Origin of the sequence: Marivirga lumbricoides (assembly GCF_014636295.1) — a bacterium.
GTDB classification, from domain to species: Bacteria; Bacteroidota; Bacteroidia; order Cytophagales; family Cyclobacteriaceae; genus Marivirga; species Marivirga lumbricoides.
In genome coordinates, this window is sequence record NZ_BMEC01000002.1 from 1 (window position 1) to 57,671 (window position 57,671).

Annotated in this window: 44 protein-coding genes (1 of these 44 running past the window's edge); 7 read left to right on the forward strand and 37 right to left on the reverse strand. The window is 36.9% G+C overall.

All coding sequences use genetic code 11. The features are described from left to right. Positions 1-197: 197 nt before the first annotated feature. Genes IEV85_RS02730 through IEV85_RS02740 form a run of 3 tightly spaced genes read right to left on the reverse strand, consistent with a single transcriptional unit; the run spans position 198 to position 4,005 of the window. Positions 198-2,150 carry a polysaccharide biosynthesis protein gene (locus IEV85_RS02730; RefSeq protein ID WP_188460270.1) on the reverse strand — a complete coding sequence of 651 codons (1,953 nt, stop codon included), beginning with the start codon at positions 2,148-2,150 and terminating at the stop codon, positions 198-200. 31 nt (positions 2,151-2,181) lie between these two features. Next, positions 2,182-3,300 carry a DegT/DnrJ/EryC1/StrS family aminotransferase gene (locus tag IEV85_RS02735; RefSeq protein WP_188460271.1) on the reverse strand — a complete coding sequence of 373 codons (1,119 nt, stop codon included), beginning with the start codon at positions 3,298-3,300 and terminating at the stop codon, positions 2,182-2,184. Then, complete coding sequence (locus tag IEV85_RS02740) at positions 3,301-4,005, reverse strand: SDR family oxidoreductase (protein ID WP_188460272.1); 705 nt, start codon at positions 4,003-4,005, stop codon at positions 3,301-3,303. Positions 4,006-4,478: 473 nt separating this feature from the next. Between IEV85_RS02740 and IEV85_RS02745 the strand changes: the two genes are divergently transcribed. Together IEV85_RS02745 and IEV85_RS02750 are read left to right on the forward strand one after the other, a co-directional pair. Continuing rightward, complete coding sequence (locus IEV85_RS02745; protein WP_188460273.1) at positions 4,479-5,210, forward strand: MlaE family ABC transporter permease; 732 nt, start codon at positions 4,479-4,481, stop codon at positions 5,208-5,210. A 4-nt stretch (positions 5,211-5,214) separates the two neighbouring features. Then, positions 5,215-5,967, forward strand: coding sequence for an ABC transporter ATP-binding protein (locus IEV85_RS02750; protein WP_188460274.1), 753 nt, complete (start codon positions 5,215-5,217; stop codon positions 5,965-5,967). A 27-nt stretch (positions 5,968-5,994) separates the two neighbouring features. Here IEV85_RS02750 and IEV85_RS02755 read toward each other — a convergent pair whose 3' ends face one another. The 19 genes from IEV85_RS02755 to IEV85_RS02845 all read right to left on the reverse strand — a co-directional run bounded on the left by IEV85_RS02755 (position 5,995) and on the right by IEV85_RS02845 (position 33,710). Continuing rightward, the gene (locus IEV85_RS02755; protein ID WP_188460275.1) at positions 5,995-9,429 is read right to left on the reverse strand and encodes a hypothetical protein; all 3,435 of its coding nucleotides are present in this window, start codon (positions 9,427-9,429) and stop codon (positions 5,995-5,997) included. Position 9,430: 1 nt separating this feature from the next. After that, positions 9,431-13,093, reverse strand: a complete 3,663-nt coding sequence (locus tag IEV85_RS02760) for an ATP-binding protein (protein WP_188460276.1) — start codon at positions 13,091-13,093, stop codon at positions 9,431-9,433. Positions 13,094-13,236: 143 nt separating this feature from the next. Then, a complete protein-coding gene (locus tag IEV85_RS02765; RefSeq protein WP_188460277.1) occupies positions 13,237-13,518 on the reverse strand; it encodes a hypothetical protein in 282 nt (93 codons plus the stop codon). A 52-nt stretch (positions 13,519-13,570) separates the two neighbouring features. Beyond that, entirely contained in the window at positions 13,571-14,158 is a 588-nt protein-coding gene (locus tag IEV85_RS02770; RefSeq protein WP_188460278.1) for a DUF420 domain-containing protein, read from the reverse strand. Beyond that, the gene (locus tag IEV85_RS02775) at positions 14,148-14,777 is read right to left on the reverse strand and encodes a hypothetical protein (protein ID WP_188460279.1); all 630 of its coding nucleotides are present in this window, start codon (positions 14,775-14,777) and stop codon (positions 14,148-14,150) included. The genes IEV85_RS02770 and IEV85_RS02775 overlap by 11 nt, the downstream gene beginning before the upstream one ends. A gap of 200 nt (positions 14,778-14,977) precedes the next feature. Continuing rightward, positions 14,978-15,307: a cytochrome C oxidase subunit IV family protein gene (locus tag IEV85_RS02780; protein WP_188460280.1), complete on the reverse strand. Its 330-nt coding sequence runs from the start codon at positions 15,305-15,307 to the stop codon at positions 14,978-14,980. A gap of 12 nt (positions 15,308-15,319) precedes the next feature. Beyond that, positions 15,320-16,060: a cytochrome c oxidase subunit 3 gene (locus tag IEV85_RS02785; protein ID WP_188460281.1), complete on the reverse strand. Its 741-nt coding sequence runs from the start codon at positions 16,058-16,060 to the stop codon at positions 15,320-15,322. A gap of 21 nt (positions 16,061-16,081) precedes the next feature. Further along, positions 16,082-16,675 (reverse strand): cytochrome c oxidase subunit 3, encoded by a 594-nt coding sequence (locus IEV85_RS02790; protein WP_188460282.1) that lies wholly within the window; start codon positions 16,673-16,675, stop codon positions 16,082-16,084. A gap of 2 nt (positions 16,676-16,677) precedes the next feature. Further along, a complete protein-coding gene (cyoE, locus tag IEV85_RS02795; RefSeq protein WP_188460283.1) occupies positions 16,678-17,580 on the reverse strand; it encodes a heme o synthase in 903 nt (300 codons plus the stop codon). Next, the gene (locus IEV85_RS02800) at positions 17,567-18,658 is read right to left on the reverse strand and encodes a COX15/CtaA family protein (protein ID WP_188460284.1); all 1,092 of its coding nucleotides are present in this window, start codon (positions 18,656-18,658) and stop codon (positions 17,567-17,569) included. Before IEV85_RS02800 ends, cyoE begins: the two co-directional genes overlap by 14 nt. Continuing rightward, complete coding sequence (locus tag IEV85_RS02805; protein WP_188460285.1) at positions 18,639-20,507, reverse strand: cytochrome c oxidase subunit I; 1,869 nt, start codon at positions 20,505-20,507, stop codon at positions 18,639-18,641. Before IEV85_RS02805 ends, IEV85_RS02800 begins: the two co-directional genes overlap by 20 nt. A gap of 11 nt (positions 20,508-20,518) precedes the next feature. After that, positions 20,519-21,574, reverse strand: a complete 1,056-nt coding sequence (locus tag IEV85_RS02810) for a cytochrome c oxidase subunit II (RefSeq protein WP_188460286.1) — start codon at positions 21,572-21,574, stop codon at positions 20,519-20,521. A 22-nt stretch (positions 21,575-21,596) separates the two neighbouring features. Further along, positions 21,597-22,979 (reverse strand): quinol:cytochrome C oxidoreductase, encoded by a 1,383-nt coding sequence (locus tag IEV85_RS02815; RefSeq protein WP_188460287.1) that lies wholly within the window; start codon positions 22,977-22,979, stop codon positions 21,597-21,599. A gap of 29 nt (positions 22,980-23,008) precedes the next feature. Then, positions 23,009-23,647, reverse strand: a complete 639-nt coding sequence (locus tag IEV85_RS02820; RefSeq protein ID WP_188460288.1) for a c-type cytochrome — start codon at positions 23,645-23,647, stop codon at positions 23,009-23,011. A gap of 14 nt (positions 23,648-23,661) precedes the next feature. Then, positions 23,662-24,186 (reverse strand): quinol:electron acceptor oxidoreductase subunit ActD, encoded by a 525-nt coding sequence (locus tag IEV85_RS02825; RefSeq protein ID WP_188460702.1) that lies wholly within the window; start codon positions 24,184-24,186, stop codon positions 23,662-23,664. A gap of 2 nt (positions 24,187-24,188) precedes the next feature. Then, a complete protein-coding gene (gene nrfD, locus IEV85_RS02830; protein WP_188460289.1) occupies positions 24,189-25,562 on the reverse strand; it encodes an NrfD/PsrC family molybdoenzyme membrane anchor subunit in 1,374 nt (457 codons plus the stop codon). Between the two features lie 18 nt (positions 25,563-25,580). After that, positions 25,581-28,688: a TAT-variant-translocated molybdopterin oxidoreductase gene (locus IEV85_RS02835; protein WP_188460290.1), complete on the reverse strand. Its 3,108-nt coding sequence runs from the start codon at positions 28,686-28,688 to the stop codon at positions 25,581-25,583. A gap of 36 nt (positions 28,689-28,724) precedes the next feature. Next, positions 28,725-30,008 carry a cytochrome c3 family protein gene (locus IEV85_RS02840; protein WP_188460291.1) on the reverse strand — a complete coding sequence of 428 codons (1,284 nt, stop codon included), beginning with the start codon at positions 30,006-30,008 and terminating at the stop codon, positions 28,725-28,727. A 1,284-nt stretch (positions 30,009-31,292) separates the two neighbouring features. Further along, a complete protein-coding gene (locus IEV85_RS02845) occupies positions 31,293-33,710 on the reverse strand; it encodes an alpha-ketoacid dehydrogenase subunit alpha/beta (RefSeq protein ID WP_188460292.1) in 2,418 nt (805 codons plus the stop codon). Between the two features lie 329 nt (positions 33,711-34,039). On the opposite strand from IEV85_RS02845, the gene ald reads away from it, so the two are divergent. Then, positions 34,040-35,161: an alanine dehydrogenase gene (ald, locus tag IEV85_RS02850; protein WP_188460293.1), complete on the forward strand. Its 1,122-nt coding sequence runs from the start codon at positions 34,040-34,042 to the stop codon at positions 35,159-35,161. A 158-nt stretch (positions 35,162-35,319) separates the two neighbouring features. Beyond that, positions 35,320-36,141 carry a mechanosensitive ion channel family protein gene (locus tag IEV85_RS02855; RefSeq protein WP_188460294.1) on the forward strand — a complete coding sequence of 274 codons (822 nt, stop codon included), beginning with the start codon at positions 35,320-35,322 and terminating at the stop codon, positions 36,139-36,141. Positions 36,142-36,215: 74 nt separating this feature from the next. Here the strand turns inward: IEV85_RS02855 and IEV85_RS02860 are convergent, their stop codons facing one another. The 4 genes from IEV85_RS02860 to IEV85_RS02875 are packed head-to-tail and all read right to left on the reverse strand — an operon-like array spanning position 36,216 to position 38,253. Further along, complete coding sequence (locus tag IEV85_RS02860) at positions 36,216-36,512, reverse strand: hypothetical protein (protein WP_188460295.1); 297 nt, start codon at positions 36,510-36,512, stop codon at positions 36,216-36,218. A gap of 57 nt (positions 36,513-36,569) precedes the next feature. Further along, positions 36,570-36,905 carry a hypothetical protein gene (locus IEV85_RS02865; protein ID WP_188460296.1) on the reverse strand — a complete coding sequence of 112 codons (336 nt, stop codon included), beginning with the start codon at positions 36,903-36,905 and terminating at the stop codon, positions 36,570-36,572. Then, positions 36,895-37,665, reverse strand: coding sequence for an LVIVD repeat-containing protein (locus IEV85_RS02870; RefSeq protein WP_188460297.1), 771 nt, complete (start codon positions 37,663-37,665; stop codon positions 36,895-36,897). The genes IEV85_RS02865 and IEV85_RS02870 overlap by 11 nt, the downstream gene beginning before the upstream one ends. 33 nt (positions 37,666-37,698) lie before the next feature. Then, a complete protein-coding gene (locus IEV85_RS02875) occupies positions 37,699-38,253 on the reverse strand; it encodes an LVIVD repeat-containing protein (RefSeq protein WP_188460298.1) in 555 nt (184 codons plus the stop codon). 197 nt (positions 38,254-38,450) lie between these two features. Here IEV85_RS02875 and IEV85_RS02880 point away from each other — a divergent pair, with 197 nt between their 5' ends. Then, positions 38,451-40,460, forward strand: a complete 2,010-nt coding sequence (locus IEV85_RS02880) for a tetratricopeptide repeat protein (RefSeq protein ID WP_188460299.1) — start codon at positions 38,451-38,453, stop codon at positions 40,458-40,460. A 64-nt stretch (positions 40,461-40,524) separates the two neighbouring features. Here the strand turns inward: IEV85_RS02880 and IEV85_RS02885 are convergent, their stop codons facing one another. The 9 genes from IEV85_RS02885 to IEV85_RS02925 all read right to left on the reverse strand — a co-directional run bounded on the left by IEV85_RS02885 (position 40,525) and on the right by IEV85_RS02925 (position 53,018). Further along, positions 40,525-41,490, reverse strand: coding sequence for an SMP-30/gluconolactonase/LRE family protein (locus tag IEV85_RS02885; protein WP_188460300.1), 966 nt, complete (start codon positions 41,488-41,490; stop codon positions 40,525-40,527). Between the two features lie 393 nt (positions 41,491-41,883). Next, positions 41,884-42,138 carry a hypothetical protein gene (locus IEV85_RS02890; protein ID WP_188460301.1) on the reverse strand — a complete coding sequence of 85 codons (255 nt, stop codon included), beginning with the start codon at positions 42,136-42,138 and terminating at the stop codon, positions 41,884-41,886. A gap of 260 nt (positions 42,139-42,398) precedes the next feature. After that, positions 42,399-43,955, reverse strand: a complete 1,557-nt coding sequence (locus IEV85_RS02895) for an IPT/TIG domain-containing protein (RefSeq protein WP_188460302.1) — start codon at positions 43,953-43,955, stop codon at positions 42,399-42,401. A 228-nt stretch (positions 43,956-44,183) separates the two neighbouring features. Next, the gene (locus tag IEV85_RS02900; RefSeq protein WP_188460303.1) at positions 44,184-45,650 is read right to left on the reverse strand and encodes a hypothetical protein; all 1,467 of its coding nucleotides are present in this window, start codon (positions 45,648-45,650) and stop codon (positions 44,184-44,186) included. Positions 45,651-45,913: 263 nt separating this feature from the next. Continuing rightward, a complete protein-coding gene (locus tag IEV85_RS02905; RefSeq protein ID WP_188460304.1) occupies positions 45,914-49,252 on the reverse strand; it encodes a TonB-dependent receptor in 3,339 nt (1,112 codons plus the stop codon). Between the two features lie 231 nt (positions 49,253-49,483). Further along, positions 49,484-50,473, reverse strand: a complete 990-nt coding sequence (locus IEV85_RS02910) for a FecR family protein (RefSeq protein WP_188460305.1) — start codon at positions 50,471-50,473, stop codon at positions 49,484-49,486. A gap of 212 nt (positions 50,474-50,685) precedes the next feature. Then, a complete protein-coding gene (locus IEV85_RS02915) occupies positions 50,686-51,261 on the reverse strand; it encodes an RNA polymerase sigma-70 factor (protein ID WP_188460306.1) in 576 nt (191 codons plus the stop codon). Between the two features lie 188 nt (positions 51,262-51,449). Next, positions 51,450-52,517, reverse strand: a complete 1,068-nt coding sequence (locus IEV85_RS02920) for an agmatinase family protein (RefSeq protein WP_188460307.1) — start codon at positions 52,515-52,517, stop codon at positions 51,450-51,452. A gap of 3 nt (positions 52,518-52,520) precedes the next feature. Further along, entirely contained in the window at positions 52,521-53,018 is a 498-nt protein-coding gene (locus IEV85_RS02925; RefSeq protein ID WP_188460308.1) for a SixA phosphatase family protein, read from the reverse strand. A gap of 136 nt (positions 53,019-53,154) precedes the next feature. Here IEV85_RS02925 and topA point away from each other — a divergent pair, with 136 nt between their 5' ends. Then, positions 53,155-55,578: a type I DNA topoisomerase gene (topA, locus tag IEV85_RS02930; protein ID WP_188460309.1), complete on the forward strand. Its 2,424-nt coding sequence runs from the start codon at positions 53,155-53,157 to the stop codon at positions 55,576-55,578. A gap of 59 nt (positions 55,579-55,637) precedes the next feature. Here topA and IEV85_RS02935 read toward each other — a convergent pair whose 3' ends face one another. Next, complete coding sequence (locus IEV85_RS02935; RefSeq protein ID WP_188460310.1) at positions 55,638-56,405, reverse strand: LexA family transcriptional regulator; 768 nt, start codon at positions 56,403-56,405, stop codon at positions 55,638-55,640. Between the two features lie 166 nt (positions 56,406-56,571). After that, positions 56,572-56,835, reverse strand: coding sequence for a hypothetical protein (locus IEV85_RS02940; RefSeq protein WP_188460311.1), 264 nt, complete (start codon positions 56,833-56,835; stop codon positions 56,572-56,574). Positions 56,836-56,942: 107 nt separating this feature from the next. On the opposite strand from IEV85_RS02940, the gene dinB reads away from it, so the two are divergent. Next, positions 56,943-57,671: the 5' portion of a DNA polymerase IV gene (gene dinB / locus IEV85_RS02945; RefSeq protein WP_345259226.1), read on the forward strand. 471 nt of this gene lie beyond the right edge of the window; the window shows 729 of its 1,200 coding nt (coding positions 1-729); its start codon is at positions 56,943-56,945; the stop codon falls past the right edge of the window.

A 57,671-nucleotide genomic window follows, 5' to 3' on the forward strand; every position in this document is an offset into this window, starting at 1 on the left:
TAAGTAATCTTGCGGTTGGAAAAGCTCTTGATCTCTCATATATTGCAGTGTTAATTGTGATTAGACACTACAATTTAACAAATCAAAAACCCCGAAAAAAGCTTTATCTAGCTAATTTCGGGGTTTTGTTCTATAGATTAATACAGATAACTACCTCTCTTTTAGTGGGTTTTATTTAAAAGTGATGCCCTAATTATTTAGCTAATCTTTCTGGAAATTCTCCATTTCTCTGAACGCTCTTCTTTTAGCTGCTCATCAAGCACCTGATACCGAGATGATTGGCTAATAAATTCAGGTAGGATATTTTTCATTTGTAATATCATTCCTAACTCATTTTCATTTATTAGTAAATCATAAAGCTTATTAAGCTCTTGCAAAACCTGCTTATGATTCATTCTGTGAGTTTTAGAAATCATTATTTTTTCATGGTGAGTCGGCAGAGTGGTATCTTTATTACTCAACAATTCCTCATAAAGTTTCTCTCCCTCCCGCAATCCTGAAAATTGTATCTCAATGTCGGTGCCTACCTCAAAGCCTGAAAGGCGGATCATTTTCTTAGCCAGATCCACTATCTTCATAGATTTCCCCATATCAAATACGAATATCTCTCCCCCAAAACCCATTACTCCAGCTTCTATCACCAATTGGCAAGCCTCAGGAATAGTCATGAAATAGCGCGTTACATCAGGATGAGTAACAGTTACAGGACCTCCTTTTTCAATTTGTGCTTTAAACAATGGAATAACAGACCCATTAGAGCCTAGTACATTGCCAAATCGGGTGGTAATGAATTTAGTAACATTCGCGCTATCATCCTCCTGATAATCATTTAAGGACTGAACATAGATTTCCGAGATACGCTTTGTGGCTCCCATTACGTTCGTAGGATTTACAGCCTTATCGGTAGAAACCATTACAAATTTATCTACCTGATGAGCTACTGAAAGATCCGCTAGGTTTTTAGTACCAAAAATATTACAAGCTACTGCTTCAAAAGGATTAATTTCCATCAATGGCACATGCTTATAGGCAGCTGCATGATACACTATTTGAGGCTTAAATTTCTTAAAAATACTATTTAGCCTTCTTCTATTGGTAATATCCATTACAACTGGAATGATTTCAACACCTTCAGCTTCTTTCATATTTTGAAGCTCAATATCAATAGCATACAGAAAGGATTCCGCCTGATCAAGAATAATTAACTGCTTTGGATATTCCTTGAGAATTTGTTTAGTAATTTCTGAACCAATTGATCCGGCAGCACCCGTAATAAGAACCACTTTATTCTTAATGCATTCACTTACTTTCGGATTGTTTAATTTAATTGAAGCCCGCCCCAAAAGATCTTCTATTTTCAATTCTTTAATCTGATTCATGCTTAGTTCACCATTCACCCATTTATCAGGTGAAGGCACAGTTCTAACTTTAACATGCGCTTTTAAACATAAATCTACCAGATCATTTTTTCGATCAACAGAGATATTAGCAATAGCAATTATTACTTCACTAATAGCATGTTTCTTAAGAGTTTCTTTCAAGTTGTAGCCAGCATCATAAATTGAGGTACCATTTATTACCTTCCCTACTTTCTTAAGATCATCCTCTAAAAATCCTACCACTTTTAATCGCGCATTTGGATCGTAATCGATCACTTGCTTAGTAATGATCCCATACTGTCCTGCACCGAAAATCATTACATTTTTCCTATGCCTCACCGCATCGCGGTAGTAAGAGAACAAATTTTTCACCATTACGCGGTAAAAGAAGAGCATTAAAACTGCTACCGCTAAGCTGATGATCAATACAGAAATAGGAATAACCACACTCCCATTAAAAAAGTAGTTAGTGTAACTCACAACACCACTAAGAAGTGTACCTAAAAGAGTTGTAAAGGAAATTCTTAATCCGTCTTGCAATGACGTATACCGAATAATACCTGCATAACTTTGGGTAAGAAATATAGCTAAAAGGTGACAAATGGTATATAGAATTATACCCTCTGTGAATTTAAAAGCTAAGACTTCTGTAATATTAAAATTAAACCTAAGAAGATAAGCAAAAACTATAGATGCCAGCAAAAATGAAAGATCAATTAATAGGATGATCCATCTCGGTAAAAAACTTATATTATTAATCTTCTTAATCATTATTATACAAATATACTGTATTTGTTAAATATTATATAATTTTTATTATTTTTTCAACAACACTTTCCTTTTGTCTATCTGATAAAGAAGAGCCTGATGGCAAACATAAACCTTGCTTAAAAAGCTTCTCGGAAACTCCATTCACATAAGCTTTACAATCTTTAAATACTGGTTGCAGATGCATTGGTTTCCATAAAGGTCGTGTCTCAATATTCGATTGCTCGAGCTTTTGTCTCATCGTCTCATTATCAAATGAAAATTGCTCATTCAGCAAAACACAAGTAAGCCATCTATTAGAAAAAGTCCCTTTCCCTTCTTCTAAAAATGTAAAGCCATGATGCTCCAGCTTTTCCTTATAAAAAGAATAGTTAGCTCTTCTTTTATCAATCCATTGATTAAGAACCTGCATCTGCCCTCTTCCAATACCTGCTGAAATATTGCTCATCCTATAATTATAACCAATTTCAGAATGCTGATAATAAGGTGCAGGATCCCTGGCCTGTGTGGCTAAATAACGTGCCTTCTCAATCCAGGTTTTGTTTTCTGACATTAATGCGCCACCACCTGAAGTAGTTATTATTTTATTACCATTGAAAGAAAACACACCAAAGTCACCAAAGCTACCTGCCATCTTACCATTTACAGAGGCCCCCAGCGCTTCAGCTGCATCTTCTACCAATGGTATCTCATACTTTTTACAAATAGCAGCTACTTCTTCAATTTTTCCGGGCATTCCATATAAATGAACAAATACTACTGCTTTTGGCTTTTTCCCTTTCTCTATATAATCTTTAATAGCTAGCTCTAATAATTCAGGATCCATGTTCCATGTTTCCTCTTCGCTGTCAACTAACACGGGAATAGCCCCTTGATAAGCTATTGGATTAACTGTTGCAGAAAAAGTAAAGCTTGAAGCCAGTACTATATCGTCCTTCTTTATGCCTAGTATAATAAGTGCCAGATGGATTGCGGCAGTACCTGAACTTAAGGCTGCAGCATGTGAAACCTTCGAGTAAGCTACCAGATCCTGCTCCATACCGTTTACATTGGGCCCCAATGGTGCAATCCAGTTTTCATCAAATGCCCTTTGTATAAAATTGATCTCCTGCCCGCCCATGTGAGGAGCGGATAAATAAATACGTTCTTCCATTTATATATCCCCTAATTGAGGCCTTAAAACTATTTCTTCAACCACCGTTCTGTCTGACATCTGAAAAGCTGACCATACAGCTTCAGCAACATCCTCGCTCTTCATAAACCTTTCTTCCGGCAAATCTACGCCTTCCCAACTTGCTGTAAGGGTTGCCCCTGGTAAAACAGCAGTAACCTTAATACCTTTATCTTTTAATTCTTCTCTTAAACATTTTGTAAATCCTTGCATGGCATACTTAGTAATGCTGTAAGAACCCCCACTTGCATATGCAGTGATTCCTGCAATACTACTCATCGAAAATATATGCCCCTTTTTATTCTTTATCATATTAGGTATCAAACTTCTCGTTAAATAATACGCAGAAAAGAGGTTAGTATTCATCATCAACTCAAGATTACCTTCTTCCTCATCTGTAATACTACCTGGAATAAACACACCTGTGTTATTAATTAAAACAGTAACATTATCAGTTAATTCAGATACATATTCGGAAAAAGACTGCACTTCGGATTTAAGTGAAAGGTCTGCCACCTTAAAGTACATCTCACTTTTATAGTTATCTTCAATAGTAGCTTTTAAATTGATCAAATCTTTTTCATTTCTTGCACAGGTTATTACTGCATATCCTGCCTTTGCAAAACGATGGACCAGTGCTTTACCAATGCCCTTTGTGCCACCTGTTATCACTACAAACCCCTTCATTTCAGTAAATATTTTATCTATCGATTAATTAGTATAATTTTGATTATTAATCCTGTGGCGAAACTAATGATAATTATTCAAGTTAAACAACCTTATAAATTAAGAAAGAGTTAAATCGAAAGCGCAACTCCTATTATAAAGTACATTGTGAAAATTTATTTACCAACATTTTCAATTTACCTTGCTGATTATTATAAATTCAATCAATTTTAGAACTGATTATGGCAACAGGATCGCAAAGTTAATCAAACATCTGATTCTTTTGCTTTAAATGAAATTGATATGTTTAATGAAGCACATGAAAGAATAGCTTCGTAAATTGATAAGAAACGTTTCAAAATTCGTCTTTTGGTTAGGAGGAGATTTACCACTACTCCACAAATAGGAATAAATTAAAAGAAATAAAAAAGTTACAGGTATGGCTAAAAAAAGCTTATTTGTTCAACTCAATAGTAAAATTTAGATAATAGTAAATGAAATCATTCGGATCGTATCTTATATTTTTAGGGACCATGTTTGTAAGGAGAGAAAATTTCTCTTCATACTTCAAACTAGTCATCAGTGAATGTCACAGCATCGGGTGGAACTCATTGATAATAGTAGCAATAACATCTACTTTTATGGGGGCTGTAACAACAGTACAAACAGCCTATAATTTAGTAAGCCCTTTAATCCAAAATTATGTAGTGGCCCAGGTTACCAGGGAAATGGTAATTCTCGAACTAGCTCCTACCATAACAGCTATTGTAATTGCCGGCAAGGTGGGGTCTAGCATGGCAAGTGGATTAGGCACTATGAGAATATCCGAACAAATTGACGCATTAGAGGTGATGGGAATCAACTCTATCTCCTATCTGGTATTGCCGAAAATTATAGCGGCTATGCTTATGTATCCGCTTCTTGTAATATTAGCAGGATTCCTCTCTCTTTACGGAGGTTACTTAGCAGGTACTATAACCGGCATTATCACTGAAACTGAATACGTATATGGTATCAGAGTTGGCTTTAATCCTTTCACGGTTTCTTTCGCTTTGATTAAAGCCGTGGTTTTTGCTTTCTTAATTTCTTCCATTTCAGCTTACCAAGGGTATTATACTACTGGTGGAGCATTAGAGGTAGGGGTTTCCAGTACCAGCGCAGTAACAAAAAGTGTTATTGCAGTTCTTTTAGCTGATTACTTATTAGCAGAATTATTATTAAATTAAGTATATGATTGAGGTTAAGAATATATCCAAAACTTTCAACGGAACACAGGTTTTACACAATATATCAGGGAAATTTGAAAGAGGGAAAACCAACCTGATTATAGGAAGCAGTGGTACAGGAAAAAGTGTATTACTTAAATGTATAGTAGGTTTAATTATTCCTGAAGAAGGTAAAGTACTATATGATGGAAGAAAATTTCTTGAAGCCGATAAAGAAGAAAAAGCACAAATGAGAAGAGAAATCGGCATGCTATTCCAGGGAAATGCCCTTTTTGATTCCAAAAACATAGAACAAAATGTGATGTTTCCGCTTGACCTGCTAACAGATATGAGTAAGAGTGAGAAAGCAGACAGGGTAAATAATGTGCTGGAGCGGGTAGGTTTGGAAAATGTAAATAAGAAAATGCCCTCTGAAATAAGTGGGGGTATGAAAAAGCGTGTAGGCCTTGCAAGAGCCATCGTTAATGAAATTAACTATTTATTTTGTGACGAACCGAATTCAGGTCTTGACCCCCGCTCTTCACTGTTAATTGATGAACTCATTCAGGAGATTACGCATGAATTAAATGTGACCACTATAGTTGTTACACATGACATGAATTCAGTAATGGGTATTGGCGAGTATATCATGTACCTTGCCAATGGAAGAAATGTTTGGGAAGGAAATTCTGACACGATAATTTCAGCTGATCAAGAGGATTTGCAAGACTTCATATTTGCAAGTAAGTTCATGAAGAAATTAAAGAAAACCTTGTAATATGTATTTCGCCTAAGCTATTCTTTATCAGAAAAGAGCAGAGAGTTGTACTGAACCATTGTGTATTACAGAGGTCTCTGTAGATTTTCTACCCCCATATTGTAAAACCATGTGAAGGTCACCTACTATTTTCTGACGCAGTGAAACATTCCAGATATAATTTCTCCCTGCGCGCAAGCCTTCAAACATCTCATACGCTAATGGACTATAATTATCTGCCAAATTGGATTTCACCTGCACCAGACCAATTTTGCTTTCGAAAATCCCCCCACTACTTTGTATGAATTTATTTGACATACTCAGCTGATCCACAGTCACATTTCCACCTTTCACTTCATCAGGACTATCCTTTGAATGGTTTTCATAACTTAATATAGTACGCCAATTCTTTGAGCCCTGCCAGTGTAATTGAGGGTTTATCAGCTGAGAAGAATAAGAAAAGTCACGTTCCGCAACTACTTCAGAATAAGACTTATTGTACCCACTTCTATATGTGGCCATGATATCCCAAGCACTTAAAGCATTCCAACTACCACTTACCTGATAGGCTTTGATTTGATTACCTTCAAAACCACTCATTAACAATTGTTTCCTTTCTGAATCTGTAATTCCAAAATCAAGGGAAGCTTTACCTCCCCTATTATAGAAAATATTCCATTTTAAAAACTGCTTACCGGACAACACATCCTTGGTGCCAGTATTAGACATAAAAGGTGACATTCTCTTTTCCCAACTATCATAGAGGTTCTTAGTTTCTAAATTTGCCTGAAATTGGGAAGAAAATCTACCCGCATATCTTAATAAGCCTGAAGACTTCTTCCAGCTATTTGGCGTTCTTAAGTTAAGCTGGTACCGAGCCGTATTAACATAGGCAGTCTGGTAATCATCACCCATGGTGAGGATTTTAATGAAATTGCGATCACCATATTCCGTCTGATCTTCAAAAAATTCATTGAGCTCTTGTTCACCATTCCCATTCAAATCGGACCATGAATGAGTACCCATTCTTCGTGCTACTTCTCTAAAAAAGTAATTTCTTTCAAGCACTCTGCCTGTTCCCGTTTGATAGTACAATGATTGCACAATATTTCCATTCCACAATTCAGCAGACCATTGAACAGCTCCCTGATACAAATCCTGTGCATCTGAAGACTCATGGGCTGCTTGAATATTACGTCTTAGCAAAGTTACGGTAAAACCATTATTGTATCCATAATTCAATCCAGAGGTAACCTGTGTGGTTTGTGATTTCTCCAGAAGTTGAAACTCGTGATCAAAAACCTGGTAATTTGATCGAAAATCATGGGAAATTTTAAAATTCCAGTGGGAAGAATCCTGCTTTTGAAGATAGATTTGATGTGTATTAAAATTCATAAAGCTGCTAATTATTGAATCTTGCTGAAAAGCTGAATGTTTCTCCGATTGAAATCTATAACCAGGATTTATTTTCCATCGGTTGTAGGACAAATCCATCAATGCCTTAAGCCATTGGGTATCATTTAATTCTCCTGAACTCTGCATAAAAAATAAGTCAGAATTAAGCTTCCAATTACCCATGTATTGATATTGAAAATTTTGTTGATGACCTTGACCAAAGTTTTCCTTTTCCCTCCAATAACTTTGATAGGTAAGGTGCTGGCTCTTATTGGAAATTTTCCCTCCAAATCCAACCAGATGTTCTCTTCCTGCAATATAATTTCCAGTTTGTTCTACCCCCCAGTTTCTGTTAAAATCAACTGATCGGAAAATTTGAACAGGCAAAAAAGCAGAATCAAGATATTCATAGCTTAGCTGATATTGATAAAGGAAATCCTTACCTGAAAATAGTTTGCGGGGATTACTTTTGTAAGCCAATGAAAAAGCTTTTCCAACATTTTTAGACGCTTGGGGGTTAAATCTATTGTTAGTTTTTTCAGATGAAGCAAAATCGAATGAGATTAGATCATTATTTTTTAGCTTATAGTCAGCACCTAATGCTAAAACTCTTTGCTTTCTAGGAAGAGCTACCTGCTTTAGTGGCTCATAATTACCTTGAGGAATGTCATTTATAGGTGCTACCCACTCATAAACTACTGCATTTTGCTCACTGGAAGCAATAATATAGTTCCCTTTATTATCTCCCACCAGTGAGAAATTAACCTGATAAAGAGCAGAATCTCGGTGAGATGAGTAGTAATAAACATCATATTCGTTTCCCTCTTCAATCACCTTTTTCTTACCATAGAGTATTTTTCCTTCCTGATACCCTATACTATCTACAGCCGGAATTCGGCCCACATTTGCATTTGCATCTAAGTTAGATATTGCCTGCATATCATCAAAAGAGAGGTCATAAAGAGCTCTATTCGGTTGATCGGCCTCCTGAAACACCGAAGCTCTAATAGAAAGCCTATCAAAGCTTTGTTGGTGATTAAAAGCTGTCACATTTCTTGAATATTGCTGGTCGGAGTATTCAAATTCGATTTGAATTCTACTGAATTTGTTGATGTAAATTGAAGCATTAAAAGTAATCTCAGCAGCATTATAATCAATCACATAGTCATTCTCTATCCCTCTCTGCAACAACTGACCATCCAGGTATACCCGTTCTGATCCCGCTAAAAGAAAAATAAATGGTTCATTTTGAGGACCTTTTATCCTGTATGGTCCCAGTACCCCTTCTATTGGCTGCAGTAATTGCATGCCAGCTTTACTTCTGGAAAATGAGCTAACAAGTTCTGTATTAGATATAGCTGAATCAAAAGATAGTTTAGGTGTAGAAATACCTACCCCCTGAACTTGTCTGTTATAACGCAGAAAATGAGCCTGAGGAGCCGATTGAATGATTATATCACCGCCTTGAAGTGACCAGTTTTTGTGCTTCAACTGAACATTTACCCTATCAAAATCTTGTAACCTCTGTGTATTTCCCTCTGGTTCAAAAGGCATTTGTTGATCAGTTAATCTGGCCTGCAACATCAGATCATCAGAAATTTTACCTGAAATACTCAGATCCATTACCGAATGCATAAAAACGGATTGACGCTGACCGGCAGAAACACTTCTTAAAAAAGCCCCTTCTATGTTTAAAGCGGAAAGCCCCAACACTTCTTGGGTGCTTTTGGTGTGATTATTTTTTTGTAGTTTCTCTTTAAATAAAACTGTGCTGTCATACAATGAAATTGAAAGAGGAGCTTTTACTACCGTTGATTTTTTCAACACGTAATTAAAGCAAACTTTATAAGTGCTCTGGGGTGTAGCTGCCTTAATATTGAGTAAGTGAGAAGTTTTATCATATTGAAAAGGTACTGAGTCATTGTTATCTGCCTGTACACTAATAGATGAGGGAAGGACAATTACTGAATCAGGCAAAAGTATAGCTGTCTGCTCTGTATGAAAGCAAAAATTCTGGGCTTTTGTAGAAAAAGCAACTACTGAAAGTCCAATTAAGAAAAATACTATTTTAAATGTTTTCTTTGTCAACCTACATCATACGCTTCAATTCCAAATAAAAAGTAGTACCAATACCTACCGAGCTCTCGAACCAAATTTTACCTCCGGCATGCTCCACACCTCTCTTTGCAATAGCGAGGCCAATGCCGGATCCTGTTTCCTTTGTAGTGAAGTTAGGTAAAAATACTTTCTGATGGTTTTCTTCAGGTATACCAACTCCGTTATCTGCTACTGATATTAATACTTTATCCTTAGTTATACTTACTTCTATTAATACTTCTGCCAATTCTACATCTTCTCTGCTTTGTAGTGCATTGATAATCATATTATTGAAAATTCGTTCAATAATTTTTATATCTACCCAAGCATAAACCTCTTCCTCAGGTAAATGAAGGTTAATATGGTTGTGCTGCGCATGAAAGAGAGCTACTACTTTTCTAAGAATTTCTGAAATACAAACTTTTTCATTATCCGGAATCGGCATTTTAGCAAATGATGAAAAGGAAGTAGCAATATCACTTAGATTATCTACCTGAGATAATATGGCTTTAATTTTTGCTGCAGCCTCAGGTAAAGGATTATCACTGCTCTCAAGCCTCATCTGAAGGTGTTGAAGAGAAAGCTTCATCGGTGTTAAAGGATTTTTAATTTCGTGGGCTACTTGTTGAGCCATTTCGCGCCAGGCAGATTCCTTTTCAGTTCTACTCAAAGCCAATCTACTTTTCTCCAGCTTCAGCAACATGGCATTATACTCAGAAATCAACAAGCCTATCTCATCATCTACTTTCCAGACAATAGGCTCATTGTTAGCTGCAAGGTTAACCTGAGCTAACTTTTCTTTTAATAAATTTAAAGGATTAGTAAGTATTTTCGTAGCTGCATAGGCTAAAAACATGAAAATGATAAAGGATGCAACAAAAATATTAAAAACATTAGTAAGTAAATCTGTTAGTAGCGCATCATATTCCTTATTGGATTTAAAAAAGGGGCTCGCCAGGATAGCAAGCAAATCACCGGTATCGTAAGATCTTATACCTATATAAGCAGACTTATAATTTAAAGAGCCTATTTCCTCTTCCAAAGTAATCATCTTTTTATTATCGAATTTGATGGTTGCGAAGGCCTCCGGATTCACATACTCAGAAAGTAATTTCTTCTCAAAAATCTGAGGTTGGGTAGTAACCAGAAGTTTACCATTAATACCATATATATTGATATCACTATTTACCACTTTTGTGATGGTTACCAGTTCGCTATTAAAATCTTCTTTAGAAATATAGCCTCTATTCAAGTCCATCACCAAATCTGTAACCTGCTCTGCCACACGCCTAGTTCTTTCCTCATAAGAAGTAACAATATCTTGTAAAAATGTGGAGTTAACAAAGCTGACAGTACTGGCACTCACAGAAATTAATGGGACTAAAAAAGCAAGGGAGAAATAAAGTTGAATCTTGGCTCCTAAACCTATGGAATCTGCTTTCCAGTATGCCTTTAGAAAATAGAAGATGGAAAAAATAAAGATAATAGTAAAGCAAAGGATGAAAAAGAATGAGAAGTTTGAGAAGAACCTGAATAATCCTTGATCTATAGTACTAAAAACCAACAACTCATTTTCCCCTTTTAAGGTTGATATTTTTAGCTTTTGCTCATGTTGCATGTCTTTGAAATTTTGCTCAGGAGAAGAAGCTTTAGAATCTATCACTTTGGGGAAATTTACTTTACCTACGCTGTAGGACAAAGTATCATTTTTATATAAAGCATAGTCGTAAGGAATCTCACTTACATTAGGAACAAATCTTTTATCAACCAATAGTTCAGGAAACACATTATCAGGCCTTATCTTTTTAAGAGTTAACTCTACAACTATAGTAGCTAAAACATAGTCGCTAATTTTGATTTCCAAAAAATAAATATACTTATTTCTTACCTGACTGCCTTCCGCAGTGCCTATAAGGTATAAATTGATTTCCTGTCTGTTATTAACAGTGCTTAGTTGACCTAAAGGATAGGAAGTAGCAAAAGAAGGAGAGCTTGAAGGGTATAGCGCTTGTCCACTTGCATCGTAAATAGTTATACTTTTTTCATACTTATCAAAATAGTCCTCACTTAAATAATACTTCTGTATTTTCTCTACTACTGACTTATAGGGCGTAATAGGTAATAAAAATTGTTTCCTGATGAATTGATCATTCCTGAGGTTTGCATCAATTTGTGTAAGTCTGTATTCCGCAAGTAAATCACTGTCATTCAAAATTCTATTACCAAGGCTGTTTATTTCATTTCGCTCAATCACACCCTCCATGTATTGAACAGAGTAAGAAGAAACCACAGAAATTACACTTACGAGCAAGAATAAGTAAATAAAGCTTAGAAAACTTAGTTTTAGTAAACTGTGTGCTAAATGCCAGTTATAAACTATTATGTTCAGTAAAAAAACAACAATTATTACTAAAAGAAATGGTGCATTTATCAGGAAAAAGAGGATGGAAAGCACTAGTAAGCCTCCTATCTGATCTCTCACAAAAGTATTTCTATCCGGAATATAGGAGCTATTCCATTGGTGAATAAACCTCAGGACTTCAAAAATGATAAGTCCGTAAATAATGAGTCCCGCGAAAGTTAAAAACTTAAATCCATTAAAATCAACACTGTTTGTAATATCCATTCCCCATTTGGAGTGGCGATATATTAATTCGATGAAGCCGTAAGTAAGCAACACAATTCCATAGCTAATAAACTGGAAAAAAACAGATTTTAAAATACCATAATTAAGCTGATGTTTGTAGGTAAGTAATCGAAGTTGATTTATTATGAAATAAACTGCAACTAAAAGAAAAACGGAATTGAGTAGTAATGTACCGAAAGAAGAATTAAGTGCAGAAGAGGCAAAATATTTCGGATCAAAAAGCCCCATCTCCTCCGACTGAAACGGTACATTTGCCAGCCATATTACTATCCTAACTATAAAAAGACCTGATATAAAGATAATTAATGGCAAAAAGCGTCTTGCATCTATTTTACTTTTAGCAAAAAACCACAACCATACAACCAGCAAAATAATAGAAAGTATCTCCAATATAATAATTAGCACATGAAGCCACTCCTTGTGATTTCTGAATTCATCATCCAGGTCAAGATAAAAAATAGTTTCCCCGGTTTTTAACTTTATCGGGAAGCTATCCCCAAACTCTGCTTGTCTTAAAGTAAAATTCGACTGCTTAAAAATTGCATTATTAAAAGACGACTGAATATAATCGTTATTAATGTCGTAATTCTTACGCAACGGAAGTACAAAAACCAGCATCACCTCAGTTTCAACTGACTTCCTTACTAAATAAAGAAACTGGCCAGATTTACGTGAGTGGAAATGCCAACCTTCAGTTGTAGACCTGTCGACTTGGGGAATTACTCTATCATCAGACCAATATACCAGCTGAGAACTTTTGAATATATAGAAAGGATATTCTGACTTAATTTTGTTAAGTTCCTGAAAAGAAAAATCTTTACTTTCACTTAAATAAGCCACTACAGAGGCTTCATCAGTTCTCACCTCAGCAATTTCAACCTGAAGATGTTGCTCTGTTTCCTTAACAAAATCCAGATAATTGTTTTCTAAGCTGGCATATAGCAAGCGTAAAACCACAATACATACGATTACAATAATACTGGAAGCTATTAAGCGATTTTTTTTCACACATTCAGATATTTTAACTCACACCAATATAGCAATAATCGTACTTGGGATTAAAATTGAGCAGAAATAATATAAATGTAAAAAAAAGAATTAATCAGATAGGGGAAATTAGATGAATGAAAATTTTAACCATATAAAACATATTAATTAGCAGTTCCTCTGTTTGCTGTAGAAAGAAGTTCTTTAATATTAATTTTTCCTTTACTCTTTTTGCTCTTCTTATACCAAAGAAAACCTATAATCATTATCAGAAGATAAGGCGCAGCAAATAAGTAAAGGATACCGTAATTCAAACCAGGAGCTATTCCTGCTTCACCATTATTTACGTTATTTTCTACAGTGGCTCTGCACATAGCGCATTGTGCAGATAATTGGTTTAAACCAAGAATTATAAATGCTATAGAAGTAAAAAAAAACTTTTTCATATGGATGACATCAACTTCATTTTAAACCTGAAATTACTCTTTTGAGTTCCACTTAATGAACATAATAAGGACTAATCATTAAGTAAACTATTACCCCTGTAATAGAAACATATAGCCATATTGGAAAGGTAAACTTCACTATTTTTTTATGTTTTTCAACTCTATTAGTTAGAGCAAAGTAAAAGGCAAAAAGAACAAAAGGCACTACGATTGCAGCCAATACAATGTGAGACAGTAAAATAATTACATAAACCCCTCTTTGAAACATAATCCCACCTGTCTTCTCTGCTTCTTCCAACACACCATTCCCATTTACATCACCAAAAATTGTTGAATCAGCTGCAGCATGGTAAATAACATATGAAATTAGGAATAAGCTTCCCAGCCCAAAAGCAATTGACATCATTGTTTTATGTGCAGCAATGTTTTTCCTAAGTATAAAGAAAAGGCCTAAGATTAAAACAACAGAAGTAATACTATTTAATGCAGCATTTAAATGAGGTAATACATATACCCAATCACCCGCTCCTTCCAGCTTTTGAGGAGCGAAAATCAAGACTGCTACGAGGGCTGGAACAATTATTGAAAGTGCCCATATTAACCCGGTATAAGATTTAGAGGTCTGTACTTCAGTTTTCATTTGGTCTATTACTTAACAATATTCTTATTTCTAATATCAATCTGTCTACATCTTTTGTTTCCAATCCATCATAATAACCTCGAATATCCAGGTTTTCATCTACAAGTACTAAAACTTGTTCTCTTCTGAGCTCCATTTCTGATGGATGTCTGCCCTCCCATATGGCTGTAGGCAAAGCAAAATAACAGTCAGCAAAGCTTTTGTAAAGCACTGTATCTATTTCATAAGTCTGTGCTGCTTCAGATTCTAACAGCTGTTGATCGCTTAAAACACTACCACTTAAATAAAAGGAATGAACTTTCACAGAACCTTCATCAGACAAAGTAGCTACTAGCCGGTTAAGTTCATTAATCAATTGCTGATTATCTGCTTCAGGATTTGGGAAATTCACCATATTTATATTTCCCTCTAAAATTTCTGAAAGTACTGCGCTATTACCATGCCATGTAAAGGGTTCTGAAACTTCTTCCAAACGCTTAAACTCCGCACAATGATCATTGCCATCAGCAAAGTATACAGGTAAGTCAAATTCATTATTACCGAAATACGTCAGAAAAAGGTAAAGTATAACCGGAAGGCTAAGTACAATAAGAAGAACTGCTATCTTTTTTATCTTCATTTGTGTGTAACTATTCCTGCTGAAAAACTTCTTTGATTGTGGAAGAAAACATCAATTCATTTCTTTCCACATTATGCCCAAATCGCACTACTCTCAGGTTCTAAAAGAAATACGAAGGCTTATTCGCTAAATTATATAAAAAAATCAGGCCAATTGCTCAGCCTGATCTTACAGTTTTGTATCAAGATTTTTAAGATAAATTAATACCTAAGGCTAAATATAGCACTACCTTCAACCATTAAAGCTATAACCAACCAAACTATCAGAACAATAGGGCCTATAATAGACCAAATAAGTGTCTTCTGTTCGTGCTTAAGGTGCATGAATTCTGCAACAATATAAAAAGCTTTAACAACTGTTAAACCAAGGAAAATAGCTACTAGCAATATCCCTCTTGGCATTGTAAAAGCAAAAATAAATTCTATAATGGTAACAAAGCCTAAGATGCCTGCTACTCTCCAGATCTTTTTTGTTTTCTCCTTATCCTCAGGAATTACATGTGTATGATGAGTTTCTTCGTGTGATGACATAATTCAATATTTTTAAATCAAGTAAAAAAGCGTAAATACAAATACCCAAACTAAATCAACAAAGTGCCAATATAATCCGGATTTCTCTACCATCTCGTAGTGTCCTCTTTTATCGTAAGTACCTACTACAACATTAAAGAATATGATGAAGTTAATAACCACTCCACTGAATACGTGAAACCCATGGAAACCAGTTATAAAAAAGAATAAAGAAGCAAACAATGGTGGTCCATACTGGTTCACTTTAAGATTAGCCCCAAATATGGTTTCTCCTCCTACTTGTAAACCTTCGGCAGTACCATGGATAAAGTGACTCCACTCCCAAGCCTGACAACCAAGAAATGCTAACCCCCCAATGATGGTCCACAGCATCCACTTAATTACATTTTTTCTATCCATTCTATGCCCCGCCTCAACAGCCAGCACCATAGTAACACTACTTAATATTAGGATGAATGTCATAATCCCCACAAAAACCAATGGAGCTTCAACACCATGTAAAAAAGGAACAGCTTCAAAAACTTTTTCCGGAATAGGCCAGTATTCAGTGCTAAACTGAAAATCTTCCACTGAACCGGCATATGCAGGATGTGCATACCTTATCAATCCATAAGTTATTAATAAAGCTGAGAAGCTAAAAGCATCTGATAAGAGGAAAAACCACATCATCAGCTTTCCATAACTTGCGTTCATCGGAGCAGTTCCGCCTCCCCAACGGTTTTTACCCGTTTCAATTGTTGCAGTAGTTGCCATAAAGTTTACTGTTCTATTAGATTAATGATTTAACAACAAAAATATGTATAAATATACCCAAAGTCCATCTAAAAAGTGCCAATATGTTGTACACATTTCCATTTTCACCATATTTTTAGAGTGAACATTGAATTTGAAAGCCGAAAATAACATAATAAATATAAATATTACTCCGGTGATAAGGTGAAAAGCGTGTAATCCTGAAATTACATATAAAAATGAACCTGCAGGATTTCCTACAAAGTAAACCTCAATGTTTACAAGCTCACCCCATGCGAAAAACTGACCTACTAAAAAAGCTATAGCAAGCAAAGCCGTAAATACCATAGCTACTTTTAAGGTTTTGAAATTATCCTTCTTAGCAGCAATATAAGCAATGTGCATTGTTATACTACTGGAAACTAATATAATAGTATTAATTAAAAAAATGGTTGGTAAATCATAGATTAGCCAATCACCTTCAGCCTGTCTTACAATGTATGCACTTGTCAAAGCAGCAAACATCATTACTATGCTTACAATAAAAAGCCACAATGCAAACTTAAGTGGATGCATTGACAAAGTTTTCAAGCTGGGCTTAATATCTCTTTGTTGTATATTAATTGATTTATCCATTATCAAATTTTATCTAATAAATACGCCACTTGCACTATAGGCAAATAGAGAAATGAGCCAAACATAATCTTTAAGGCTGCCTCTTTAGTACATTCCTTCATTAGATAGAAAGTCTGACTAAGAAACAGCACGCCACAAATAGTAGCAACCAAAGCTGATGTTACTCCTGTTATACCAAATAAAGTGGGCAATAAGCCTAAAGGAATAAGAAATAAAGTGTATATCATTATCTGGATAGCAGTATTTAAATCTTTTTGTCCTCCTGATGGTAATAACTTAAAACCTGCTTTCTTATAATCTTCATCTGCTACCCAGGCAATTGCCCAAAAATGGGGGAACTGCCATATAAATTGAATTCCAAAAATAATCCATGCCTCTACACTAAAGCCGTTTGTTGCAGCAACCCATCCCAACAAAGGAGGTAAAGCACCCGGAATAGCCCCCACAAAAACAGCTACAGGCCCCACCCTTTTAAGAGGGGTGTAAACAAAGCTGTATAACATGAGAGATAATAAAGATAAAGATGTAGTTAAAAAATTAGTAAATATAAGAAGTATAACAAGTCCTGTCACACCAGTAACAATAGAAAAAATAATTGCTTGATTTCTACTGATTACTCCCGTAGGTAGTGGTCTATTCTTAGTTCTATCCATCTTCTTATCATACTCCACCTCAATGATCTGATTAATAGTTATAGCAGATCCGGATACAAGAAATGCACCTAATACCAGAAAACTCAGAATCATCCAATCTAATGAGCCACCGGAAAAACCCAACACATAGCCAAAAGCTGAGGAAAAGGCTACTAAAAAGCTTAATCTTGGTTTTAATAGCGCATAAAAGCCTCTTAAATAAGTACCTAATAATTCATAAATACCCAAACTTTGTGATTCAGGATATTGCATATGCAGAAGAATTTATTTTTTCCTTTAAAAATGATATCTGTAAATAAAGATAAAACTGCCATCCGAAAATCATACTTCCTAAAACCAAGTGAATTGGTTGAGCCCAGAATGGTACACTGAAGTAAGCCATTATAACTCCTGAAAGGATTTCCAATAATACTAAAGACAACAAAATCTTTGTATGAAAAACTATCTTAAATTGTTTTGAGTTCGTTTTAAGTAAACTATAAAAGAGGTAAAAATGAAACAAAGCAATTATTATTGAAAACGACCTGTGAATATAAAAATTAAGTCCCAATCCATCAATCCAACTGTCTCTTTGCATTTCTCCTAATCGTTCTGAAACAACATCTAAAGCTTCTCTTACCTGAGTTCCGAAAACTATCTGAATAAGCATCAGAAGCATCCCTATTATTAACAGCACCTTTAGCTTTCCAGCGTTCATGACTTTATTCTCATATTTATGGGAATGGCTATGGTAATAAAGAGCCGTTAACACAGCTAAAATAACAAGAGCCAAAACCATGTGCAAAGTGATCAACCATGACAAAAGATTCGTGGAGACCACAATAGAACCAATCCATCCCTGTAATAAAACTAAAATGAGGCTAGCAACTGAAAGCCAAAAAAGCTTTCTTTTAGTTCTGAAATATTTCAATGAACCCAAAAAACAAAGTATGATAAGTAAGCCTAATGTAGCTCCTAACAACCTGTTGACATACTCTGTCCAGGTTTTATACTTATTGAATTCAGCCTCTTCTCTAATAGATTCATCTGCAAGGATAGTCTCTCCTATCTCAGCATATCCAAAGAAGTCGAGATATTTTGCAAACCGAATATTCTTTTGGTGCCTGTAATCCGCATAGAAATCTCTATAGCCTTCCGGTAACTGACTAACGTCTGTAGGTGGCACCCATGTACCAAAGCACTTAGGCCAATCAGGACATCCCATTCCTGAACCCGTACTTCTTACAATTCCTCCAGCTAAAATCAAAAGATAAACAGCCACTAAAGTAACTGTAGTAAGTTTACTGTAGTAGCTGTTTATTCCAGATTTGTTAAAATTGTTTCTTTGCATGCGCTGTATTAGCCAGCTTTTCTTGTTTTGCTAATTCCTGCTCATGATCAAGGTTAGACTCAGGAGTGCTCGAAAGAGGTACAGTCTGCGGAATATAATCATCAGCAGCACCAGGTTTACTGTAATCATATGGCCATCTGTACACTTTAGGAAGCTCACCAGGCCAGTTTCCATGTCCAGGCTCAATTGGTGTAGTCCACTCTAAGGTATTTGATCTCCATGGATTTTGAGGAGCTCGCTTACCTCTATACATGCTGTAGAAGAAGTTGAACAAGAATATGAGTTGCGCAGCAACGGTTACAAAGGCTGCAATACTTACAAACATATTTAGATCTGTATAAGAGCTAAATGCATCGAAATTAGTCCATGAATAATATCTTCTCGGGAAACCGGCAATACCAATATAATGCATTGGGAAGAAGATTAAATAAACTCCTATGAAGGTCATCCAGAAGTGGATATATCCTAACTTCTCATCCATCATTCTGCCGAACATCTTAGGGAACCAGTGGTATACACCAGCCAATAACCCAAAGATTGATAAACTACCCATTACCAGATGAAAGTGAGCTACCACGAAATAAGTATCGTGCAACTGAATATCAATTACTGAGTTACCTAAGAAAATACCCGTTAAACCTCCTGATATAAAGAAGGACACCAATCCTATTGAGAACAGGGTAGCTGGTGTAAAAATAATGTTACCTTTCCATAGAGTAGTTAAATAGTTAAATACTTTAACGGCAGATGGTACGGCAATAATTAATGTTAGGAACATGAACACTGATCCTAAAAATGGGTTCAGGCCTGATACGAACATGTGGTGTGCCCAAACAACGAACGAGAGCACAGTAATTCCAAGCATTGAACCAATCATTGCTCTATAGCCGAAAATTGGTTTTCTGGAGTTAGTAGCAATTACCTCAGAGGTAATACCCAATGCCGGAAGCAATACAATGTACACTTCAGGGTGACCTAAAAACCAAAAAAGGTGTTGATACAAAATAGGGCTACCTCCCATATTAGGTAAAGCCTCACCACCAATATAAATATCCGAAAGATAGAAAGATGTTCCGAAGCTACGATCTAATACTAAAAGTAAAGCTGCAGCAAATAAAACAGGGAATGATAACAATCCAATTACAGCGGTTAAAAAGAAAGACCAAATTGTTAAAGGAAGTCTGGTAAAAGACATTCCTTCAGTTCTTAAATTGATTACTGTTGTTATATAGTTGATACCTCCCAACAACATAGAAACAATAAAGAAAACCATCGCAACCAACCACATTGTCATCCCTAAACCGGAACCTGCAATTGCCTGAGGCAAAGCACTTAATGGTGGGTATACAACCCATCCACCGGCAGCCGGGCCAGTCTCAATGAAAATTGAAGACATCATTATGACACTGGAAAGGAAGAAAAACCAATATGACAGCATGTTCATAAAACCTGATGCCATATCTCTTGCACCAATCTGGAGTGGGATTAAGTAATTACTAAAAGTACCACTCAAACCAGCAGTTAGTACGAAGAATACCATGATAGTACCATGCATAGTAACTAAAGCAAGGTAGAATTCAGGGTCAATCTTGCCAGCCTCTGTTAACCAGCCTCCTAATAGAGGACGTAGCCACTCTAAATTAGCTTCAGGAAAACCTAATTGGATACGGAAGAGTACAGACATTAACACTCCAACTACTCCCCACACGATACCGGTAACCAAAAATTGTTTACCGATCATCTTGTGATCCATTGTAAAAATATATTTCGAGATAAAGCTTTGCTCGTGGTCGTGATGTTCATCGTGATGAACCTCGTGACTTATATTCACTTCAGTCGCTGTTGACATAACTTTATTATTTAATTTTGTTTTTCTAACTCTTTGTTACCTAATCCTGTTTTCAACATCGCTAATTCTTTTAGGTCAGCAGGTACTTTAGATAAATACTCCGGATTTCTCTGTAAGAATGATTCTTGTTCAGCATACCATTTCTGATATTCATCAGGCTCTAATACAACTAAGTTCTTGGCCATAGAAAAATGTCCTCTACCACAAATCTCTGTACAGGCAATTTCATAATTGAATTCAGGGTCATTCAATTCAGCACGCATTTCTTCAGTTGTTTTTGTAGCTGTAAAAGTGAATGAAGTTGGCATACCAGGTACTGCGTCCATTTTTAATCTGAAATGTGGAGCAAATACACTATGAAGCACATCTCTCGCTCTAATATTAAATGTTACAGGCTCACCTTTAGGGATTACCATTTCTCTGTAGGTAAAATCATCATAAGAAGCTTTGTCCGCAAAATCGATCCCAAAGGAGTTAGTTGCATCAATGATTCTGTAATCTGTATTACCTAATTTACCATCATTACCAGGATATCTTATCTCCCAGGCAAACTGGTAGCCCATAATCTCTATATTATTAGTATTCTCCGGAGCTGGAGCTGTTACATCTGTCCAAACTCTCCAGCCTGTAAATACCAGAATAGCCAATACAATGGCCGGAACAAAAGTCCAGATAACTTCTAATTTATTGTTTTCCGGATAAAATAGAGCTTTAGATTCCTTTTTGTATTGATACTTCCATGAGAAGTAAAATAAAAGTATTTGTGTCAACACAAATACAATTCCCGTTACAGCCATAGTAGTCCAGAACATGAACTCATACTGACTTCCATGCTCTGAGGCAACAGGTAAATTATAATTTTTAAATTCCTTAAATGAATACCAAAAGAATAAGAAACCCATTCCTACTAAAAAAAGCATAAACAAGGCCCCATTAATTTTATTGGAACCTGATACAATCTTATTGGAATTTCCTTTGGCAACACTGATAAGCGATGATATCCTGAAAATCAGGAATAATATCGCTAATAAAAGCACTACACCTAAAATGATAGCTAAATTAAACATATACTATTGATTAACTTTTTAATTAAAATACATGATGATGTTTTGCCTCTTCAATCATTGGATGGTTTTTAGCAACCAATGGTATTTTAGATAGGCTTCTTAGAGCCACGAATAAAAAGGCTGCACCAAAAATCAATGCCATTCCTATTTCCAAGAATCCAAAACCTCCATCCTCTTTCATTACTCCAGGGGTAATCATAAGGTAAAAATCAAACCAGTGACCTATTAAAACGATAATAGTTACGATCTTCAGGAATACGGTATGCCTTTTAGAATCCCTTGGCATGAAAACCAGAAAAGGGAAGAAAAAGTTTAATATTAAATTAACAAAAAACACCTTACTATAATGATCACTTGAAAGCCTTTCTATAAAATAAATGGTTTCTTCAGGCATGTTAGAATAATAGATCAACATGAACTGTGAAAACCAGATATAAGTCCAGAAAATAGAGAAGGCAAAAACAAATTTACCTAAATCATGAAGCACCCCGGTAGTAACAATTTTCAGGTATCCGTTTTCTTTTAAAATAACTGTTACTAATGTAATTGCAGCCAAAGCAGTAACCCACCAGCTGGCAAAAACATACCAACCAAACATTGTGGAGAACCAGTGTGTATCAATAGATAAAATCCAATCCCAAGCTGCGGTAGAAGATGTTACAGCAAAGAAAACAATGAATATTGCTGATAAAGCTCTCAATCTAAAGAAATAATCCTGACCACCTTTCAAATCTTCCTCCAAAGATTTCTTTCTTATAAAACGGAACATCAAGTACCATACAGCAAAATAAACGATCATTCTACCAATAAAGAAAGGAGTATTCAAATATCCACGTTTACCCGCAATAATTTCGTCATAAGCGTCTGTACCTTCTACATATAAATAATCATGCGTCCAGTGAAAGATATCATGACCACCTAATAAAAATATTAACAATGTTAAAGCACCTCCGATAGGAAGCCAACTACTAAAAGACATTGGTATTCTAATAAGAGAAGCTGACCAACCTGCCTGTGAAACGTATTGAATAGCAACAAAGAATACACCAAGTAAAGCCAGACCTACAAAGTACATGTTGTTAATCCAAAGGTTAGCGTAAATTCTCTTTAACCAGGAAGCATGCTCTTCACCATGTTCAGCTCCGGCATGTTCTCCTTCGCCATGCTCCGGCTCTCCAAAATGCTTTTGGTCTATATCTTCCGTAGCATGTGCATCTTCAAGGTCATCTGCCACTACCGGCAAATTATCCATCGTATCTTCAGTTTGATGGCCAGATTGCTCTGAATGTCCTGAATCACTAGCGGTAAAAAATATGCCTAATCCTAATAATACTACACCTACAATTGCAATAATAGAAATAGTCTTTTTTGCTTTTGATGTAAATTGAAATTGTTCTTCAGCCATGATATATTATCTTATAAACTGTTGCTACTTTATTGTTTTTGTAAGGTTTGCACAAATCGAACGATTTTCCATCTGTCTTCAGGTTGTACCTGAGAACCATGTGCACCCATTCTACCTTTTCCATGAGTTATTACATGGAAAATATGTCCTCCTGATACCTGTGATACTCTCCCTGCACTGTAAGAAGGAACACCTTTAAAGACTACTCCTACTTTAGCGGTTTCATCAGCAGATCCACCACCATTTGCTCCATGACAATGCTGACAATATTTGGAATACAAAACTTTTCCTTCTGCAATTACCTCGTCTGAAGCAGGAAATGGATTTTCAAGTATTCTTGAAGCCAAATCTAAACTATCCTTTGGCAGCCTGTAGGGTAACATGCCACTTCCTGAACGAGGAACTGTATTTGCAGCAGGCTCTCTCATGTTCATTTCAAAAGGATTATTAGGATTAGAGCTGTAGTACTCACCATATATATCATCATCTGAAGAAACCCATTCACCAGCATCTTTATTTGTAATCTGGATTAATGGTTCATATGAAACTGCATGGTACATATTGGGAGCATATTCTGTTCCTGTGTCATCCTTTCCGGCATCACAAGAGACCAACATAATGGCCAATACAGGAATTGAAAATATTTTATAGTTATTGAATTTTAACATTTTGCTTGATTCAATTAAAAGTTTTTTTCATTCACTTCAGAAGCACCGGATTCCATTAGCAAGGTGCTTAGTTCTTGAGTATTTTTACTGTTTTTAGCTAAATCAATAGCCATTACATGCTTATCATCAGTACTTCTGATATCGTAAGTTTTTGGCTTACCATAAGGCTTTAAATTGCTAATGATAAAGAAAGTAGCCACCATACCTAAAGCAGCCAGAAGTACAGTTACTTCGAATGCAACTGGTATAAATGAAGGAATTGCAATATGATCCTTTCCTCCTATAATCATCGGCCAGTCAATACCCATCATATAGATCATCATAAGAAAAGCTAAAGAGGTACCTATAAGTCCGAAAATAAAAGCTGCAATTGAAATTCTTGACCTTTTATATCCTAACTCTTCATCCAATCCATGAACAGGATAAGGAGTATAACACTCATCTATTTTAACATCGTTGCCACGAATCTTTTTAACAGCACTTAATAAAATGCTTTCGTCATCAAAAATTCCTACGATAAATTTTTTACCGCTTTCCATCATTATTTCTTATTTACAATTTCACCAGAACTAGTTTTCAATACAGACTTCACTTCGGCCATGTTAATTACAGGGAAAAACTTAGCAAAAGAGAAGAATAAGGTAAAGAATAAACCAAAACTAAAAAGATAGATACCCATATCGTAGATAGTTGGGCTAAACATTGCCCAGCTTGACGGTAGGTAATCCCTGTGCAAAGAAGTCACAATAATTACGAATCGCTCAAACCACATACCTATGTTTACCACTATAGACAAAGCAAAAGTTGCATATAGATTGGTTCTGATCTTTTTAAACCAGAATAGCTGAGGGGATATAACGTTACAAGTCATCATAGACCAGTAAGCCCACCAATAAGGACCAGTTGCTCTGTTAAGGAATGCATACTGCTCATACTGAACACCTGAATACCACGCCATGAATAACTCGGTAATGTAGGCCACACCCACAATAGAACCGGTGATCATGATAATGATGTTCATTAACTCAATATGATTGATAGTAATATAATCTTCAAGCTTATAAACTTTTCTGGTAACCAACATCAAGGTTAGCACCATCGCAAAACCTGAGAAGATAGCACCAGCCACAAAATAAGGAGGGAAGATAGTTGTATGCCATCCTGGAATTACTGATGTGGCAAAGTCAAAGGATACAATGGTGTGAACTGAAAGTACCAATGGCGTAGCTAAACCTGCTAATACTAAAGATACTGTTTCATAACGCTGCCATGTTTTTGCAGCACCATCCCAGCCGAAACTTAATGCGCCATAAATAGCTTTTGATATTTTATTAGTTGCTCTGTCTCTGATAGTAGCAAAATCAGGAATTAAACCAATATACCAGAAAACCAGTGAAACAGTAAAATAGGTACTGATAGCAAAGAAATCCCAAAGTAACGGAGAGTGGAAGTTAACCCATAGTGAACCCCATGTATTTGGAATTGGAACGAACCAGTAAAAACTTAACCAAGGCCTTCCTGTATGAATTAACGGGAATAACAAAGCACATATTACTGCAAATATTGTCATCGCCTCGGCAGCTCTGTTAATGGACGTTCTCCACTTCTGACGGAATAACAACAATACTGCGGAAATCAAAGTACCTGCGTGACCGATACCTACCCACCAAACGAAGTTGGTAATATCCCAGGCCCATCCTACAGTTTTATTTAATCCCCACATGCCGATACCATCCCAAAGGGTAATGGCTAAAGCATAACCTCCAACAAATAAAGCCCCAAGGGAGATGGCCATAGCCCCCATCCATTTTGGGTTAGGCTTTGCTTCCACATGCCTACAAATATCATGAGATACATCATGATAAGTCTTATTTCCTGTTACTAGTACCTCTCTTACAGGTGAAGTGACATCCATATTGCTATCGTTAATTAATTAAGCTTCGTTATTTACTTTATCTTTATTTCTGATCTTGGTCATGTACCAAACATTTGGTGCAACTCTAAGCTCTTCCAATACATGGTAAGCTCTTTCGTTATTCACCTCTTTGATTGGCTCATCATCATGATTCTTCAATTTCAGATATTGAGAAATTGAGGAATCAGGATTATTTAAGTCTCCGAAAATAATGGCATCAGAAGGACAAGCACTTGCACATGCAGTAGTAGCATCCTTATCTTCCATTTTTCTCTTTTCCTTTTTAGCTTGTAGTTTACCAGCCTGAATTCTCTGAACACACATTGAGCATTTCTCCATTACACCACGAGAACGTACTGTAACATCAGGGTTCAATACCATTTTACCCAAGGTATTATTCATTGAAGTATTCTTGTCAAACTTGCTATTGTCATGGTATTTAAACCAGTTGAAACGTCTTACTTTATAAGGGCAGTTATTTGCACAATACCTTGTACCAACACATCTGTTGTAAGTCATTTGGTTTAAACCTTCTGAACTATGCGTAGTAGCTGCAACAGGACAAACTGTCTCGCAAGGAGCATTATTACAATGCTGACACATCATTGGCTGGAATACCACTTCAGGATTCTCTGCAGCTTTTTCCAAACCTTCATGATCACTTACATCAGCATTAGAGCTATAGTATCTGTCAATACGCATCCACTGCATATCTCTTCTCATAGCTACTTCAGCCTTCCCTACTACCGGAATATTGTTTTCTGACTGGCAGGCTACTGTACATGCTGCACAACCTGTACATGAATTAAGGTCTATTGCAAGCCCCCAGTGATGGTTATTGTATTTATGACCATTCCAAAGTGTTAATTTAGAAGGTGATACTTTACCTTTACTTGTTGCAATCTGAGGCTGAAAGTCTCTATGCCAACCTTTCTTCTTATAATCAGAAAGTAATGCTTCCTGAATTACAGTCTCACGCCCCATAAAGGTTTGGTGAGTTTGTGTTTGAGCTAATTGATACTCAGCTCCTTTTCCATCTATTGAAACACCTTTTGTTAAAGAATAAGATTTAACTCCATTCACAGTAGCAACAAAAGGATAAGCATCAACACCTATATCATTTCCTACTTTACCTGCTTTTTTTCTACCGTAACCTAAAGCTATACCAATAGTGCCTTCGGCCTGTCCTGGTTGAACTAATGCAGGAATTTCAATAGTCTGTCCGTTAATGGTAACAGTAATTACTGAAGTCTTACCTTCAAACATTTTAATTCCCAATTCATTCGCCATTTTTTGCGAAATGGAAGCATAGTTCTCCCATGTTGCTTTAGAAATAGGATCCGGTAATTCCTGCAACCATGGATTATTAGAATGGAAACCTGTTCCTATTGAAACTTTAGTATAAAGTGACAATTCCATTCCATTATTGGTGGCAGTATAATTTTTATTGATTCTGGAAGCACTACTTGCTAAATCAGCTGTATTCATGCTTATTTCAGAGGCTTCACCAGAAACTGATAAAACGCCATTATATAAAGTTCTGTCCCAGAAAATATCAAATGTAGGTTCCTGAGAAGCAAAGTAACTGCTTTCCCAGTTGCTTCTTAGAAAATCATAATATGCTACCTGACTTCCGCTCCATTTAAGGAAACTATCCTGGGCCTGTCTGGTTTTAAACAAAGGAGAGATTGTAGGTTGTACTAAGCTAAGCTCACCTTGTTTAGGCTCTGCATCGTTCCATGACTCAAGGAAATGGTGATCAGGAGCCACATATTTCACTAAGCTTGTAGTCTCATCATTTCTATCGGATGTGGAAACGGTAAGAGCAATTTTAGTTAGTGCTTTTTCTAATTCAACACCCATACCGGAATCATAAACCGGATTAGAATTGTAGAAGATAACAGCATCAATATTTCCAGCATTTGCTTCTTTTATGAAGTTGCTGAACTGCTCATCGTTGCCTTTCTTAAAATAAGCTACTTTGTTTAGGTTAATGGTAGTACCATAATTTCCTAGCATGTTATTGATTCCATTAACCAGAATCTGAACATCCGCATCATTAGAACCAGAAACTACCAAGGATTTTCCTCTTGTAGCTACTAAATCCTTAGCTGCTTTAGCCATATGGTTAAATTCAAACTTAGTGGTGCTAATACCTGAATTACCGGTTAATTTGGCAACTTCATTATAAAGAGCAGCTACAGCTAAACCTTCCTGAGAAGGTTTTATTGGAGTTCTATAGTCAGCGTTTGCACCTGATAGAGATAAGTTTGTTTCAAATTGATAATGCCGAGACATTGTTTTGTCTTCGCTGGAAACCTTTCTTGTTCTACTATATTGTTTGGTAAATTCTATTGGCGATAGCCATGTTCCGAGAAAATCTGCACCAAAGCTTACTATTACGTTCGCGCGGCTGAAGTCATAGGAAGGAATGCCACTAACTCCAAATGAAGATTCATTTGCTTTAATAATCCCGTAAGCAGATACAGCATCGTACATCACGTGCTCCGTATTACCAAATTTTTCAGCAAATTGATTAATTACTTTTAAAGTAGAGGGGCTGTTTTCAGTATTAGAAATAATTCTTATCTGCCCGCCACTAGCACTAATATTATTAAGTTGGTTGATGATATCTTTATCAATATCTTCCCAGTTTGCTGCTTTACCACCTTTCAAAGGACCGACTAATCTTTCCTGATCATAAAGAGATAAAACCGAAGCTTCAACCTGAGCGCTTACACCACCCTGAGTAATAGGAGATTGCTTATTACCTTCTATTTTGATAGGTCTACCCTCTCGTGTTTTTACCACAATACTGGCATAATCCCCACCAGTTGAATAAGTAGAAGCATAATAATTAGCTATGCCCGGATCAACATCTACAGGTTTATTAAGGTAAGGAATGGCTTTTCTTACTGGTGCTTCACAAGCTGCTAAAGAAGCTGCTGCGATACCAAAGCCCATCATTTTTAAGAAATCCCTTCTTGAAGTGCCACCATTATCATTTTCCTTGTTGGAATTTACTGGTAGATACTCCGGAAATTCTTTGTCTGCATTTTTAACAAATGAAGGATCATTTGTTAATTGCTCTGTTCCTTTCCAATATGTTTTTTGATGATTACTCATATCTATGATTAATGAAATCGATTTTAACTTTCTAAATTAATAATGACACTTAGCACACTCCAGACCACCTATATCCACAACTTTTAATTCACCACCGTCATGCGCTTTTACTAAGTCATTATAGTAGTCGTTTCCTTTGGAATTCACATTGGTTTCTCTGTGGCAGTTAATACACCAACCCATCGTTAAAGTACTCCACTGCTTCACAACTGCCATCTCCTCGATAGGACCATGACAGGTTTGACACTCAATACCTCCTACATTAACGTGTTGCGAGTGGTTAAAATAAGCTAAATCAGGAAGGTTATGTATTCTTACCCATTCAATAGGCTGCACATTATCTCCATATTCAGCAGTTTCAGGGTTATAATCAATCGCTTTATAAATTTTTGCGATTTCTTTAGATTCTGTTTTAATGGCTGTATGACAATTCATACAAATATTAGCTGATGGAATGTTAGCACTTTTACTGATCATTACCCCTGTATGGCAATATTGACACTCAATTTCGTACTGACCTGCATGAAGCTCATGTGAAAATGCAATAGGTTGTGTAGGTTGGTAGCCTTGTTGTACGCCTACTGTATAAAGACCATCAATTACAGTTTTAACTACTACGATGGTGAAAATAGTTATTACGAAAAATAAAAATCCGTTGCTTTTTACAAGCTTGCCTACATCTAGTTTTTGATTAACATACTCTTTATCCTCAGCTTCAATTCCTTCTTTTTGGTTGATGAATTTCTTAAGAACTGTAATGATTAGGATCAAAACAACCAAAATAAGAACAAGAACTATAACAAAACCTACAATTATAAGTGTTAAATACTCTGAAGGAATTCCTATTCCACCCGCTGCTCCGGCAGCCGATTGTGTTCCATCTGCTGCAGTTGCAGCTGGTTCAGATGAAGGAGGATTGGCAGATTCTTGCTTTACATACGCCAAAATGCTTACTATTTCATCCTCAGAAAAATAATCGAAGCTTGGCATTACTGTTTTGCTGTATTCATTATATAGATTTACAGCATATTCATCACCGCTTTGAATAACCTTTTGAGAATTCGAGATGAAATTGATTAACCACGGCAACTCTCTTCTTTGGTGCACGTTAATCAGTGCTGGTCCTACAACTTTCTCATGAACTGCGTGGCAAACAGTACAATTATTATTGAATAACGTTTTACCATTTGCTATAACTGCTTCGTCAGTTGGAATTTCTGCATCTTGAGCAAATGCCGCAGTAGTGTTGCTCAAGGATAAAATACCCACTAAAAATAAAGCAATAAAAGATAAGCGAGTGATATACTTTTTTAAAGACATATTTATTTGTTCATTTAGCATTTAAGAATACTAATTATTAAGACAGCGCAAATCTACCACCCGTAGATTTTATTTCAAATACATTTTAAATACTATTTTCTCGTTTTATTACCTGACTTCTGCAATTGTGAGCTAATTTTCTGTTTTATAGCACTTTATTGCTTATAAGCCATAAGATTAAATAATTAATTTAGAAAGATTATAAATAAATATTTCCAAAATCATTAATGGAATCTTAATAAAATCCTGCTTTACTCTTGTAAAATAGCAAAACAGACTCTTTTAATAATAAATTAGTTTAATCAGAGCCTTTACTAACTCATATTTTTATGATGTTATAAGTAAAAAAGATAATTATCTGATTTTTAGCAAACTACAATATTGTATTGTTTTTCACAACCTTTTATTACATTTATAGTAGTTCAATAATTTAGAAATAAATACTATGGCAAAAAGGGAGTATCTATTCTGAAATTAGATAGGAAATTAATAGCTAATTAAATTGAAATACTATTAAAAGTTAAAAATGCTATTAATTCGTAAACTTCCTTAAAACGATGATCATTAGAATCATTACCACCAGTACAAGAATCATTACAATAATAAAAAAACACTGAAAATAAAACCAGGAAAGGAAGAAGACAATACATCATTATTGGCGGAGGTAGTCATGAGAGTGTTGCCTACTTGTGGAGTATTATTTGTTCTCCGCAGACTTAATTTCTGATTCTGTTTTTAATATAAGCTAGTATACTTTTAATTTCATCTTCAGAGAAGAAATCAAAGCTCGTCATCACTGTTTTCCCATATTGATTAAACAGATTAACAATCTATTGATCTCCACTTCGAAATTATTGCATGAGAATCACAAATAAAATTGACTAACTAAGGAATAGCCCTCCTATCTGTTACATTTACCAACGCAGGTCCAATCACTTGTTCACGAATTGCATGGCAGATGGTACAGTTGTTTCAGAAAACTTCCTCACCTTGGGAAATCTTTTCTTCACTGTCAGGTAGTTGTTCTGATAACTGAGCATACTAAAGTGGAAAAGAAAATAACTAGTAGAAGTGAAAGTAGAGGGAATTTCCTTATAAGACTGAAGGTAAACGCCATGATAGTCAATCAATTAAGTTCTATAATTACATAACCTCTCACACACTGTCCGTCTTTAGCAGGTTCTATAAAGAAGTATAAATAACTTAATCTTCAGGTTAAAAAAAAACTGCTCCATTTTTTGGTAGAAGCAGTTTTTGAATTTCCTTAAAACAGCGCCAATTTAATCAATAAAGCTCGGGAAAGGTTACAGGATTGAATTCATGCATCATATCATATACACGTTCAAAAATCTCTTCGATGTTCGGTTTGGAAAAATAGTCACCATCAGAGCCATATGCTGGCCTATGGGCTTTGGCCGAGATGGTTATCGGTGTTGTATCCAAATATCTGAATGCCTCTTGTTTTTCCACTACCTGCTGAAGCATGAAAGCAGAAGCTCCTCCGGGTACATCTTCATCAGCAAAAACCACTCTGTTAGTTTTCTTGACAGATTCAACAATTTGATGCCCCAAATCGAATGGCAGTAATGTTTGCACATCAATAATTTCACATGAAATACCATGTTCTTCTAACTGTTCAGCTGCATCCATCACAACCCTGCACATTGAACCATAAGTAACTATAGTCACATCGTTACCTTCTCTGATAGTTTCCGGCTGACCTAAAGGAACCGTAAATTCACCAATGTTTTTAGGCATAGACTCTTTCAGCCTGTAGCCATTAAGACACTCTATAATAATTGCAGGATCATCAGACTTAAGCATTGTGTTATAAAAACCAGCTGCCTGCGTCATATTTCTCGGTACCAATATGTGAATTCCTCTGATGCTGTTGAGGATCATTCCCATAGGAGAACCCGAATGCCAAACACCTTCCAATCTATGGCCTCTGGTTCTGATGATCAGTGGTGCTTTTTGTCCTCCTTTAGTTCTGTATTGTAAGCTTGCCAGGTCATCAGATAAAATTTGAATCCCATAAAGCAGATAGTCCAGGTACTGAATTTCAGCAATCGGCCGCAGACCACGCAGTGCTGCTCCTATCCCCTGCCCTAAAATGGTACATTCTCTAATACCGGTATCCATTACCCTGTTTTCACCAAATTTTTCCTGAAGCCCTGCAAAAGCCTGGTTTACATCTCCTATTTTACCAACATCCTCTCCAAAAGCAAAAACCAGAGGATCGCGATTCAAAGCAGCTTCAAAGCAAGCTTGTAAAACCTCTCTGCCATCAACCTTTTTTGCATCAGCATCATACTCAACAGGAATTGCTTCTACGGAGATTGCCGCATTTTCAGATTGACTATATAAATGTGAGCTAAAACGGTCAGTATTTTCCTCCAAAACAGCTTTTAGCCAATTCGCCAGCTTTTTCTTTGCATCAGATTGGCTATCTTTCACTAACCTCAACGCTTTTTTTACTGCCTTGATAGCATCGAGCCTCAACGGATTCATTACGGCTTTAAGATCCTGAATAATTTGATCAATTGTTTCTCCGTTATCAGATTGCTCTTTTAAACCTGTCAGTAGATGTAAAGCTTCCTTTTGCTCTGATTTTATATCACCAATAAATGCTTTCCAGGCAGCTTCTTTGGCCTCTTTAGCTGTCTTTTTTGCGGCTTCTTCTATTTCTTCTATTTCTGTTTCAGTGGCGTGTTTATTCTCAATGATATACTCTCTGAATTTCACCAGGCAGTCATGTGCAGCCTCCCACTCCAACCTTTCTTTTGATTTGTAGCGTTCATGAGACCCACTGGTTGAATGGCCTTGAGGTTGTGTGAGTTCAGTTACATGCACTAAAGTAGGGACATGCTCCTCCCTCGAAATTTGAGCAGCCTTCTGATAAGTATCTATGAGCGCTTCATAGTCCCAACCATTTACCACTAAAATTTCATAACCATTTTTATCTTTAGTTCTTTGAAAACCTGCCAAAGCCTCTGATATACTTGCTTTAGTAGTATGAAATTCCTGAGGAACTGAAATCCCGTAGTGATCATCCCAAACGGAAATTAACATTGGAACCTGTAATACCCCCCCGGCATTAATTGTTTCGTAGAACATGCCCTCGCTTGTAGAAGCATTTCCTATAGTTCCAAAAGCCACTTCGTTTCCATTGATAGAGTATTTCTCAAACTCTTCCTGCTGCAGTTCTTTATTCTCGCGGAACAATTTAGAAGCAAATGCTAAACCAAGAAGTCTTGGCATTTGAGCTGCTGTAGGGGATATATCAGAAGAACTGTTTTTGGATTTTGTAAGATCTGTATACTGACCTGCCTCATCCAGCATTCTGGTGGCAAAGTGCCCGTTCATGAGCCTTCCCGCTGATGCAGGTTCTGCATTAACATCGGTGTGGGCATACAACTGGGCAAAATATTCCTGAATACTTAGCTGGCCTATGGCAAACATAAAAGTTTGATCGCGGTAATATCCTGATCTGAAATCTCCATTTTTGAAGGCCCTTGCCATAGCAAGCTGTGCCAGTTCTTTTCCGTCACCGAAAATACCAAACTTAGCTTTTCCCATAAATACTTCTTTTCTTCCCATTAAGCTGGCTTGTCTGCTTTCGCAGGCTAGCTGGTAGTCTTTAAGAATTTCTGCAGTATTTAATTGGTAAGTATTATTTTTTGATTTATTCGATTTTGCCATCTGAAAAGCCTTTTATTGAAAAAATACAATATCCCTATTAAACAAGGTGTACAAAAATAACCAAAATGGCGGGGGTTTCAAACCCCTGCATTCAAACCAGAATATTTTGGAATTTTTGGAAATGGGTAAAAACAAAAAATACCGATTCATCATTTTGCTAATATATTGTTTCGCCAAATATTTAATCAGCACAAAAGCACAAAATAAAATATTAAATTGATTAGAAAAATCTCATTTTCAGAGAGTTAAAAAATTACAGCTTATACTGATTTAATTCTCTTTACTTATTTATATTTGCCGCAATTAAAAAATTTTTAAATCGTACAGTTATGATCATTGGCGTACCTAAGGAAATAAAGAATAATGAAAACCGTGTAGCACTTACACCTGCAGGCACACAAGAATTTGTAAAAAATGGACATACCGTTTATGTTCAAAGTACAGCTGGAGAAGGTAGTGGCTTTTTGGATGAAGAATATATTGCATCCGGGGCTCAAATTTTACCTGATATAGAAAGCACGTATGCCAAAGCTGAAATGATAATGAAGGTGAAAGAGCCTATTGAACCTGAGTATAATTTGATAAGGGAAAACCAGCTATTATTCACTTATTTTCACTTTGCTTCTTATGAACCTTTAACGCATGCAATGATCAAAAACAAATCAATTTGCCTTGCATATGAAACGGTTGAACGACCTGACAGAAGTTTACCTTTGCTGGTTCCTATGTCAGAAGTAGCTGGAAGAATGTCAATTCAGGAAGGTGCTAAGTATTTGGAAAAACCATTGAAAGGAAGAGGTATATTACTAGGTGGTGTACCAGGAGTAAGACCAGCTAAAGTATTAATACTAGGTGCGGGAGTGGTTGGTACCAATGCTGCTAAAATGGCTGCAGGAATGGGTGCTGACGTAACTATTATGGATGTGAACCTTCAGAGGTTACGTTATTTGGATGATGTAATGCCTGCTAATGTCAATACTTTTATGTCGAACGAATACAATATTCGTGAGATGATTAAAGTATGTGACCTGATTGTTGGAGCGGTATTAATACCTGGCGCTAAGGCTCCTCACTTAATTACCAGAGATATGTTGAAAGAAATGAGACCGGGAACGGTTTTAGTTGATGTAGCAGTTGATCAGGGTGGATGTATTGAAACATGTAAACCAACTACTCACCAGGACCCTACTTATATTATTGATGATGTTGTTCACTATTGCGTTGCTAACATGCCTGGGGCAGTACCTTACACTTCTACATTGGCATTAACCAATGCTACTTTACCTTATGCTATGCAGTTAGCTAACAAAGGTTGGGTAAAAGCATGTCAGGATAATCGTGATTTAGCACTTGGCTTAAATATTATAAAAGGTGACGTTGTGTATGATGCTGTTGCAGATGCTTTCGGCTTACCTCACGTTCCTTTTGAAAAGTACTTAGGAGAAAACTAAGAATCCATACTGATATTTTATGATAAAAGAGTCGGGAAAATCCGACTCTTTTTTTTTTATCGTAATTGTAAATTGATCAGGTTATAGCAAGCATTCCAAGATGCCTCTGCGATATTTTTTATCTATATTTGAAAATCAACAATTAAAAACTAACAGTTATGTTCAAAGATTTAGATCCGGAACTTCTGGATAAAATTCAATTGTATGCTATAGAATTTGGAATAGCACTCATTAAAGTAGTACTTATTCTTATTATAGGTAGGCTTGTGATCCGCTACCTGATGAAAGCTGTTCACAAAGTTTTTGTAAAATCTAAGATAGAACCTTCACTGGAGCATTTTCTCAATAATTTTATAAGGTTTGTTTTATACATTTCTCTTATACTGATCATTGCCCAAACCCTTGATATAAAAATAGCTGCATTACTAGGGGTGCTAGGTGCTGCCGGTTTAGCTATTGGTTTGGCGCTGCAAGGAAGTTTATCAAATTTCGCTGGTGGTATATTGATATTAACCTTTAAGCCTTTCAAAGTTGATTCTATTATAAATGCTCAAGGCTTTGTAGGAGTGGTCGAGAAAATAGATATTTTACACACACACGTGAGGACGTTTGACAATCAATTAGTCATTATGCCTAATGGCTCATTGGCAAACTCCAACATAACTAACATGAATGCCAAGGAAACCAGAAGAGTGGATATGGCTGTGGGAGTAGCCTATGGAAGTGATATAGCAAAGGTGAGACAGGTAATTTTAGATACTTTGAAGAAAGATGAACGTATTAAAGAAGACCCTGCACCTGTAGTTAGATTCTCAAATTTTGGAGACAGCTCACTTGATTTAAGTGTAAGATGCTGGAGCAATACTGATGATTTATGGCCAGTGTATTGGGAAAACATGGAAGCACTTAATAATGCGTTTAATGCCAATGACATTGAGGTACCATTTCCTCAAAGAGATATTCATATGAGAACAAACTAAATCCAATAAATAAAATTTCAAAAGCTCTGAACTTACTTCAGGGCTTTTTTTTACCCCTATTCAAAAGTTGTTTATCAAAATTTATAACCTATCAGGATCCCTAACCTGAGATTAAACCTGGTTCCTGAGGACATATTATTCGCCTTTCCGTTAGTAAAAAAGAATTTATCGGGTTCAGGATCCTTAGGTACATCTGAAACATCAAAAATATGCCGTACCCCTAAACCGCCAGTAAGCGTAATTACAAGAGGATCAAAATCAAACTCTTTACCTAATTTCAGATAGAGAGAGGGTAAGAACCTATTGATCTCGCTGTCAAAATACCTGTAGTATTCACAATCCCCGAATTCATTTCTACATTCATACCCCACAATTCGCTCAGAGTTAAAATTAACATAGTAGAAAGCAGACTCAATCTCAAAGAAGGTTCAGGAATTAGAAGGGTACTGGCTTCCCTCTTCTATGTAAAAACGATATTGGAGGAACAATTTAAGCCCATTTACATTCTTAAACCAGTTACTCTCATTTTCTTCATAGAAGCTGTTGATATCATAAATATAGCCCAAATGAAAACCTAATCCTCTATTATTAATACTTTTAAGCATCCCTACATCCACAGAATTATATCTTTCAAAAAAACTGGAGATTGAGAACTGTGCAAGATAATAACTGTCATCACTGTCATCAACTTCATCATCCTGGCCAAAAGCAATTTTATGAAGTAGTAAAGCAGAGATGAGCAAAATAAAAAACTTACTCTTCATTGGCTTGCAAACTTAGGATTTTACTTAATTGCTTCATTTCATAAGGGTTGGAGAAGTCGTACTGAAAAATACCTTTTTTGCCTGTAATAATCAGTTCTTTCCTGCCATAATTGGCAATAACATCGTAGCTGGGAATACTATCGTAATAGGCAATTTCTACAGGATTGTTTTTTTGCTTAATATTAAAAACCTTAAAACCATAATCTCCTTCACAAACAAATAAAAGCGTATCACTTACTGCTAGCCCATGAGGATTTTGCATTCCAAGGGTATTTAATAAACGTGGATTCCGCAGATCACTTACATCTATCACTTCCATTCTGTCAAAACCCGACTGACAAGAGGTACCGCTTCTCAGTGTAACATAAGCGTAATTCCCGGACACAACAACAGGGTCGCAGGCATAAGAATGCTCAAAATTAGAAAGGAATACAGGAACCGGGCTATTTTCAACAGAGTAAATAAACATACCCCATTGTGTACCGATAAAAAGATAATTCTCATAAGGAAATATAGTCTCCACACCAGAGCCTATTTCTGTTGTACCTACCAATTCAGGATTATCAGGATTGCTGATATCAAAGGTCTTGAGGGAAACATCATCAACAATATATAAATACCCTTTCAAAAAAGTGAATCGGGCCAATGAGCCACCTTTCCCCTCACCTGAACCAATATCATTTTCCGATTCGCAGCTGAAGAAAAAAAGTATTGCCAGCATAGCCAACAGCAGCAGGGTAAGTACCCTTAAACTTTTCATAGAATTCATTTTTAATGTCATTTAAAAGGGCTTTTAACGATAACACTCAGGCTTTTTCAAAATAGCGGCTTCCCAACCAACTACAATTCCTTTGGAAGGATCAGGACATTCAAAATAAGTACCCTCTACCATAGGATACTGAGCAGCAAAAGGAAAAACACCTTTTACTCTGGACATTAATTTTACATTTTCAGGATTACTAATGTCTATTGCCAGTAAGTCTTTCCCCTGGTCTGCATAGAGTATATTATTTCTGATAGCCACGTCATTACTTCCTGCAATTTGAATGAAACCTATGTTTCGAGGATTCTCAGGATCAGTGTTATTAAAAACATGAACTCCTCTTAATTGATCTACTACTAAAAGATACTCGTTGATGACATAAATCTTTCCGGGGCTTTCAATTTGCTGCGCATTAAGATTTTTTACTTCTACTTCACTTTCAGTTGCATAAATGGGCCTCATACCTTCAATTTCTTCCACATCAAAATCAGGAACCGGTTCCCAAAATTCGCAAGAAATTAAAGGAAGCAATAGCAGCAAAAGCAGGGCTGGCTTAAACTTTAAAGAGGGCATAGTTTGTTTCATATATTGGGCAGTTCATATAAATGGTTCAAGATGAATAAATTATTGCACTTAAGACACATATAATTACTTTCAGGTTGTAAAGTTTTTTCTGATTTCCTAAAATAAAACCAGAATCTACTAAACTGTGAAAAACCAATGCATTAAAAATAATTATATTAGCAAAATATTTACCAACTCCTCGCTTAGTTTTGTAATTAATGGGACTCCGTAAACTTCTGCTAAATATTTTACTCCTTTTACTATTGCAATATACTGTACTGCAAAAGGTATTTGCCAGGCAGCAGGAGTCAGCTGAAAACACACAGGAAGTAGACAATTTAAACCAGCTATTTAAATCAACCAGAACACAAGCACCTATTGAAGCATTTGAATATGCTAAAAAAGCTTTATCACTCTCAAAAAAGTTGAAATATACTGAAGGAGAAGCCACAGCATTAAATAACCTGGGAGTATATCATAAACAAAAAGGTGATTATGATACTTCACTTCAATATTATAAAAATGCACTCAACTTGTATGACTCCCTCGATAACAAATATGGATCAGCCAAAGCACTCAGCAATATTGGAAATATCTATTCAATGAATAGAGACTTTGAAAATGCACTCGATTATTATCTTAAGGCACAAGAAATATTTAAAGTTTTAAACGACACAGCCCATCTTACACGACTCATTAATAATATTGGAAATGTTTACCTTGACATAGGGCAGGAAAAGGAAGCTTTTACATATTACAAGAAGGTATTAAGTATATTTAACAACAGCCAAGAGCCGCAAGAGTTATTTGATCCTTACAGCAATATTGGTAAAATATACTTCAACAATGAGTTATATGATAGTGCACTTTTTTACTTTAATAAATCATTAGCATATGAAATTGGCACTGGAAACAAGTTTGGAATAGCAGGAACGCTTGTAAGAATTTCGCGCGTTCAGAATGCTCAAGGTAATTATGGTGCAGCCTTAAATTCAGGGGAAGAAGCAGTAACAATTGCCAGTTCTGTAGATTCTCAACCTATTTTAATGGATGCTTATAGTACATTGGCTGAAGTATACCTTCATCTCAACGATATAAGAAGTTCTTATTTGTACATGAACCAGTATCACTCTATAAAAGATAGCCTCTTTAATGAGAAGACCAGAAAATCTATAGCAGAGCTTGAAAAAAGCATCGATTTAGAGCAGAAAGAAAAGGAGATTGCTCTACTTAAAAAAGAAGCTGAAATCAACCAACTTCAATATCAAAACAGCCAGTTGTTAAATTTTGGTACTGCTATTCTCTCTATTCTGCTGTTACTATTAGCCATTGTGGTTTATTTAAAATTTAGAGAAAGCAAAAAGGCTAAAGCTCTATTGGAGCAACAACATGAACAGATTTTACTAAGTAAAAGGGCAATAGAACTTCAGAAAATTAAATTAGAAAGTTGGAATCAGAACATAACCGACTCTATTGAATATGCTAAAAATATTCAGGAAGGGATCATGAACCATCATAATTTTGAAAGCAACCTTTCGGATTCCTTTATATTTTACAAACCAAAAGATATTGTAAGCGGGGATTTTTATTGGTACAGTCAATTAAATAATATTGACATGCTGGTGTTAGTGGATTGCACAGGCCATGGCGTGGCTGGTGCTTTTATGACGGTTATCGCAAATGCAGTATTGAACCAGATAGTTAATGAACAAAAAATGACGGATCCGGCCACTATTCTGAAAATGATGGATTGTAAGGTAATGGAGACTTTGAAGCAAAAGGAAATTTCCATGAGAAACCATAGCATGGATATGTCCATCTGCAAAATTGACAAAAAAGAAGGTGTTTTAACCTACGCAGGTGCTAAAAGGCCTTTATACATTATTTCCGAGGGTGAAATAGAAGTAATTAAAGGAAATAAATATACCATTGGTGAATATTATGAATCTCCACATAAAGAATTCACTAACAAAGAAATAAGTATTCACCCAAAACTAAAAATTTACTTAAGTTCCGATGGATTTGCGGATCAATTTGGCCATTCTGTTGAGAAAAAATATATGACCTCACGCTTTAAAAATCTATTGAAAGCAATTTCAGAGAAAAACATGAAGCAACAAGGAATTAGCTTAGGGCTGGAAATGCAAAGATGGCAGGGGGAAATGGAGCAAACTGATGACATGCTAGTGATTGGCGTAAGCTTTGAGAAATTTGAAGAAAACTTTTAACTATCAGTAAAACTCCCAATTAAACTATGACTATTTCTTCTTCTAGCGAAACCTTAAATTAAATCTAAAATAATGACTCTTTAACTATTTTTGATCTGGCAATAGCCAATCCTTGACCTACATTGCTAGAGCTTACCAGTTGTACGGGTTGCCCACCATAAATAGAGCCTTTATATATACCTCCATCATTTAATTGATTGTGCCAGTATAAGTCATCTCCGTCCACCAAAACATTGTAAGCATTGCTTACATTGTCTTCACCATCATATACAATTTCAAGCTTTTTTCTTCCATCGGGACTGCCTTTTAATATCCTGTCGGAAAATGCTGCTCCGGGCAAAGCATTATCAGTGATAAACAGTTCATCAGTTACCTCACTTATAGCCACGCCAAAAGGCCTTAAAAATCCGCTCCCACCAGCATAAAGCAATTCAGGATTCCCTCTGTCGGAAAGGTTTACACGCCAAATCTCGTTATCAAGGAACTCTACCCAATAAAGATACCCCGCTGATAAGGCAATGCCCCATGGGCCGGAAAGCCCATCAGTTGATGTAAAAAGTGTATCAACCTGGCCACTACCATCTGCAGGAGCACTTAAGATGAGGTCATCATAGGGTTGTGTCCAGTAAAGCAACTGTGTCTCGAAATCCAATGTTAATTCTACCGGACCATGAGAATTGTAAGGTGCAGCGTAAAGAAGCTCTGGATTGCCTCCTCCATCCCATGGGCCACGCAATATTTGCCTGGTAGAAAAATCTGTCCAATAAATCAGTTGATTAGTAGCATCAGCTATAATGGCTGACGGCCCCTCCAGGCCTTTCACCATATTGTAGAGTGTATCGATGTGAAGGTATTGCCCTTCCTCGTATACGGCTCTCATAATTTTCATATCTCCCAGGCTGGTCCAGAAAACATACGTTTGTTCTGTAAAATTTGGCATAGGTTCCTCCTCAGTACCACAGCCTATCAAGAAAAAAAACAATAAACTACAAGCAATATGCTTTGAAAGTAAGTATTTTCTTTTTTTCATACTTATTTGTATTGGGTAAATAGTGATTAAAAATAAGGGTAAAAACCTAGCATATATACTTTTTTCAGAAATTCTTTACTACCCGGCCCACGTGGGCAGTAAGGACAGAAGCACTGAGTGGTAGGGCGTGGTAAGGCTATGAATTACCGAACTATGGAATATCGTTCATGAAAAAAAAATAACAAACTTTCCCAAAATTATCAGGAAACGGTTTGTAAACATTGAGAAAGCTGTACTGTATTGCTTAGGCTACCTCAAAAATAACTCCTGAAACACCTGTTCTTATAGTTTTACCTTTGTAGGCAGTATTTCTTATTTTTATGCGGTAATTGCTGCCCCAGTCATACACGCTTTCTATTCAGGGCTACGGTCATCCGCTTTAATGTATTGTAGCTATACATCCATACCACGGTTAAGTAACTGCTGCTTTAAAGTGGAGATTACGTTTAGGCTGTGCCGGCTGCTATCGAAGCGATCATCCTCTGTAATAAACACACACCCTCTGCTAAAGCGGATGCTCACGTATTCATCTGCATAACCTTCTCCTTCACTGATCCAATTGGCAATTTGTGCCGAATAAGCATCTATTACAGCATTGGATTCAGTAGGCTTTAAAATAGAGCCGGGGCCTGTAACAGCTTTGATCAAATCCTCCCGTCCCGGGTATGCATAGTAACTTCTTGGGGAACACCTACAAAGTCATCTGGTATATCTTGTGTTATTTTGTTTTCGCTTAGGGTATATTGTAATGGCATAGTATCAAATTTTTATATAATAAATGTAAAATGTTAGAAAGGTGTTGATTGATTTAATATTAAAAGAAATCAGGCAGGTTTTATACCTGCCTGGTTTAATTGAGAGGGAGGCAAGCCTCCCAAAAATTATATTATTTATGCTTAGGCTTTGGCTTATTCTACCACGCCAATTTCAAGGTCGAAGAATATAGCGCCAGAAAATCCGTCAAAAAGTACTTCAACTGCACTACCATCTAAACTTGCACGAACCAGCGCGGAAGGCGCCACTGCACCTGATGTACTTTCTTTAACATTTAGCCAGTAAATAAAGCCATTTTCCAAATCTATTTCCATATCACTAGGTGAGTTCACGAAGTCACCAGCCCCTACCAATACTGCTAAACTACCAGAACCATCCAAATTACCTACATAGATAGTGCTTTCAAGTGCTTCATTAACTCCATTGTCTGATATATAAATTTTTTGGTTGACAGGATCTAATGCGATACCGGTTGGTTGGATCAATTCATCGCTTCCGTACAGCTCAACAGGGTCAGTATCTCCTGTTACACTTCCCACCATTACCCTAGGGTTTGTACCCGTTTCAGTCCAGTAGATTTGATTATCAGCCAGTAATAATTTTGGTGTATAAGGTTGCGGTCCCTCGTATAAAAATGTTTCAAAGCTTAAGGTATAATCAAAACGATACAATGTATCAGCCTCACCAGTACCATCCATATCTCCTTTGATGATGAAAGTCTGCTCCGCAGCTCCATCAATACTGAAAAAATATACTTTACCGGCAGTTGGGTCAATAGCTATATCTGTGGACTGTTTTGATTCATACAAAAGCTCAACAGTACCATCTCCCTCTATAGAAGCTCTGCTCACTCCGTTAGTTGAAGTAAAATAAATCATACCACCCACAAAATCAACATCAATACCTGAAGGGCTACCTAAACCTTCATTGCTCTCGTCATAAAGAGTAGTTATATCCACCCCTGTTTCGGTAATATTACCACGAAGAATTCCTTCCAGAGAAGTCCAATAAGCGGTTTTAACGTCAACAGGTAATGGGTTTACTGTAAATGAAAGCGTGCTGGTAGCAGCAGTACCCTCACGGCTTACACTCACCTGTACTTCACCTTCTGCAAGGCTTTCAGGTACTTTTGTAGTAATGCTAGTATTGGTTACAGCCGTTACTGTAGCTTCTGTCTCCCCAAACAATACTTCAAGATCCTCCACTGCGTCTCCGAAATTTTCCCCGCTAATGGTTACTGTTACACCCGGCAAGCCATTGGTAGGGTCAATACTGCTCAATACAGGTGCTCCCAAAGAAGTGTCCAGCGTGAAATCCGCTTCGGAAACAGCTTCTTCCTCTCCTGTACGCACGGTAATAGGGCCATCAAGTACATCAGACGGTACGCGTGCAGAAATGCTTGTAGTGCTGCCTGCGATCACTACTGCCTGTGCCAAGCCAGGAGTAGTATTTGTTTGGCTTCCTGTAAAAAAGACTGTGTTTTGGCTAAAATCAGCATTAAAGCCTGTACCTGTTATCACTACAGTATCTCCCACGCGGGCAGTTTTAGGCGTAAAGTCTGTAATGGAGAGTTCTGTGCCTGGTCCTTCAGGATCAGTATTGTCGTCTTCTTTACAGGCAGTAAAAGCAATGGCAAGGCCGGTAAACAGGCCAATAATGGTAAATAGTTGTTTGTACTTGAACGGTTTCATATTTATATTTATTTAAAAGTGAATATTTAATGAATTATTAGTTATTAGGAATTAGTCCTTTTTAATTAGTATAAGTTTTGACATAAGTATTTTTTAAAGGTTTTGATTTGATTTAATGGCCAGCTAAGTGCACTAGGTATGGGATTGTTTAGGTAAAAGCCGACAGCAGAACTGCCGGCCTTATCCAAATAAACAACACTTAATCAACCAGTTTTCGGGATTGCTTACTTAAAAGCGTGCCCAGCTTGCTATGTTCCAATCCGTACCTTCAGTAGCCTCGCTGCTTGCTCCAAATGCTCCGCGGAAATCCACGGAAGTATCAAAGAAACCGGCCGTTAAAAGGCTATTAGAGAAATCAGAAGATTTTTCAGTATGTGGAACAAAATCAGGCGCAGTTAAAGACCATGCAGCAACTTTTAAACCTGTAAGTTGTGGTAATGTACCAGTAGTTGTCTGTCCAACACCACTATTATTCGCATTGCCTATTTCATTATTATAACCAGAAGTTAAATAAGTAGCAGGCGCAACGTTGGAGAATGAAGCAGTATATGACCCGTAAGTTGGGAAAACAATAGTAGTACCTTCCACTTGCACTGCACTACCGAAGTCAGCAGTAGTTTCCAATTCTAATTGATAAACAGGAAAACCAACAATAATAGAGTTGAATAAATCCAATTCTGATCCATCTCTGATCAAAGCACCAGATCTGTAAGCTGAATTAACAGCAGCTGTAGAACCTGGTTTGATTGGACCTATTACAGTGAAGTTACTGAAAGTAGCATTGGTAAAGCTTCCCGAAGCATCATCGCTGTCACCGTTAGACTCAAAACCATTGGTTGGCAAAGAAGAGAAGTTGTTAGGATCTCTTAATACAATACCAAACTGTATTTTACCGCTATAGCCCTGGTCAGTATCAAAATCATCATCCGTATTACGAGAAGCTATTAAATAGCTGGCATTTACTGTACCACCAAAAAATTCGAACCCATCGTCAGCTCCAAAAGAAACCTGTACGTGATCGATAGTAGTACCTGAACCTACTCCACCAAGGGTTAAGCCATTGGTCTCGTCTCCATCCACTAATACGTTTCCGGCATATTCAATACGTACATATTGTAAGGTACCGGAATTATCTCCATTAATAGTACCGCCATAACCGTTGTCTCCTCCGGTAGCTTCAGGAATACCTTCTATTTCACCTTCACCACCAGGTAAGTTTACAAAAGCTCTTCCTAATATCACTACTCCACCCCAATCGCCAATGGCAGGATTTTCTTGTTCGGAAGTAAATACAATTGGGTTTCCGGCTGTACCAGCTGCTTCAATTTTACCACCACGCTCAATAATTAAAGTGCCCGGAGGTATACCTGTTGCAGGGTCACCACTTAATGTACCTGTTCTTCCTAAAATAGTGGTACCAGCCTCAATGGTTAAAGTAACTCCACTTGGTACACGAACGAACTGGTTCAATATATAGCATGTATCACTATCCAATGTTCTGTTAGTCAGGAAAGTATTTCCATCGGCATCAGGAGAAGCTCCTAATACAACCTGAGGGTTTCCTGAAACAAATCTTTCAAACTGTACATCTCCGTTTGATGGGTTATCTACCATTAATTGGTCATCTTCACATGCCGTAGTAAATAGTAGCACAGTTGCTATTAATAAAAAGAAATTTAAATTTAACGTTTTCATAATATTCATTATTTTTGTGTTTATGTTTATACTGTTCCCACTTGATTATGGTCGGTGGGACAACCAGCTCCGCTTCCACCTGCCTCTCTATTGGTGGCGCGGAGCTTTTTTTCAGGTTACTGTTTCATAAGCACTTCTTTATATAGGTTTCACATTTGTAATTGGTACTGGTTAATTAACTATTGGGTGTTTATTGGTAATTTGTAATTGGGTTGTTAGTAATTGTCTAATGTCTAGTATCTATTGTCTTTTGGTCATTGCTTTTAAAATTCCATTGTTAATCCTACTGAATAATAGGCCCCGGTACGGTAGCTCCTTGTTTTATAATCATAGCCATAGCGCACACCATCATTATCACCATCCTTGAAATATTTAAAGCGCACTTCCTGAATTTTACCTTCATCAAATTGTCCATCCAGGTTCGTATCGCGATACTGGGTAATGCTTGCATCGGTCAGGTTTTGTACGCCCAGCTTAAGGGAGAGCCAGTTGTTTAAGCGTTGGTTCCATACCAGGTCCAGCGTAGTGCGGCCCAGTTCATAAATAGGTGCTAAGCGTGGTGCACTTGTGGCTACCAATTTTTGCCCAATTGAGTTTACCAGTACAGAAAAAGTGGTACCCCATTCCGGCTGGTTAAAATAAAGGTTAGCATTCAACACATAGGGTACAGCTCCCACAAAAGGGCGGAAACGAGCTCCTTCAGGTACAAATGTGCGGGCATTTTCCTCATTTTCAACTTCAAAAAACTCTACCCTGTTTTGCATTAGGGCATAATTGGCAATTACAGAAAAGTACTGAAGCGGGCGCCATGGAATAAAGCTAAGATTTTTGCGAACTTCCACTTCCAATCCTTTAATAGTGGCACCAGGGGAATTAATAAAATCAAAACGTCTATAACCAGATTGGGCAGATATATTTGTTACATCTATAGATTCAATAACATTTTCCATATCCTTATAAAAAGCACCGAGAGCAATAAATTCCCCCTCTTTAGGGTAATACTCCCAGCGCAGGTCATAGTTCTGTATGGTAGCATCTAGTAAGCTTGCATCTCCTGCCCTTATAATATTATTCTCAAAGTCATAATAATCATATGGTGTAGTTTCCCTGTAAGCAGGGCGGTCGATGGTTTTTCCATAAGAAGTAGTGATTTTCATTTTATCGGAAAAAGACCAGTTAATACTTGCAGAAGGAAGCCAGTACGCAAAAGTAGGGCCGGTAATGGTATCTCCAATTGGTGCATAGCCACCACCTGTCAGTGGCTTATTGTAATCATATCCTCCTGAAGTAAAAAGCTTATTGTCATACTGATCAAACAACTGGCGGGTATAGCTTTCGTAACGAATGCCTGCATTAAGCTGCAGTCTATCATTCAGTATTTTCCATTCAGCCCCGGTATACCCAGCATAATATCCATTCTCTACACTAAAAAGGCCTTCTGTTACATCCCTAAATAAATAATATCCTTCTGAACCATCTGCAGTAAGTACCAGTGAATCGGACAGTAGCGTACTAAGGTTGTACCAAGGGGTGGGGGTTTGTCCGAAAGAATAGCTAGTAGCAGAAGTAGTATGATCTAATCCATAATACCAGGATTCAAATGTGCGATCAGTAGTTTGGTACATCCCCCCGGCTTTTAATTTAAGGTTGGGAATGGGTCTTACACTATAGTCAATGCCTGTGGTATATCCTTTTTCATCAGTAAAGAAGGAGCCTCTTCTTAGTACTCTGTCTGCATTGCCCCTTATTTGATATATTCCCGTAGTACGTGAAGAATCTATTGCATTAAAACGATGGCTTTGTATATCCGGTGCCTGCTTAGAGCTAAAATTGTAACCACCTCGCCAGTCGACCTGATGAATGCCGAGTGTATGCGTGCCGCTTAATTGCGCACTTAGCAAATCCTGTACGCTGTACTCATAGTTAACGACTCTGTCTGTTAAAAAACTGTTATTACTACTAAAAACTTTTTCATCCCTTATATTGGTTTCATCATCTACCGAGCGGTTATAAAAAGCTGTAAAGCCTATACTATGGTTGTCATTCAAATTAAGGTTCAGGCTCTGCAGCACACTAATGCGTACATTTTTTGCATACAGGCTATCTGTAGCCTGTATGCTTGGTACTTCCTCCAGAGCCTGTTCTGCTGTAGCTTGTGGCACAATATCCCCATTGGTTTCACCTGTTATAAAGCGGGTTTGTCCTGTGTACCCAATAGAAGTAAGGTTATTAATGCGTGTTTGACCTCCAAGCTTCCAGGAGTCGTAGTAATTGAGCCGGGCCCGTAGATCCGGGCTTATGTTTTTAGATAATGGTTGCAAATCATAAGGTTTGGGGAAATTCAATGTTACCTCACTTAATGCCGCAGGGGAAAATTGCCTGTCAGGAAATTTATAAGTTGGAGTATATAAGTTATCAGCATATTTACGGTCTTCCAGGCCCAGGCCCAGCCAATCACCCTGGCTGGCACCACTGTTGGTATAACCACTGTTAAAGGTGGTGCCTTCCCTATATTGGCCACTTATACTCAATTGTAACCTTCTTGCTACGTTAGGTTGTTTGGTAGATATTTTCACTATTCCTCCTGCAAAACCTGCAGGCAGTTCAGGGCTAGGGCTTTTATAAACCATTATATTGTCAATCAGTCCTGAAGGCAATAAGTTAAATGAAAAGGCACGCTGGTCCTCTTCCGTACTGGGTGCCAGCATGCCATTAATATAGGTCATGGTATAGCGTTGGGAAAGTCCCCGGATCAACACAAAATTATTGAGAATGGTAATGCCGGGTACCCGTTTTACCACATCTGCTGCATCGCGGTCCAAACTCCGGGAAATTTGCTGGTTGGAAATACCCGTTACCACCCCAATATCTGCCTTCATACTGGAAAGCAAAGAGATTTCAGTGGAATTACGGATGGGGGCGTATTGCACAGGTATATCTGCTTTTACTACCACTTCGCTAAGTTCCGTAGTGCTGGTGCCCAGTGGCACATTCACTACAGTTTCATTTCCTTCAATTACTTTTATTCCCTCAACCTGCTGTGTGGCATAGCCCACAAAAGAGACAATTAAAGTATAAGTGCCTTCAGGCAGGTTCTCTATTTCAAAAAGACCATTTACATTGGTAACAGTACCTTTGGTAGTTCCCTCAATTCGGATAGAGGCTCCGGGCAGTACCTCATTTTCGTCCTTTTGGTCATATACTTTGCCCTTAATGGTACCCGTTCCTTTTTGTTTTTCCTTTTTAATGATCACTCTGTCGTTCATCACTTTGTAGGTGAGATCGTATGGGGACAATAGCTCATTGAGTAAGCTCCCTAAGGCTCGCCCGGAGTAAGACAATGATTCGAATTTGATACCCCTGATATCGTTCTGACTATAAATAAATTTGGTAGAGGAAGCTTCTTCCAATTGCCTTAATACCTCTTCCATGCTACATGACTGGCAGGAAATATTAACTTTGGTATCCAGTATGCCAAAAGACAAACTATTGTTTAAAGAGGTAACTGCATTACTACCATAAGCCTGGTAGTTCCCGGCAAAAATCAGAGCCAGGATTAAACCTATTATAAAACTATATTTAAAAAGTAAGTGTAAGTGCATATTGTTATTGATGATGATTAGTATTTAATAATTCATGTGTTTCTGTAGCCCTCATTTCTCTGTCTTCTTTATCCGGCATGAGTAAATAAAAGAGAAGGGCAAAAGAGAAGATTAAGAAAACTTCAACCCACCCAAAGGTTATAGTAATTGATTTTCTTCTTTTTGAATCTCGTAGAGCAGTCATTTTGTTATTGATGGTTTATTTAATTTGTTTAAGTAAAGGCTTTTGGTTTAGGGTAAACTACAGCCCGGCCCGCTAATAATTTTAATATTCTCTTTTCCAAGGTATTGTACTTCAAAAGGGTGTACCTCCTGCATAATTTTAAATATGCTGCTGAGGGAAAGGCCTGTAAAATCCCCCGAGAAGGTGCATGATTTCATTTTCATGTCAGCCAATTCTATATTTACACCAAATCGGTTTTCGAGGTACCATGCTATTTCCTCTATATTGCTACTGTCAAACCGCAGGTTTCCATTGCGCCAACGGAGGTAGTTATCCACATTGGCACTATCTAAAATGTGTTGGTTATGTTTAGCCATCAACCTGTCTTTTGGCAGGAGGGTGGCCAGTATGCTATTGGAATCACTTACCTGAACTTTTCCGGTGCGCACAAGTACTTCATAAATCTCGAATTCCGTGAGTGCCTTAATATTAAATGATGTACCCAGAACAGTAGTTTTCATGCTACCCGATTGCACAACAAAAGGCTTATCAGGATTTCTTTCTACTTCAAAATAAGCTTCTCCTTTTAAAAACAGGTTACGTTGACCTCCCAGAAAAAAACGGTTATAGGTTAGAGTAGAACCTGAACGCAACCATGTTTTTGAGCCATCCGGCAAGCTCACTATTTGCATTTTCCCTTCAGGAACATAAATGGTTTTATTGGTGGCGGTAATTAATTCCTTATAAAGTGAGGAACGATTGGAGATAAGTAATATGGAAGCCACTAAAAGTAAGCTAATGGCTGCGGCTCCGCGTAATGGAATTTTCCTATAAAATTCACGGGGTGTTACTGCTTCCTTCTCTTTAATTCTGTTAAGAATGTTGGCATACATCTTTTGCCCCTTTTTATTGCCTTGAAATCTTAAATTTATTAGGTGGGCATCGTCTTCTTTCGTATCAAAGCTTTCATACCATTCTTCCAGCTCTTCTTTTTCATCTGTACTGAGTGCATTTGCTTCATAAAGCGTAAGCAAATACTTTAATCTTTCTTTATCCATAATAATAGTCTTCAATAAGGTAGTTACTTAAGAGCCACCTTACCCTAGCCATTATTGGTTATGTAATTATTAAGTGTTATTCTCGCTTCTTAATGATTAATTAATAAGAAATAATTTGCTTACAAGCTTTTTTAATAGAGGCTTCCGTAGAAAAAAGTGAAGCTCATTATAGTATTGAGATGAATTATATTGAATGATAAAAAGAAGCAATACTACCACCAAAAAAGCAATAGAAAAGAGTAAAGAAGGTAATCGGGACAATTAGCCCTTAGATATTTAAGAGAGATATGGATATGGTATTGTACTGTTTTTTCAGATATATTGAGTTTTTCTGCAATCTCTTTATTTGAAAGGAATTTCTTCCTGCTCAACTCAAAAATGTCCCTTGATCTGGAAGGCAGTTTTTGAGTGAGTAAGTCAATTTTTTCAAGCAGGTCACGCTGTATAATACCTTGCTCAGTATCACTATTGAATTCCAAAGTCCCTTCCGAGGATGCCTCGTAATGAGCTGATTGCTTATATTTTTCACGGTAAAAGTGTAATATTCTATTTTTTATGTTTCCAAAAAGGTAAGCCTTTAAAGATTTTTCTATTGCTAAAAAAGCCCTCTTTTCCCAAAGTTGTACAAATAATTCCTGAACTAACTCTTCTGCATGATCCTCATCACCTAGTCTTTTGTAAGCATGAAAATAAAGCTCTTTCCAATAAAGGTTATATATTATTTCAAAGGCTTCTTTATCACCATTTTGAAATTGAGACAGCAATATTTTCATTTCCCCATCAGACATAACTTTGTAGAAATTACTTTATAAGTATAAATATTTCAAAGTTATTTAATTTCTCTGCCTAATTCTATAATGAAAGGGTTACTAAAATATTAATTCTACTGATAAGATTTAAGTTAATAGTTATTCTTTAGATACTTTTATCAATTAAAAAGGTCGGAAAATTCTCCGGCCTTTATTAAAACTCTGTATTAATACTCACTCCACTTAAGTTTTCCTCTGGACACTCCCATTAGATTACACAAGCGATAGAGTAGTCTGGCTCCCACATTTCCGTTCCAGTCATTTTCTCCTGGCGCTACCTCATTTAAGTCGAAACCTATTATTTTTTTTCCGTTTTTAACCAACTTGGTTAACAGATAAGTAGCTTCCGAAAAGCTTAGTCCTCCCGGAACAGGTGTCCCGGTATTTGGGCAAAGTTCAGGACGTAAGCCATCTATATCAAAAGATACAAACACATGCTCCGGCAACTCCTTAATTATTCTGTCACAGATAATGGTCCATGATTCACCTTCAAACATTCCGTTTTTGATGTCTTCATCAAAGAATACCACTACTCTGTCGTTGGATTTTTTTACAAAATGCACTTCTTCCTCACAGTAATCACGAATCCCTACCTGTACAAGACTATTTACCTGGGGTAATTTTAATGCATTATACATAATGGAAGCATGAGAGTATTCAAAATTCTCATATGCTTTTCTCAAATCCATGTGTGCATCAATCTGAAGAATACCGAAAGATTCATACTTTTCAGCCATAGCCTGCATGGCTCCTAACGGAGTACTGTGGTCACCACCAACAAGGGCTATTAATTTATCCTGATTAAGTTGCTGAAGAGTTTGCTGTTTCACAGAATCAATCATCTCTTCGCAGGCTCTATTTATTTTCTTTAATAAATCCTTTGCCTCCGCAGTATCCTGAGTACCACTTTCTAAATGATCCAGGTATTCTTCTGCTAAACTTCTATGTGTATCGCTAATCCCACGTAACTTAGAATCAATGGGCAGCATATGTACTCCCATTTTCCAGGCCTCTTCTATATCTTTCTGATACAAATCAACCTGAGTGGAAGCATCCATAATGTGCTGAGGCCCGTTTGCGGTTCCTGCCTCATACGATACTGTAACCTCCCATGGAATGGGTAATAAAATAAGATCTGCTGTTTTTTCATCAAAAGGCAATCCAAAAATGGTTCCACTTACTCCGAGACCATTTGGGTCAAACTCTTCGATTAATTTCTTTTTGCTTTCTGTCATAAATCAATAAATATCTTCCGGACTTATATATTCAATAAAGTCACAATTTTTTTCTGAAACCTCAGACCATGAGGTAAAAGGAATCTGAATATGCACCATACCTGCAGTTCCCACATGCCCAATTTCGGCTCCTGTAATATATTCAGATAAATAAGTAATTGAAGGGTTATGGCCTACAATAATGGCTGAACGCAATTCTGCAGGAATCTCACTAATTACCCTAAGTAAAATGCGCACAGAAGCTTCGTAGATTTCCTCTGAAGATTCAATATGGTCTAAATCGATCCCTAGTTGCTCATTAATCCTGTTTACGGTATCTGTGGTCCTCACTGAGCTACTATGAAGGATAATATCCGGATAAAACTCTTTTGATTTTAAATACAAACCAATTTTTGATGCATCCTGATAACCCTTTGATGTAAGCTGTCGTTGAAAATCTTTTGTACTGCCAGACTGGGGTTCTGCCTGCCCATGTCGGACTAAATAAAGCTCTTTAACCATTTGTTCATTTACCTGTTTAAAGTAAAATTAGGATTAATACTTAAACTATTTAAAAAAAAGAGGAAAAACCTAAATTCTTTTTTTCTAACTTTTTTTGTAGATATTTGAAACTCTTTAGCATTAAATAAAATTAATTATGTCGAAAAATCTAGTCATTGTAGAGTCTCCCGCAAAAGCAAAAACGATTGAAGGATACCTTGGAAAGGATTATAAAGTACTTTCCAGTTACGGTCATGTTCGGGATTTGCAAAAAGGAAATAATGCTATAGATGTTAAAAACGGGTTTGCACCTACCTATGAAATTTCGAAGGATAAAAAAGATCTGGTTAAATTACTCACTAAAGAATCTAAACTGGCAGAGATGATTTACCTGGCAACGGATGATGACCGCGAAGGTGAAGCCATCTCCTGGCATTTAAAAGAAGCTTTAAAATTAGATGAAAGCAGGATCAAAAGGATAGTTTTTAGAGAAATTACCAAATCTGCCATCCAAAACGCACTCAATTCCCCTAGAGGAATAGATAACGACTTAGTAAATGCCCAACAAGCCAGAAGAATACTAGATAGGCTGGTAGGATTTGAACTCTCCCCCATCCTTTGGAAAAAAATTAAAACCGGACTTTCTGCAGGGAGAGTGCAATCGGTAGCAGTGAGAATAGTTGTTGAAAGAGAGCGGGAAATTGAAAAATTTAAAGCTCAATCTTTTTTTAAGATTCAAGCTATATTTCAGGTTGAAGGCGGAAAAACTCTAAAGGCAGAATTACCGGGAAGGTTTTCTACTGAAAATGAAGCCAGAGAGTTTCTTGAAAAATGTGTGGATGCAGATTTTACTATCGGAAAGCTAGAAAAAAAACCTGCTAAAAAGACTCCCGCACCCCCTTTCACCACCTCCACTTTGCAACAGGAAGCATCCAGAAAGTTGGGATTTTCTGTATCACAAACAATGTCATTAGCACAAAGGCTATACGAAGCAGGTAAAATCTCTTACATGAGAACAGATTCTCTTAACCTCTCTGATGATGCTGTAAAAAGTGCTACTGCAGAGATCTCATCAGAATTTGGAGATGAATTTGTGCAAACAAGAAAGTTTAAAACAAAATCAGCCGGAGCACAGGAGGCACACGAAGCCATTAGACCTACGAATTTCAGTAATAAAGAAGCAGGTTCTGATTATAATGAAAAGCGTTTGTACGAGCTGATCTGGAAAAGAGCAATTGCCTCTCAAATGGCTGATGCACAGATAGAAAAAACAAATGTTAGTATAGATATCTCCACCACAAAAGAAACCTTAAGCGCAAGTGGTGAGGTTATAAAGTTTGAAGGTTTCCTGAAGGTTTATATTGAGTCGGTTGATGAAGATGACGAGCAGGAATCAGAAGCTAAAGGAATGTTGCCTCCATTAACGCTGGGACAGGCATTACAGCTGAACAAAATGACTTCAAGAGAGGGATTTACACGTCCTCCTGCAAGATACAACGAAGCTACTCTGGTAAAAAAACTGGAAGAGTTAGGCATCGGAAGACCATCAACCTACGCCCCTACTATTTCTACCGTACAAAAAAGAGGATATGTAATAAAAGAGTTCAGAGAAGGGAAGGAAAGAAAATATGTGGAGTTAGTTTTAGAAAACAAAAAAATTGATAAAACTGAAAATACTGAAGTTACCGGAACAGAGAAGAATAAACTCTACCCTAGCAACCTGGCTATGGTAGTGAATGATTTTCTGGTGGAACATTTTCCGAATGTAACCGACTATAATTTCACAGCCAATGTAGAAAAAGAATTTGATGAGATAGCAAAAGGGCTGAAGGAATGGAACAAAATGATTGACCAGTTTTATGGGAACTTCCACGCAAAGGTGGATGAAGCAGAAAGCCTTGAGAGAAGAGATGTAAACACCGGTAGAGAATTAGGCATAGACCCGAAAACAGGCAAAAAAGTAATTGTAAGACTTGGGAAATTCGGACCCTTGGTGCAGTTAGGAGAAACCCCTGAAGAAGGCGATGAAGGAGCCGAAAAGCCACAATTTGCCAGCCTGAGAAAAGGTCAGTTTATAGAAAGCATTACATTGGAAGATGCGCTGGAGCTATTTAAGCTTCCTAGAGATATAGCCGATTATGAAGATAAGAAAATGGTAGCTGCCATTGGCAGATTTGGACCTTACATTAGGCACGACAGCAAATTTTATTCAATCCCTAAGGAAGATGATCCTTTAGAAATTAATGCGGAAAGAGCGATTGAAATTATTGAAGCAAAAAGAAAAGCTGACAGGGAAAAATTCATTAAAGGATTTGATGAAGACCCTGAAATGCAAATATTAAACGGGAGATGGGGGCCTTACATAAAAGCAGGGAAAAAGAATGTTAAAATCCCTAAAGACAAGGAACCGGAAGACCTGACCTATGCTGAATGCGTAGAACTTGCTGAAAAAACTCCTGAAAAAGGACGAAGAGGTGGTGCAGCGAAAACTGCAACAAAAACAGCGGCTAAAACTAAAACAACTGCAAAGAGCACAAAAAAAGCCCCTGCTAAGAAAAAAACCACTCCCAAAAAGAAGTAAATAAAAAGGGGAAGTGTTTCCCCAATAAATCCTTAAATAGCCTTGATTTTCAATCAGGGCTATTTTTTTAGTCTGGTTACTTCAGCTTTAATATCCAGTACCATCTGGGTGAGCTCCTGCATGGTTAAGGGAGTATTTCCACTGGTTTTTGCCTGGGGGAACTGTGTACTGATAAAAGCTTTAGCTTCCCAAATTTCCAGAACACCAGCTGCTGAAAGTTCATACGGAGCATACAAGGTGTTATCGGAAACTAAATAAAGTGTGCCCTTTTCAGCAATGTAATTAAATACTCTTTTATATACCACACCCTCCTGCTCACTTATAATAATATATGTATTTCCATTCTTGATATCAGCAGCCTGCTCCACATATTGTCCAATAATAATAGTACCTGGTTGTATAGGAAGCATAGAATCTCCTGAAATTTCGAATGCTCTGTAAGTTCTGTTTTTCGGAAGGTTAGGCAATTGAAAACGGGGAAGGTCCTGCAAATATTCAGGATCAGAATATCCGGAAGTATATCCCGCAGCAGCCTTTTGCGGAACCAATTCAATATTTTCCCTCTCCTCACTATCAACAGTAATTGCCAATATTTTAGTAGGTTTTACCGGTCTGATGTGTTGGGTTAAATCCTGAGACAGCAGGTCATCCAAGCTGAGATTAAATACTTCTGCTATTTTAAGTAAAGTACTAATTCTCGGGTCAGCCCTACTCTCTTCATAAGAGCCAATAAGTGAGCGTTTTATTTCCAGCTGATCAGCCAGATCCTGCTGTGTCCATCCTTTTTGCTTACGTAAATACTTTATATTGCTGCTTACAAAACTCACTTCTTATTACTTTATTGATGATTTTACTGATATTAACTCCCTATTTTATTTTAAAGCAGTTATTTGTAATTACAAAACACAAGTAACTATAAATGAACGCCTTACTGACAAGCTATACGCTTTATCTAAAAATGATTGCTAAGATATATAATCCTTGCATTATCATTTATTTTTGATCTCTAAAAATCATCATATTTTCTTCTGAAGTGCGAAAAGTATTCATATTATATAATGCTTTTCTGTAAAGATTTAAACCATTCTTACGCTGTATGAAACGGTATTCAATTCTTTCTACCACTTCTTTTAAGGTTTCTTTAGGTTCTGCCAAAGCATAACCATACCAGCTGGCTCCGGTACTTTCTTCAGCCACCTGAAACCGCACCTGGCATTTTCCTGAGTGCAATCGCTTACTGGATAATCTTATTTTCATTTCTGAACTTTTTTAACACTAATACTATTTTTATTAGTAATTTTGATCATAAATTTAGTGTTAAAATCTGAATAATCAATAAATATACTAATTATTTTAGTTTTACTATGGTGAATTCTTCCCGATCAATCATCCATATGGATATGGATACCTTTTTTGTATCAGTAGAAAGGTTAATAGAACCCAGGTTGCTTCACAAACCTGTAATTATTGGGGGAAGCAACCGGGGTGTAGTAGCTTCATGCAGCTATGAAACCCGCAAATTTGGTGTGCATTCGGCTATGCCCATGAAGCTGGCACTGCAGCTATGCCCCGATGCTACTGTTATTTCCGGGGATATGGAAGCATACAGTCGCTATTCGCATCAGGTAACAGAAATTATAACTGAAGTGGCTCCCATTTTCGAAAAATCTTCTATTGATGAATTTTACCTTGATGTAAGCGGAATGGATAAATATTTTGGTTGCTTTCAATGGGGGAAAGAACTGCGCAGCAAAATCATCAAAGAAACAGGGCTTCCCCTTTCAATGGGACTATCTGTTAATAAATTAATTTCCAAAATAGCTACGGGAGAAGCCAAGCCTAATAATTCCCGTCATATTGAGCCCGGCACTGAAACCGCATTTCTGGATCCTATGCCAATTCGTAAAATCCCTATGATTGGCCAGAAAACAGCTCAGTTTTTAATGCAAATGGGCATTCATAAAGTAGAGACATTACGCAATATGCCCCGCCAACTGCTGGAACAGACGTTTGGAAAAAATGGCACCATGCTATGGCAAAGAGCGAACGGAATAGACCACTCTCCTATTACACCTTACAGCGAGCAAAAATCT

What these genes read in the sequence shown, in the direction of transcription:
- IEV85_RS02730 (WP_188460270.1), bottom strand. Translation starts at nt 2,150, where the DNA reads ATGATTAAGAAGATTAATAATATAAGTTTTTTACCGAGATGGATCATC.
- IEV85_RS02735 (WP_188460271.1), bottom strand. Translation starts at nt 3,300, where the DNA reads ATGGAAGAACGTATTTATTTATCCGCTCCTCACATGGGCGGGCAGGAG.
- IEV85_RS02740 (WP_188460272.1), bottom strand. Translation starts at nt 4,005, where the DNA reads ATGAAGGGGTTTGTAGTGATAACAGGTGGCACAAAGGGCATTGGTAAA.
- IEV85_RS02745 (WP_188460273.1), top strand. Translation starts at nt 4,479, where the DNA reads ATGAAATCATTCGGATCGTATCTTATATTTTTAGGGACCATGTTTGTA.
- IEV85_RS02750 (WP_188460274.1), top strand. Translation starts at nt 5,215, where the DNA reads ATGATTGAGGTTAAGAATATATCCAAAACTTTCAACGGAACACAGGTT.
- IEV85_RS02765 (WP_188460277.1), bottom strand. Translation starts at nt 13,518, where the DNA reads ATGAAAAAGTTTTTTTTTACTTCTATAGCATTTATAATTCTTGGTTTA.
- IEV85_RS02770 (WP_188460278.1), bottom strand. Translation starts at nt 14,158, where the DNA reads ATGAAAACTGAAGTACAGACCTCTAAATCTTATACCGGGTTAATATGG.
- IEV85_RS02775 (WP_188460279.1), bottom strand. Translation starts at nt 14,777, where the DNA reads ATGAAGATAAAAAAGATAGCAGTTCTTCTTATTGTACTTAGCCTTCCG.
- IEV85_RS02780 (WP_188460280.1), bottom strand. Translation starts at nt 15,307, where the DNA reads ATGTCATCACACGAAGAAACTCATCATACACATGTAATTCCTGAGGAT.
- IEV85_RS02785 (WP_188460281.1), bottom strand. Translation starts at nt 16,060, where the DNA reads ATGGCAACTACTGCAACAATTGAAACGGGTAAAAACCGTTGGGGAGGC.
- IEV85_RS02790 (WP_188460282.1), bottom strand. Translation starts at nt 16,675, where the DNA reads ATGGATAAATCAATTAATATACAACAAAGAGATATTAAGCCCAGCTTG.
- cyoE (WP_188460283.1), bottom strand. Translation starts at nt 17,580, where the DNA reads ATGCAATATCCTGAATCACAAAGTTTGGGTATTTATGAATTATTAGGT.
- IEV85_RS02800 (WP_188460284.1), bottom strand. Translation starts at nt 18,658, where the DNA reads ATGCAAAGAAACAATTTTAACAAATCTGGAATAAACAGCTACTACAGT.
- IEV85_RS02805 (WP_188460285.1), bottom strand. Translation starts at nt 20,507, where the DNA reads ATGTCAACAGCGACTGAAGTGAATATAAGTCACGAGGTTCATCACGAT.
- IEV85_RS02810 (WP_188460286.1), bottom strand. Translation starts at nt 21,574, where the DNA reads ATGTTTAATTTAGCTATCATTTTAGGTGTAGTGCTTTTATTAGCGATA.
- IEV85_RS02815 (WP_188460287.1), bottom strand. Translation starts at nt 22,979, where the DNA reads ATGGCTGAAGAACAATTTCAATTTACATCAAAAGCAAAAAAGACTATT.
- IEV85_RS02820 (WP_188460288.1), bottom strand. Translation starts at nt 23,647, where the DNA reads ATGTTAAAATTCAATAACTATAAAATATTTTCAATTCCTGTATTGGCC.
- IEV85_RS02825 (WP_188460702.1), bottom strand. Translation starts at nt 24,186, where the DNA reads ATGGAAAGCGGTAAAAAATTTATCGTAGGAATTTTTGATGACGAAAGC.
- nrfD (WP_188460289.1), bottom strand. Translation starts at nt 25,562, where the DNA reads ATGGATGTCACTTCACCTGTAAGAGAGGTACTAGTAACAGGAAATAAG.
- IEV85_RS02835 (WP_188460290.1), bottom strand. Translation starts at nt 28,688, where the DNA reads ATGAGTAATCATCAAAAAACATATTGGAAAGGAACAGAGCAATTAACA.
- IEV85_RS02840 (WP_188460291.1), bottom strand. Translation starts at nt 30,008, where the DNA reads ATGTCTTTAAAAAAGTATATCACTCGCTTATCTTTTATTGCTTTATTT.
- IEV85_RS02845 (WP_188460292.1), bottom strand. Translation starts at nt 33,710, where the DNA reads ATGGCAAAATCGAATAAATCAAAAAATAATACTTACCAATTAAATACT.
- ald (WP_188460293.1), top strand. Translation starts at nt 34,040, where the DNA reads ATGATCATTGGCGTACCTAAGGAAATAAAGAATAATGAAAACCGTGTA.
- IEV85_RS02855 (WP_188460294.1), top strand. Translation starts at nt 35,320, where the DNA reads ATGTTCAAAGATTTAGATCCGGAACTTCTGGATAAAATTCAATTGTAT.
- IEV85_RS02865 (WP_188460296.1), bottom strand. Translation starts at nt 36,905, where the DNA reads ATGAAGAGTAAGTTTTTTATTTTGCTCATCTCTGCTTTACTACTTCAT.
- IEV85_RS02870 (WP_188460297.1), bottom strand. Translation starts at nt 37,665, where the DNA reads ATGAAAAGTTTAAGGGTACTTACCCTGCTGCTGTTGGCTATGCTGGCA.
- IEV85_RS02875 (WP_188460298.1), bottom strand. Translation starts at nt 38,253, where the DNA reads ATGAAACAAACTATGCCCTCTTTAAAGTTTAAGCCAGCCCTGCTTTTG.
- IEV85_RS02880 (WP_188460299.1), top strand. Translation starts at nt 38,451, where the DNA reads ATGGGACTCCGTAAACTTCTGCTAAATATTTTACTCCTTTTACTATTG.
- IEV85_RS02885 (WP_188460300.1), bottom strand. Translation starts at nt 41,490, where the DNA reads ATGAAAAAAAGAAAATACTTACTTTCAAAGCATATTGCTTGTAGTTTA.
- IEV85_RS02895 (WP_188460302.1), bottom strand. Translation starts at nt 43,955, where the DNA reads ATGAAACCGTTCAAGTACAAACAACTATTTACCATTATTGGCCTGTTT.
- IEV85_RS02900 (WP_188460303.1), bottom strand. Translation starts at nt 45,650, where the DNA reads ATGAAAACGTTAAATTTAAATTTCTTTTTATTAATAGCAACTGTGCTA.
- IEV85_RS02905 (WP_188460304.1), bottom strand. Translation starts at nt 49,252, where the DNA reads ATGCACTTACACTTACTTTTTAAATATAGTTTTATAATAGGTTTAATC.
- IEV85_RS02910 (WP_188460305.1), bottom strand. Translation starts at nt 50,473, where the DNA reads ATGGATAAAGAAAGATTAAAGTATTTGCTTACGCTTTATGAAGCAAAT.
- IEV85_RS02915 (WP_188460306.1), bottom strand. Translation starts at nt 51,261, where the DNA reads ATGTCTGATGGGGAAATGAAAATATTGCTGTCTCAATTTCAAAATGGT.
- IEV85_RS02920 (WP_188460307.1), bottom strand. Translation starts at nt 52,517, where the DNA reads ATGACAGAAAGCAAAAAGAAATTAATCGAAGAGTTTGACCCAAATGGT.
- IEV85_RS02925 (WP_188460308.1), bottom strand. Translation starts at nt 53,018, where the DNA reads ATGGTTAAAGAGCTTTATTTAGTCCGACATGGGCAGGCAGAACCCCAG.
- topA (WP_188460309.1), top strand. Translation starts at nt 53,155, where the DNA reads ATGTCGAAAAATCTAGTCATTGTAGAGTCTCCCGCAAAAGCAAAAACG.
- IEV85_RS02940 (WP_188460311.1), bottom strand. Translation starts at nt 56,835, where the DNA reads ATGAAAATAAGATTATCCAGTAAGCGATTGCACTCAGGAAAATGCCAG.